This window comes from Pleomorphomonas sp. PLEO (assembly GCF_041320595.1).
In the GTDB taxonomy this organism is placed as follows: Bacteria; Pseudomonadota; Alphaproteobacteria; order Rhizobiales; family Pleomorphomonadaceae; genus Pleomorphomonas.
In genome coordinates this window covers 1300515-1356083 of the sequence record NZ_CP166625.1, presented here as the reverse complement: position 1 = coordinate 1356083, position 55569 = coordinate 1300515, and the positions used below count along the sequence as shown (strand labels likewise).

Genomic DNA, 55569 nt, shown 5'->3' with positions numbered 1-55569 from the left:
TTCTAAACAACAACTGAGAGAGCCGATCTGATTCAGTCAGATCGAATAGCGCGCTAAAGCCTTCCTGTCTTCAGGAAGATTTGCTCGCGCAAAACCGTAAACAGGCCATGCAGACTGCCAACGATCACCGCCCCAAACCAACCTAAATTCATAAAAACAATAGAAACGAAACAAATCCCGAAAATAGATAGAGCGGAGAAGTCAGCAGATACCAAAAAGCAGATTAAAACTCCTGAAGAAAAGAAAATCAACAACATTAAAACTATAAGGCCACCCACAAAGGCAAAGCAGGCGCCAAGAGCAACGCTGATAAAGGACACGCCTACTAAATATATCAGCATGATATCTTCCCGCTGCCCCAGCATTCGTGCGATCGTCTGCACCAGAAAGCACGAGGCGAAGCTATCCAATAACTTGAGAACCGTCGCCATAAAATAACGCGAACAATGGAGATATATACAACCTCAAGAGGAGACCGCAAACATTTATCAATGAAAATATTTTTGATATATAGCGTATTCCTACGCATATGATTTAAACATAAATAGATAAGAAAACTCAGGAATTCCGTAGCGAATACGCTCACTCCTGAGATCGGAAGGTCTTCGGTAGCGCCGTACTTTCTTCACCGCCGGTCTCGGCCCGGATCCAGGCGGCAACGCCGCGCCCGGCGCCGGCGAGCGCAACCACCTCGATGGCCGGCTGCTGGTAGGGATGGTTGGCGACGATCGCCGTATAAAGCGATTCCACAAAATCCTCGCGCGTCTTCATGGTGACGAGCACCTCGCTGTCCTCGCTGATTTCGCCCATCCAGCGATAGACACTGCGAACGCCCGGCACGATGTTGGCGCAGGCGGCAAGGCGCCTTTCCACGACGAGGCGAGCGATGGTGAGCGCTACCTCCTCGTTCGGGCAGGTAACACTAACGATACGCAGGTCGTCGACGGCTTTAGACATGAGTTCTCCCGTAACTTTCAGGCAATGGTTCGGCTCCGGCATTGGCATCCGCCTTATGCCATTTGGAACTCAAATGCCAAATTCGCTCCCCTGGCCAGAACACGCGCCAGCCCCAGACGGAATCGTCTGATCGCCAAGTGAATGTTCCAGATTCTTCCGCCAGAGCAAACACTTTTCAATTGGATAGGTTCAACCCAGCCGATGTTCCTGCAACAATCGCGGTTGGCGCGGCACGTTTCCTTTTCGGCGTGCCCATGCTAGATCATATCCTACGAAAGTGGACCCCCATTTGCGGCGGCCGCATCGTCCGGATGCCGGCAGTGGCAGGGGGCGGCGAGGGCCGGCCGGAGCAAGACGACTGACACGACGGACCTGATGCCGCACAACGGACGCCCTTCCTTCGAACACCTTTCTTTTGTCGCCAGCGATACGCCCGAGGCTCAGGACGCCAAGGCAAGCCTGACCGCCGAGTATGGCAATGTTGCCGCCGATGACGCCGATGCCATCGTCGCTCTGGGCGGCGACGGGTTGATGCTGCAGACGCTCCACCGCTTCATCAACACCGACAAGCCGATCTATGGCCTCAACTGCGGCTCGGTCGGCTTCCTGATGAACGAGTTTCGCGTCGACGGCCTTCGGGAGCGGCTTGCTGATTCGGTGGTCACCGCGCTACATCCACTCGCCATGGAGGCGACGACGGTGCTCGGCGACACCCACCTCGCCCACGCTTTCAACGAAGTGTCGCTGATGCGGCAGACCTACCAGGCGGCCAAGCTCAGAATTTCGATCGACGACAAGGTGCGCCTCGACGAGATGAGCTGCGACGGCGTGCTGGTGGCGACGCCGGCCGGCTCGACCGCCTACAATCTGTCCGCCCACGGCCCCATCCTGCCGATCCATGTGCCGTTGCTCGCCGTCACACCGATCAGCGCCTTCCGGCCGCGCGGTTGGCGCGGCGCGGTCATTCCCGACCGTTGCACGATCGTCATCGACGTGCTCGAGCACAAGAAGCGGCCGGTCTCGGTCGCCGCGGACCACCAGGAAGTGCGCGATGTGCTGCGCGTCGAAATCAAGGCCGACGTGCGCCAGCGCAGCCTCATTTTATTCGATCGCAACCATGGCTGGGAGGAACGTGTCCTCACGGAACAATTCCGGACCTGAGGGAGCAACGTTTCTTTAAGCGGCAGCGGCGACAATCGCCTCTTGCGGCTCTTCGCCGTGCAGTCGACGGAAACAGCGCCGATGTCAAAATCCTCCGATGGCACCGAATATATCGAGGCCAAGAACGACCTTAGAAAGAAGGTACGGGAGATCCGCCGTCGCTCGCCAGCCGACGATCCGGTAAAGCGTGCCGAAGCGGCGCTACAGATTCTGTCGACCCATTTCGACGACTGGATGCTCGACGAGGTCAAGTCGATGTTCGAGACGCGCGACGCATGGATCGCCGTCGACTATCGCGAGGGCGAAGAGAAGCGCGCCTTCCATCGTGCCGTCCACGACATCAAGGGCCAGTCGACGACGCTTGGCTTCCCGCTGGCCACCCGGGTCGCCGGCAGCCTCTGCGCCCTGCTGGAACGCATTACCGACCGTCCGCTGGTACCGATCGACCTCATCAATCAGCATGTCGATGCCATCAGGGCCATCGTCCGCGAACGCGCAAAGGACGAGCAGAACCGGATCGGAGCGGCCCTGTCGCAGACGCTGCTCGAGGTCACGGAGGTCTATATCGCCCGGCACGGCCATGTGGACGAAGAGGACGACGGCGTCATCGTCCGCGATCTCTGACGAGCTTGTCCTTCTGAGGGGTTGAGATCGCCCGTTCTGCGGGCGATGGGCTTTGCTTATTGATCCGGCAGAAGCGATAAAGCCCACTACTACTGGCTACTTCAGGCCGCGGTCCGCTGGCGTTCTCGCCGGGCGGCCATCATGTCCCGTGCCGCCGTGCGGGCGCTTTCGGCGGCGAGCCGCCTGAGCATGGCGAGGAGATCGTCAACTTCACCCGGCGCGAATTCCTGATAGCGGGTGAGAATGCGCTCAACCATCCGGCGGCCATAGCGCGGCTCGTCGCCCTCGCGGCCGTCGTAATCGAGGTCGCGCCAAACATCGAGCGCGGCCAGGAAAGCAGCGTGGCTGCGCTCCGGCAATCCGGCACGCGCGAACAGCGCCCTCAGCGCGCCCGGTCGTCCATCGATCAACAGCGCGTAGACACGCGTTGCCGGCAGGCCGGACAGGCGAGCGAGCGCCGCCTCGAGGAAGCGGATGTGGCCTTCGCACATCGAGCGGATGAGCAGTGCCGTCGTCAGCTGCCCGGAAGCCCTGAGATGCTCGACCAGCGCGGCAAGTTCCGCTTCGCCGGCCGAGCCGGCAAGGAACACCGTCGCCTTGTCGCAGGCCTCGCGCAACACAACGCCAGCCCGCTTGGGCGCGATCCAAGCCCGGCCGACCAGGAAGCGACCGAGCTTTTCACTGAGCGCCGAGATCAGCGACTGCCGCACGGCGAGCGGCAAGTCGCGGCGGGCAAACAGCGCCTCGCGGATGTCGCCGTCTGTTCCAAGACGGCCGGCGATCGCCGCGAAGGCCTCGCCGTCGAGGTCGGCCCCGGGATTGCCAAGCAGGACGAGTACGGCATCGCGGTTGCCCTCGGCGGCGATGGCATCAGCCACTTCGAAGGAAACCCACGGACGGCTGGCGATCGCCTTGGCGATCGATGGCGTACCAAGCGCCACCGCCGCCGCCAGCTCGCTGTCGATCAGGCAGGGCGAGCGACGGAAGATCGGCTCGGCGATGGCCGGCAAATCCTGCGACAACGTCACGATGAGATGGCGCGGCGCCGTCTCATGAATCGACAGCGCCTCAGCGAGCGCGCGGCGGACGTCGGGCGACGGATCGTCGGCGAGCAACGTCAGCGTCGCCTCGATCATCTCTCGCGCCTCGCGCGTGAGGTCGCTATGGACATAGCTCCTGACCAGCGCCGGCACAGCCGAGGCACGGGCCGGCGCCGGGGCATTCTCCATCCAGTCGATGAGCCGAAAACGCCCCATGCTCTAGTCCCGTTACGCTATTACGCCAGCGCCAAGGCGCCGGTCGTCACGAACGGAATGTTCCCATACCGACCCTTAAGGATTGGTTCACCATGATATTCCGAAGACGAAGAGGCCGGCACAACTGCCCGGGCCAGTTCATATGAGGCTGAGGGTTGCCGCCGCGAGCACCACATAACGGCCGGTTTTGGCAACGGCGACCAGAGCAAGGAAGACGGGAAACGGTTCGCGCGCCAGACCGGCGACGACGGTCAGAGGATCGCCGACGACCGGAACCCAGCTCAGCAGCAGCGACCATTTTCCGTAGCGCCGATAATGGTCTTGCGCACGAAGGAGGGCCGCCGGCTTGACCGGAAACCAAGGGTGCTCCCGGAAACGTTCGATACCCCGGCCCAGCAACCAGTTGGCGGCCGATCCAAGTACATTGCCCAGACTGGCGATCGTCACAAGCAGCCAAACCGGGTAATCGCCGGTCAGCAAAAGGGCGACCAGGGCGGTTTCCGACTGCATCGGCAGGATGGTCGCCGCGGCGAGGGCCGCCAGGAACAGCCCACCATAGACGGCAAGATCGATCATGCCGGCTTCCGTTCAGTGGCATGTGAAATCGACAAGCAGAATACCAAGAGGCATTTTCAATGCATCTTGGTATCAGTTGTCGTTGAGGAAGCTGGCGAGATTGAGCGGCCCGCTCGCCTTGAAGCCACGGTCGAGAATCTGACCTGGCTGGCTGGCACGAAGCGCCGCGCTGGTATCGGCAGCGCCGGAGGCAACTTTGCCGAGGCCAGAACCGTCATCGGCAAGCGCGGCGTGGAACAGGTTCGATGACAGGCTGAACCTCTGCCAGAAGGATGAGGAGCCGTTGGCGGTCGCGGGTGCGTCGGCGCGGTAGATCGACGAGAAGGCATTTGTCGGCGCAGCCGCCGTCCACCCCGAATTGGACGTTCCTTCCGTCGAGGTCACTCCGGAGAGCGCTGATTCCGCCTCGGCCACACGTTGCGATGCGCCGCCGCCCGTCTCGGCATCGGTATAACCGAGCGCCGGATCCCAGCGGGTAGCGGCGGGCTCATCCGCTCTGTCCAGCCGGGCCACGATATGACCGGCATTGACGGCAACCGGCGTCGTATCGCCATGCTTGCCGGTCAGGTTGGCATAGACCTCGGCAACGGAGCGCTCGCGTCCGCCTTCGTAGAAGATGGCGGGGTTGGCGCGCGCCGCCTGCGGCAGCAGATCGGCGGCGCTCGATGTCGGATCGCTGCCAGTGGCGCCGATCAACGCCGAAGCACCCTTGGCGCCAAGGAAATGGGCGGCGTAGAGCTCGCCCGCTGTCGCATCACGGCCGATGTCATCGCGCAAGGAATCCGCATTTCGGCGGGTGAAGGCGCCGGCCACCAGCGAAGACACTTTGGGATCCTCGCGCAAAGCCAGGATCTTCTGCCGCTCGGTAGGGTCGGCCACTTGATAACGACCGCTTGCTGTCTTGGATATTTCGGCGCTGTACTGCCCAAGGCCCAGCGATGGCCCCTCTTCCTTCAGCGTCTGAAGCCAGGTGCCTTCGACGAACTGGAATAGGCCGGTCGCCGACGAGGTCGAAGCCTTGGCGTCGGTTCGCAAGGACGACTCCCGCTGAGCGGTGTCGACGAGATACTGAAAGGACGTGCCGGTGCTATCGCTTGCCGCGTCGAAAGCCTGCTCGATGCGGTCGGAAATGCCCGCGCCTGAAATGCCTGTTGACGTGGTCGGCGGCGCCGTCGTCTTCTGCGCCGGCGTCCCGTAGACCCATTGGAAAACCGGATTCATCGACGTTTCACCAGCGATGGCCTTTCCGGGAGGTCCCGGCGGGCCGAAAGGGCAAGACTAACCAACCTCGGTTAGTTCTTTGTTAATCATTCTGGACAGGAATGGTTAAGGATTAGTAAATGTCTTTTGTCTTCCAGTTACTCAGCAGAAACATTGGGAAAGACTTGATAAACTGCCCAGCGTTGCTGTGGCCGCTCATCGCGGCCGGCGACCAACCGCCCGGTGTCACCTTTTCCATCGCGACGGCCGATCCCGACACTGCTCGCGCCGCCGTCTCCGCCGGTGCCCGTGCCGTTCTGGTCCCTGTGGAGGACGATTTCGCACTGGCGGATCGGATGGCAGTGGCCTTGTCGGTCGCAGAAGCGGAGCTCGGTCTGGCCGACGGTGTCCTGTCGCTGATCCTCGAAATCTCCGGCCCGGCTACCGCCCTCCACCTTGGACGCCATCTTCCGGCATCGCGGCGACTTGCCGCCATCGGCATCGATCTCGATGGCTTCGGTCGAGGGGCGGCAGGGGCAGTCGATGCGCCTCGCACGGTCGCCGCCGGTCTCGTGGCGTTGGCCAGCGCGGCGCTCCACCTGCCCGCCTACCTTACCGGCGCGGCAAGCCTTTCACCATCAGGCAAACCGGCCATCGGCGGCTTCACTCATCTGCTCGTCGATGCCGACGGCGTGGCGCGCTCGCCCCTCGCAAGTCCCCCCTGGCGATCGCCAACGGACATTTCACGCTAGTTCTTTGTTTTTCCACAGTCCGCTCCCGACGGCTTCCGCAACTTTTCGGACGTGTGGTCTAGCGAGAAACCCGAACAGCCTGTATTTTTCCTCCACGAGCAACTCGCGACGGAGCAGCCGGGCAACCCCCGCACCCCATGGGCTACCTCTTTGAAATCGGCGTTATCTTCATCCTCCTGATCCTGAACGGTCTTTTCGCCATGTCCGAGCTGGCGGTGGTATCCTCGCGCCGTCCACGCCTTGAGGCCATGGCCGCCAGGGGGTCGAAGGGCGCCGCGACGGTTCTGAAGCTCGCCGCCAATCCCGGGCGTTTCATGTCGTCGGTGCAGATCGGCATCACGCTGGTCGGCATCCTGGCCGGTGCCTATTCAGGCGCGACGCTATCGGAGCCGCTCGCCAGTTTGCTGCTGGCCGAGGGCGTTCCGGCATCGATCGCCTCAGGCCTAGCCATCGCGCTGGTGGTCGGCCTCATCACCTATTTTTCTCTGGTGATCGGCGAGTTGGTACCCAAGCAGATCGCGCTGGCCAATCCGGAGGCGGTGGCTTCGCTGATGGCCCGGCCGATGCTGGGCGTCGCCTTCATTGCCGCGCCGGTGGCGCTCATTCTCGAGCGGTCGAGCCGCCTGATCATCAGCGCCCTTGGCCTCAAATCGACGGGTCAGAGCGCGGTCACCGAGGAAGAGATCAAGGCGGTAATCGCCGAAGGCACCAGCTCCGGTATCCTCGAGCCCGAGGAAAAGGAATTGATGGCCGGCGTCATGCGCTTCGGCGACCGGTCGATCCGCGCCGTGATGATCCCGCGCCCCGACATCACCGGCATCGATCTCGAATGGGACAACCAGCGCATCATCGAGGCGATCGCCAATTCCTCGCACTCGCGCTATCCGGTGTTCACCGGCTCGATCGACATGGTGCAGGGCGTCATTCAGGCCAAGGATCTTCTCGATCAGCACCTCAAGGACGAGCCGCTCGATATCAAAAGCCGCATACGCCAGGTCGACATGGTGCCCGACACGGCATCGGCCCTTGACGTGCTCGACACGCTGCGCCGCTCGCCGCTGCAAATGGTCATGGTGATCGACGAATACGGTTCGGTGGAAGGCATGGTGACCGCCGCCGACATCCTCACCGCCATCGTCGGCAACCTCGGCGGTGAAACCAACGAAGAACTCAGCGAGATCGTCATGCGCGCCGACGGCAGCTGGCTGATCGATGCCGATCTCGGCGTCGATCTGGTGGCCGAAAAGATCAACTGCCAGGGCCTTGACGACCCCGACCGCGATTACGAGACGCTGGCCGGTTTCGTGCTGTCGGTGACCAAAGCCATTCCATCGACTGGCGACATCGTCGACTGGCGCGGCTGGACGTTCGAAATCGTCGACATGGACAGCCGGCGCATCGACAAGGTGCTGGTCACGGCGCCACGGTCATCACAGGCCTGATCGCTCCCGAACCATCGCGGCGGTCGAAATCACCGCCTTCGTAGGGCAGAGGCCGGAGCAATTGAAAAACCCGAGAAGGTCCGTACGAGCGGTCCTCCTCGGGCAAAATGCCTCTCCACGGACGGCATCGCCGCCCCGAAATCCGCTCGCTCAGTCGTCGCCGGGCTGCGCGCCGATCTGGGCGACGATACCGGCGCAGGCGTCGGCACAGGCGCTGACCCTCTCGCGCCCAACGGTATTAGTGATGCGCTGGACGAGATCGGTATAGTCGGTCTCGATCGGCGCAATCGTCTTGCGGCCGTAGTCGGTCAGCGACACCAGCGTCTTCCTGAGGTCCTCGAACTGCTGGGCGCGATTGATCAGATCGCGCGCCTCGAGATCGCGCAGGATGCGCGACAGGCTGGATGCCCGGACGAAAGTGTTGGCGGCGAGTTCAGAGGCGATCATCGGCGAACGCGTTTGCAGCTCGTGCAACACGCGCCACTGCGGTTCGGTAAGACCGGCAACTTTCATGCTGGGCCGCAGTGTCTCGATCACCGACTCGTAGGCCAACAGGAACGTTTTCATAAGATCGGGTTCGGCCGCCATGGCTGCCTCGCCTGCATTTTGGCGAACGGAGGAAAGGAGGGTGCTAGTGACCACTTGCTCGACCTTGAGGAATCATGTTGGGGTTTTATCCTACTAAACAACAAATCCAGAGATTTCAAGTATGCATCTCGCACATATCTTGAATAGCTTAATCTCCAGTCCAAGTCTTTTAGACAGTCTCCAACTACCGTTTCATAAATGAAAATTGTTTCCTAGACTGATACATAATTACATTTACATACATGAATTCGTCGTGATGCCCTGCCCCGGTAAATAAGATTTTACCGATTATAATCTCGACAGATTCCAAACTGTAAAGTGGACAGGCCTGCGAGACGGTTGACCCACGAAACGTTATATCATAACGGTGTCTTTCGACTATGTCCACCAAGCCAGAGCCGTCATGCTGCAAAACTCGCTTCGCTCCCTGTCTTCTGCGAATTCCGATACTGGCCGGCCTGCCATCGTTGTCATTCGGCCGTCGGTACTCCGCCTCGGTCTCGGCACTCGCCTCGCCGGCGCGGCCTGCTTTATGGCCGGCATCTGGGGGTTGATCGGCTGGGTGTTGCGGTGATGACCTTTGGCGAACAGGCTCAGCCAGCCGAGGGCGCGACGCTCACCTTCCTGAACGCCACCATCGGCTATGATCGCCATCCCGCCTTGCACCATCTTTCGGCATGCTTTCCGGCAGGTAGCATGACGGCCATCGTCGGCCCCAACGGCGCCGGCAAATCCACGCTGCTCAAGGCGGCGATCGGCCACCTTCGGCCGATGGAGGGCGATGTCCGGATCAGCGGCTGCCGGCGAACGGAGATCGCCTATCTGCCGCAACTTGCCGAAATCGATCGTAACTTTCCGCTGCCGGTGTTCGACTTCGTCGCCATGGGGCTGTGGCAGCGTCGCGGCGCCTTCGGTGGTTTCCGCCGCGACGACGACGAGGACGTGGCGCGGGCGCTGGCCGGCGTCGGTCTCGTCGGCTTCGAGCAACGGCCGCTCGACACGTTGTCCGGCGGCCAGTTGCAGCGGGTGTTGTTCGCCCGCCTTGCCTTGCAGGACGCGCCGCTGATCTTGTTGGATGAACCCTTCTCCGCCGTCGACGATCGCGCCATCGGCGAGCTGATGGACGTCGTGACCCGCTGGAACGCCGAGGGACGCACGGTGATCGCCGTGTTGCACGACCTCGACCTGGTACGCCGCCGCTTCCCCCGGACGTTGCTGATCGCCCGCCAGCTGATCGCCGAGGGCGATACCGATGATGTGCTCACATCACCCAACCTCGCCGCCGCCCGCCGCCACATCGAGGCCTGGGACGAAGCCGCCCCCTTCTGCGAGGCCGAGCCCGCCGAATGACCGCCACCGATCTTCTATCCGTCTTCTCCGATTTTGCCTTCATGCGCCGGGCGCTCGCCGGCTGCCTGGTGCTGTCGGTGGCCGCCGCTCCCGTCGGCGTCTTCCTGATGCTGCGACGCCTGTCGCTGACCGGTGACGCCATGGCCCACGCCATTCTGCCGGGCGTCGCGGCGGGCTATCTCCTAGCCGGCCTCAACCTCTGGGCCATGACGGCGGGCGGCCTCGCCGCCGGTCTTGCCATCGCGCTGATGGCAAGTGCCGTCACCCGCCTGACGCCGCTCAAGGAAGATGCGTCGCTCGCCACCCTCTACCTCATCTCGCTGGCGCTCGGCGTCATCCTGATTTCCGCGCGCGGGTCGGCGGTCGACGTCATGCACCTATTGTTCGGCTCGGTGCTGGCCATCGACGATACCGCCCTGGTGTTCATCGGCATCGTCGCCTCGATCACCATCGTCGCCTTCGCGATTCTGTGGCGGCCACTGGTGCTGGAATGCGTCGACCCCGGCTTCCTCAAGGCGGTCGGCGGACGCGGCGCGGTCATCCATGTCGCCTTCATGCTGGTGATGGTGCTGAACCTGATCGCCGGCTTCCAGGCGCTCGGCACGCTGCTGTCGGTTGGCCTGATGATGCTGCCCGCCGCCAGCGCCCGCTTCTGGACACGCTCGCTCGGCGCCATGACGGCGCTAGCCATGGTCTTCGCTGCTACCGCCTCGGTGATCGGTCTTGCCGCGTCCTTCGTCGCCAACCTGCCTTCGGGGCCGGCGATCATCGTTGCCGCCGGCATTCTCTACGCGCTCTCCATCGTCTTTGGGCCAACCGGCGGCCTGATCGCCCGCTTCAGGCCGGCGCGGCACCGTACCGGCTAAAGCGGCTCACAGAAACGCAACGCCCTTCGATGTCAGGCCAATTTCGCGCAGATGCCGACGCATACGGTCATTGAGCGCAGCTGGTTTTTCATTTGCATCAGAGACCGTTTGAAATTCACTCCGGCATGTCGGCTGGCACGGCTTTCGAGAAGCGGAGCGCAACGGTCATTGGGCCCGTGAACACCGGGCGTAGAAAGCTGGATCAGAAAGAAGGCCTTTCAAGACGAGCCGGATTGCGGGGCGTCGCCCGACGGCTCAGTCCCCTTGGCAAGCGCCGACTCGATGCGCTGCCGGGCCACGGCATTGCGGGCGCGCAGCAGCTTCAGCCGATTGGCGAGATCGTCGATCCGGGCATCGTCATCAAGCTCGGCTGTCTTGACAACCAACTTATCCACCTGCCGCTCCGCCTTCGCCCCGAAATCGACGTGAATGACAGGCGCCGTCGGCGTGGTAGGCGCCGATGGGAAGATGCTCGGCGGGTAAACCAGCGGCGGCGTGTGGGTGAGATCGGCGATGGTTTCGGACAATACGGCGATGCGCGCCTCGGCCTCGACCAAGGCCATCTTCATGTCGGCCGCCAGCGACTCCGCCTCGTCGCGGCTTTCCTCGGCTTCCATCGAGCGGATGCTGATCTTGCGCTGCAGGTCGCGACGCTCGGCGTCGACGCGCGCCACCGCCTCGTGAGCATAGCGGGCGATCGAATGCGCCTCGTCAAGGCGCCTTTCATAATCGGCGAGCGTCGCCTCGAAGCCCTTCTTCTCGGCTTCGAGCGCTTGCGCCCGCTCGCGATCCTGAAAGCTCCGGAGTTCAGCGGCCGCCGCCGTCTGCCGTGCCGTGTCAAGCGCAACTTCGACCCGTGCCATGCGGGCGGCCATCTCCGCTCGGATCGCGTCCTTGGCCGCTGCCATCTCGGCAACAGAGCGCGGCAACTGCTGGTCCAGTCGGCGACGATAGAGGCGCACAGCGCGCGAGTTGATCGCCGGCATCAATAGCAGGGCGAACAGCCCCGCCACCAACACGCCCGCCAGAAAGATCAGCACCGTCTCGATCACGTCATGCCATCCCGTGGCAGATCAATCCGCCCTAGCCGATGTTTGTCGCGCATTGGGCAGGAAACGGTCAAGGGCGGACCGGCATTCCCGTCCGCCCGATGGCGAAAAAAGTGGCGACACATGGCTCAGTAGCCGCGAAAGCCTCAGAATGGGTTCCACGTCGCCTGCGGCGTGAACTTCAGATAGCCGACATTGACGCCGAGACGGGCACCAACGCCCGTGCGCACCGGCACCAGCGTGACGTCGCCCAGGCGCAACGCGGTGATGCCGAAGCCGCCCACCAGATAGGCCGAACCGGCGACGCCGCCGAAGCGCTGGTAGATCGACTGCATCGAGGGCAGATTGTAGACCAGGATCATGGTGCGCGCGCCATCGCCGCCGAAATCGATCCCGAACGTCGGCCCTTGCCAGTAGACGCGCGCCGAGCCGGCATTGCGCGTGTAGAGCGTTCCCTCGCCGTAGCGCAGGCCGCCGAACAGCGCGCCCGAACCCTCTTGGCCAAGAATGTAGCCGTTGGGCTGGCCGTAGTTCGCCGCCGACCGCTCGATTGCCGAGGCAAGGCCGCTCGACATTTCGCCGAAGAACTTGTGGCCAGTATCCACCAACTCCGATGACGAATAGGTCTCGTGTGCCTGTTGGGCATTGGCAGGCATCACCACCGCGCCCATGAAGGCCAGCAAGAGGAAAGGTAGCGCTTTCAGCACCGACAAACGCGACATCGGCAATCCCTCCACGTCCCGTCCGCCACCCGCCGAAGCGGCGGAACGACGAGATCATCAGAACATTAACCTCGCCGACACCCCATCCAGGCAAGATGAACGGTAGGGTCGGTCGGTGACATCATGATCATACAGACGAATCAGACATCACGACGGCAAGATTGGGTGAGTTTTATCGCCCGCGCCATTGTTTTGTCGCTGTTTTTCCTCACCCCTTGCCAGCCGGTAAACGCACTAGACGAAAGGATAGTGTTCGATCCTTACACCGGACTGTCGCTCGGCGGGTACGACCCGGTGGCCTATTTCGTCAGCAACGCCGCCGTTCCCGGCCTCACGGACTACGAGGAAGTATACGGCGATACCTACTGGCATTTCGCCACCGAGGGCAACGCCGCGGCTTTCCGCGCCGCTCCGGCCGTCTACATCCCCGGATTTGGCGGCTATGCCCTGGCGGCCATCGCGCGCGGCGTCGCCCAGCCCGGCAACCCCACCCTGTTCGCCATCCACCGCAACCGCCTCTACCTCTTCGCCTCCGAGGACGAGCGGCAAACCTTCCTCGCTGATCCCGAAGCCATGATCTCCGCCGCCGCCGCCCACTGGCCGGATGTGCTGAAACTGCTGGCTTATTGACGGCCCAAGAGGCGGATTCCGATGGTTCGTATCCCTCCAGGGCTACGTTTCCACGGGAAATCCTGCGCGTCGGAAGGCGCGGCGCGGGTGGCAAAGGCGGACGGCGGACAGGACCAACCTCGCTCCTTACCAATATGTCATCCACCTTTGCGGTGTTTGGCGGCTTCCCGCGCTTGTGAGCATCGGCGGCGGGCGTTATCCATGAGCCCAAACAATTGACCGATTCGTCGGTGGGCTCTGCCCGTCGGCCTGAACCAATGGAACCGACCATGTCCGACCTGGCCAAGCTGGAAGCCCTGGATTTTGCCGCCCTGCTCTGCTCGCGCGTCTGCCATGACATCATCTCGCCGGTCGGCGCCATTACCAACGGCCTCGAGGTGCTCGACGAGGAAAACAATGAGGAAATGAAGGCTTTTGCCTTCGACCTCATCCGCAAAAGCGCCCGCACAGCCTCATCCAAGCTGCAGTTCGCCCGCCTCGCCTTTGGCGCGGCCGGTTCGGTGGGCGCGGAAGTCGACCTGGGCGACGCCGAAACGGTGGCCAAGCGCTACATGGAAAGCGAAAAGGCCGACATCGACTGGCAGGCGACCCGCCGCCTGTTGCCGAAGAACCAGGTGAAGCTGCTCCTCAACGTGCTGCTGATTGCGCTGCAGGCCATTCCCCGCGGCGGTAAAGTGGTGGTGCGTGTCGACGGCGATCTGCCCTACCCGGTCCAGCGGATCGAGGCCACCGGCGCCGCCTCGCGCATTCCGCCCCGCATCGTCGAGCTTCTGGCCGGCGACCTCGGCGATCACGTCGACGCCCACGCCATCCAGCCCTATTACGCCGGGGCGCTTGCCCGCGCCGCCGGCCTCGCCATCGAAATCTCCAAGGATGGCGACACCGTCATCTTCGAGGCGAAAGCAGCCGAGACCGCCCTTGGGGGCGAGCGAGCTGAATAAAGAGTTAACCGCCTCCACAATTACTGATAGTCACAGCGCTCCCTGAGGTGGGCGCCTTGCGTCAACTGTCGACAAGCCTCGACATGTTGGAGGCAAACGCGCGTTTGCGGCCGAGACTTCAATCAATATTAACAGTTTGACCGGACACTTGACCCTAAAGCGACTGGTAGAGCGAACGCCATTTTGAAAAGCGCCGCTTCCGGTTGGGCCTTCCCTGGGGGTGAAGTATGGACGACCTTTTGCGTGAATTCCTCACCGAGACAAACGAGTCGCTCGATACCGTAGACGTGGAATTGGTGAAGTTCGAGCAAGAGCCGAACAACGCCCGCATTCTCGATAACATTTTCCGCCTGGTCCATACGATCAAGGGTACCTGCGGTTTCCTCGGCCTGCCGCGCCTCGAAGCGCTGGCCCACGCCGCCGAGACGCTGATGGGCAAGTTCCGTGAGGGCGCCGCCGTCACCCAGGAGGCGGTCAGCCTCGTCCTGCAGACGATCGACCGCATCAAGGGCATTCTGGCCGAACTCGAAGCCAACGAGGGCGAAGAGCCCAAGGGCGACGATCGCGACCTGATCTCGTTGCTCGAGGCCATGTCGATGGCCGAGGCCACGCCTCGCAAGGAAGCGCCGAAAAAGGAAAAAGCGAAGGAAAAGGCCGGAACGCTGGTCGCCCAGGTTCTCGAACGCGAGCTGCGCCCCGGTGAGGTGTCGCTCGACGAGCTGGAGCGCGCCTTCCGCGAAACTCCCGTCGAAGTGATCGTCACCGCCGAGGCAGCTCCCTCTGTTGTCGAAGAGGCGCCCGCGCCGGCTCCCGTCGGCATCGATTTTGCCCGCGTCGCCGCCGAGATCGAAGCGCGTATGAAGCAGGCGAGCCCCGACGACAAGCCGGGCAAGGCCAAGCTGACCACTGAAGAAGGTGAAGCCGAGGCCGAGGCCAAGATCGAAAAGGGCTCTGTGTCGAGCCAGTCGATCCGCGTCAACGTCGAGACGCTCGAACACCTCATGACCATGGTCTCCGAGCTGGTGTTGACCCGCAACCAGTTGCTTGAGATCGTTCGCCGCCACGAGGACAGCGAATTCAAGGTGCCGCTGCAGCGCCTGTCCAACGTCACCGCCGAACTGCAGGAAGGCGTCATGAAGACGCGCATGCAGCCGATCGGCAACGCTTGGCAGAAGCTGCCCCGCATCGTCCGCGACCTCGCCCAGGAACTCGGCAAGCAGATCGAACTCGACATGATCGGCGCCGAAACCGAACTCGACCGCCAGGTGCTGGAGCTGATCAAGGACCCGCTCACCCACATGGTGCGCAACTCGGCCGACCACGGCCTGGAGCGGCCCGATGATCGCCGCAAGGCCGGCAAGACCGAGAAGGGCACCATCCGCCTCGCCGCCTATCACGAGGGTGGCCACATCATCATCGAGATCGCCGACGACGGTCGCGGCCTCAACCTCGATCGCATCAAGCAGAAGATCGTCGAGAACGGCCTCGCCAGCGACGCCGAACTCGAGAAGATGACTGAGAGTCAGATCTTCAAGTACATCTTCGCCCCCGGCTTCTCGACCGCTGCAAAGGTGACCTCGGTGTCGGGGCGCGGCGTCGGCATGGACGTCGTCCGCACCAACATCGAGACCATCGGTGGCACGGTCGATCTGAAGTCGGTGCAGGGCAAGGGCACCACCTTCACCATCAAGATCCCGCTGACGCTGGCCATCGTGTCGACGCTGATCGTCGAGAGCTGTGGCGACCGCTTCGCCATCCCGCAGCTCTCCGTGGTCGAACTGGTGCGCGTGCAGAACAACTCCGAGCACCGCATCGAACGCATCAAGGACACCCCGGTCCTCCGCCTGCGCAACAAGCTGTTGCCGCTGGTGCCGCTCGCCGGCCTCCTCAAGGTCGAGGTTTCGGCCGAGAAGAGCGAGGATGAGGGCTTCATCGTCGTCATGCAGGTTGGCAACGTCACCTTCGGCCTGGTGGTCGACGGAGTCTTCCACACGGAAGAAATCGTCGTCAAGCCGATGTCGAAGATGCTGCGCCACATCACCATGTTCTCCGGCAACACCATCCTCGGTGACGGCTCGGTGATCATGATCGTCGATCCGAACGGGGTCGCCAGCGCCATCGGCACCGCCGTGGCCGCCGACACGCTCGACAACCATGCCGGAGCGGACGCCACACGCGGCGTCGACAACGACGCCAAGATCTCCATGCTGCTGTTCCGCGCCGGTTCGCCCGAGCCGAAGGCAGTGCCGCTGTCGCTGGTCACCCGCCTCGAGGAATTCGAGATCGAAAAGATCGAGCATTCCAACGGCCGCGACCTCGTGCAGTACCGTGGCTCGCTGATGCCGCTGGTCTACCCGAACTACGATGTACGCCGCCGCGAGGAAGGCACCCAGCCGATGCTGGTCTTCTCCGACGCCGGCCGCTCGATGGGCCTCGTCGTCGACGAGATCGTCGACATCGTCGAAGAGAGCCTCAACATCCAGGTTGGCTCCGACGTGCCGGGCGTGCTCGGCTCGGCGGTGATCAAGGGCAAGGCTACCGAGATCCTCGATATCGGCCACTACCTGCCGCTCGCCTTCGAGGATTGGTTCAAGCGCAAGGAAATCTCGTCGGCCGCGCTGACGCGCAAGCTGCTGTTCATCGACGACAGCGCCTTCTTCCGCAACATGCTGGGCCCCGTGATGAAGGCCGCCGGCTTCGACGTGACGGTCTGCGCTTCGGCCACCGAGGCCATGCGCCTCCTGGGTGAAGGCGCCGCCTTCGACGTCATCGTCTCCGACATCGAGATGCCGGTGGTCAATGGCTTCGAGTTCGCCGAGATCCTGCGCCGCGATGCCCGCTTCCGGCACACGCCGATCATCGCCCTGTCGGCTCTCTGCACACCGGCGTCGATCGAGCGCGGCCGCCAGTCCGGCTTCGACGAATATGTCGCCAAGTTCGACCGTCCGGGCCTGATCGCGGCCCTGAAGGAAATCACCAGCGCTGACTATGGGATTGCAGCATGACCGCCACCAGCCATACCCCCGGCGCCGCCGCCAACGACAGCCATTCCGGCCAGATCCAGTACGTGACCGTGTTCATCGGCGGTCAGCTGTTCGGCCTGCCGATCCACAAGGTGCATGACGTCTTCGTGCCAGAGAGCATGACGCGGGTGCCGCTGTCCGCGCCGGAGGTGGCCGGCGTGCTCAACCTGCGCGGCCGCATCGTGACCGCCATCAACATGCGCCGTCGCCTTGGCCTACCCCAGCGCGAAGGCAACCACGGCATCATGGCCGTCGGCATCGAGTATCGTGGGGAGTCCTACGGTCTCATCATCGACGAGGTCGGCGAGGTCCTCAACCTCGACGCCAGCGGCCGCGAAGCCAACCCGGCCAACCTCGATGGCCGTTGGGCCGAAATTTCCGGCGGCGTCCATCGCCTGTCCGGACAGCTGATGGTCATCCTTGATGTCGAGCGCGTGCTCGGCCGCATGCATGGCGACCTGGCTGCCTGACGTGACGACTCAAGAAGCCGGCGTCACCCGCCGCAGGAGTGAAACATGAAGACCTGTCTCGTGGTCGACGACTCGAGCGTCATCCGCAAGGTGGCTCGGCGCATTCTCGAGGACCTGTCCTTCACCATCGTCGAAGCCGAGGATGGTCAGCAGGCGCTCGAGAAATGCCAGGAGACGATGCCGGATGCCATTCTGCTCGACTGGAACATGCCGGTGATGGACGGTCTGGAATTCCTTGCCCAGCTCCGCAAGCTTGAGGACGGCGACACGCCGAAGGTGGTGTTCTGCACCACCGAGAATGACGTCGGCCACATTGCCCGCGCCATCCGTGCCGGCGCCAACGAATACATCATGAAGCCCTTTGATCGGGAAATTGTCGAAGCCAAGTTCCAGGAAGTCGGGCTTCTCTGACGGTTCAAAGATCGATGCGAAATTGGAGACCGATTTAATGTCGGCCATCGCGCGCACGCCTTCATCTTCCGGAGCCGTTACCGACCCCATCCGAGTGATGGTCGTCGATGATTCCGTGGTTATCCGTGGCCTCCTGGGCCGCTGGCTCGACGAGGAGCCCAAGCTCGCCGTGGTCGCCAGCCATCGCAACGGCCGCCTTGCCGTGGACGATGTGCTCAGATCCAACCCCGACGTGGTCATCCTCGACATCGAGATGCCGGACATGGACGGTCTCACCGCCCTGCCGCTGCTGATCGAGAAGAAACGGAACCTCGTCGTCATCGTCGCCTCGACGCTAACCCGCCGCAACGCCGAAATCTCGTTGAAGGCGCTGTCGCTTGGGGCGGCCGACTATGTGCCGAAGCCCGAATCCAACTCCGGCGTCACCACATCGGCCGAATTCCGTCGCGAACTCATCGAGAAGGTCACCCATCTCGGCTTGCGCGCCAAGAACCGCGCTCTGCCCGGCGGGGCCAGCCGGCCTTTGTCGCGCCCCCAGCCGGGCGCCGCGCCCGCCGGAGCGCCAGCCGCTCACAGCGCCCTTCGCGCCTCGCGACCGGCGAATTTTACCATCCGTTCCTATTCCTCGGTCCGCCCGCGCATTCTGGCCATCGGTTCGTCGACAGGCGGCCCGCAGGCGCTCAACACGCTGTTCGGCGAGATCGGTTCGGCCATCGGCATGGTGCCCGTGGTGCTCACCCAGCACATGCCGCCGACCTTCACCGCCATCTTGGCCGAGCACATCACTAAGGCGGCTGGCCGCCCGGCAGCCGAAGGCCGTGATGGCGAGGTGATCCAGCCTGGCCACATCTACGTGGCTCCGGGCGGCAAGCACATGCTGCTCATCAAGAACGGCAACGACGTCATCGTGAGGCTGAGCGACGCACCGCCGGTCAATTTCTGCAAGCCGGCCGTCGACCCGCTGTTCAAGTCGGTGGCTGAAATCTATGGCACGGCGACGCTAGCCGTCGTGCTGACCGGCATGGGCTCCGACGGCGCCGAAGGCGTGCGCAAGATCGGCGAGATCGGCGGCAGCGCTATCGCGCAGGATGAGGAAACGTCGGTGGTCTGGGGCATGCCCGGCGCCGCCGCCCACACCGGAATGTGCTCGGACGTTCTCCCGCTCAACGAAATAGGTCGAAAAGTGTCCAAGATCCTGCTCGGAGGCCGTCCATGAATCCGGCGGAATACGACTACCTGCGTCAGTTCCTGAAGACCCGTTCCGGCCTCGTCCTGTCGAACGAAAAGCAGTATCTCATCGAAAGCCGTCTCCTGCCGGTTGCCCGCAAGGCCGGCCTGCAGTCGATCGCCGCGCTGGTCGCCAAGCTCAAGGAGCCGCGTGAAACGGCGCTTGCCGAAGCCGTCGTCGAGGCGATGACCACCAACGAAAGCTTCTTCTACCGCGACAAGACGCCCTTCGAGCATTTCACTCAGATGATGATGCCGGAGATGCTGAAAGCGCGCGCATCCAGCAAGAAGATCCGAATCTGGTGCGCCGCCGCGTCGACCGGTCAGGAGCCCTACACGCTCGCCATGTGCCTCAAGGAAATGGAACGACAGCTCATGGGCTGGCGGATCGAAATCCTCGGCACAGACATATCCAACGAGGTGCTCGATCGCGCCAAGGCCGGCACCTACACCCAGTTCGAGGTGCAGCGCGGCCTGCCGATCCAGTTGCTGCTCAAGTACTTCACCCAGCAGGGCGAAAGCTGGACCATCTCGCCGGAGCTGCGCTCCATGGTGCAGTGGCGGAAGTTCAATCTTCTCGACAGCTTCGCCTCGTTCGGCCAGTTCGACATCGTCTTCTGCCGTAACGTGCTGATCTACTTCGATCAGGTCACCAAGGTGGATATCCTCGGCCGCATCGCCAAGACCATGGCGCCGGACGGCTATCTGGTGCTGGGCGCCGCCGAAACGGTGGTCGGCCTCACCGACGCCTTCAAGCCAGCCCCCGACCGTCGCGGCCTTTACGTGCCCGCCGCCGCGGCCGCGGCCCAGGCGCCACGCCGCCCGATGCTGGCAGCCGGCGGCCGGATCTGATCCAACAGGCAGTTCTTTAAAAAAAGCGCCGTGGAAAAACCCACGGCGCTTTTTTTACATTTGATCGCTGGCGAGCCTAAGACCCTTCGGCCTTCGCTCCACCGACAAGCGTTATACCAAGATGCATTGAAAATGACCTTGGTATTCTGCTTGCCGATTTCTCATGTCACTGATGCAAATGAGAAATCGGCAGTGGCTCAATGAGCGGATGCGTCAGCATCTTCGCCAATTGGTATTACGTACGCTTGCGCTGCTGGCCAAGGCCCATTTGCTTGGCGAGGTTTGAGCGGGCCTCGGCGTAAGTCGGAGCAACCATCGGATAATCGCTCGGAAGGTTCCACTTCGCGCGGTATTCGTCCGGCGACAAGTTATAGTGCGTGCGCAGATGGCGCTTCAGCGACTTGAACTTCTTGCCGTCCTCAAGGCAGATGAGGTAGTCGGGCGTCACCGACTTCTTGACCGAAACGGCGGGTTTGGCGGGCTCAACGACAACCGCCTGAGCCTCGACCGCGCCCATGTCGCCACGAACGCGAGCCAAAGTGGCATGAACGCTGGCGATCAAGGCCGGCAGCTCGGGGACCGGAAGAGAGTTATGGCCTACATAGGCCGCAACAATGCTCGCCGCCAAATCGAGCGTGGTCAGGTTGTCGTCGAAATCATTCATCGGTAAAGCTCCAAGTGTCTGAAGAAATTGTCAGACAGCCTAATACGCGCGACGCAAGAGCAGATCAAGAAAAATGGGTGCGTGCGGAATATTTTAATCCATCCATTTTGTAATTCGGGTCGTCTCGAATCTCACGCCGCCGACAACCACAAGTTTCTTCGTATCCAAATGTTTGAATGCGCGGGGCACTGCCCAATTACATTAAGGCAATAGTGTGGACAAGCGTCGGGAGGGAGCGCGCGTTTCGCCCCCTCGACTTTTGGCAAAACCGGTGGTGCAAGTGATTGCTTGGCATGACATGCACAAGCCCTAGCGAGGCAGCTTTCGGGAACACCATACCCTTTGGAGCTGTTCGTTTTCAGAAAAATCCAGAAGCAAAGCCACGCTGGACTTTTGCCGCAGGTCCCCTGTCGTCAAATGTCTCGGGTCGCTAACGGGATTTTACCTATAGAAAAACTGAAGGCAACCTTCAGAAGTTGCGATTAGGTCGCGAGGGCCTCAGGGCCTATATTGAGGGTGCAAAAAGAAATGAAACAAAGAGGCCGGAAACCTCCGGCCTGGAAAAGGAAAACCGAAATGTTCGCCACCCTCAAGCGTACCGCCAAGCTCCTCCGCGCCCCCACCCAGGCTGAGCGCGATCTGGCCTACCTCAACGAAGCCGGCGACCGCTACGACCTCGAAGCCCGCGAGCGCAACCTCAACAACCGCGCCTTCAACCGGGGCCTCGGTCTCTGAGGATCTGACGGCAAGTTAGCCGACCAGCAAAACGACGACGTTGAGCGCTCGAAACCTGACCGGTTCGAGCGCTTTGTCGTTTTGAGACTGCCAGTCGTTGACAGGCGTGTACTAACGATCAGCAGCCGCCCGAGCCAACTCAGAAGCGGCTGACGATATCCTCGAGCGCCGGACGCGGCCGGTCGGTCGGCTTGAGGGTTGGCGTGCCGATGTGGATGAAGCCAACGAGGGTCTCGCCCTTGGCGAGTCCGAGCGCGGCATGCGCCTCGGCGTCATAGGCGGGCCAGTCGGTCAGCCAGCAGGCGGCATAGCCCATGGCGTGGGCGGCGATCTCAAGGTTGAGGCAAACGGCGCCGGCCGAGTAGACCTGTTCGATCACCGGAATCTTGGGGTGCTCGGTGGCTCGTCCAACAACGGCGATGACCAGCGGCGCCTTGGAAAGCCGCTGCCGTTCCTCCTCCAGGCGGGCAAGGGAAATGTCCGGCTGGTGCTCTTCGGCGATTTTGGCCAGCCGGCGCCCAGCCTCGACCCGCGCATCGCCCTCGAAGACGATAAAGCGCCAGGGTACGAGCTTGCCATGGTCGGGAACTCGGGAGGCGATGGTGAGCAGCGTTTGCAACTCGTCTGCGCTCGGGCCTGGCTCGGCGAGCAGGGCTGCCGGCACAGAACGACGGGTGAGCAACAGGTCGAGTGTGGCGTTCATGGGGGCAAAGCTCCGGAAGAATCTGCGACAGTGGAACCCGGCATATCGCCATTTGCCGTCGATGGAAATATCTGAACACCGTCCATTAGCTGGGGCCAACTTCGGCGAAAGGCGGCAGCTCAGACCATTGAAGGCGCCCCACCTGTCCGCGGCGTGTTTCAACTCACCAGGCAAATAGTCCGCAACAAGGAACCAGACTGACCATAACCGGCCGCTGGGCTTGAAATCACCACGATGATCGGCGAAGACTGGCAAACATGAACGGCATAGCTGACGGGAGACGGCAGGGCATGGCGCGATGGAATGCCACCCGCAACAGGTGGATTTCTGTAGCCCTCGTGCTGATGGCTGCAACGCCTTCGTTTGCCCAGAACGGTCCGCCGCCCGGTGGCCCAGGCGGCCCAGGTATCGCCCCGATGCCCGGCTTCATGCCGTCGGGATCGGGACCGCTTCAGCTCCTACCGCCGCCAGTTGGCGGTCCAGCAGAGCCACTTCCCGAGGCGGCAACGCCTTACGCGCCCAGCACCGCTCCCGCCGTCGAGGCCAAGCCACTGGCCACCACCGCGCCGCGCGATACGGCAACCTTGGCGTTGACGGCACGCCTTACACCTGACGGACCGCCGATCGGAGCCGGCGTCGTCTGGCGCATCTTCAACGAGACGCAGGGACCGGACGGCAGCCGCGAACTGGTGGCTGAACGGCATGGCGGCTCGGCCGACTTCGTTTTGAAACCAGGCGGCTATTTCGTATACTGCGGCTTCGGCTATGCCGGCACCACCGAGCACGTGGTCGTCGGAACCGGCCTCAAGGCCGATTCGGTCATCCTCAACGCCGGTGGCGTCCGTCTTTCCGCCGTGACCGGCAAGGACAAGCCGCCACTCGATGAAGACGATCTCAGCTTTGACATTTTCTCGCAGGAGCTGGACTCGCACGGCGAGCCAAAGGCCGTCGCCCTCGACGTCTCCCCTGGCGACATCGTTCGCCTGCCGGCCAAGACCTACAACGTCGTCGCCAATTACGGCGACGCCAACGCCCGCACCACCGCCGATATCGACGTCAAGGCCGGCAAGCTCTCCGACATCACGCTGACCGAGAAGGCCGCCAAGATCACCTTGAAGCTGGTGAGCACCGAGGGCGGCGAAGCCATCGCCAATACCCGCTGGTCGGTCCTGACCCAGGCCGGCGACCTCGTCACCTCGGGCGTCGGCGCTTTCCCGTCCTTCGTTCTGGCCGAGGGCGACTATACCGTCATTGCCAACCACGAAGATGGCCAGTTCCAGCGTATCGTCAGCGTCGTCTCCGGTGAGGATGCCGACGTCGAAGTGCTGGCGACAGACAGTCAAAAAGCCACCAACTGACCGACCGGCGGCGGCTCCCCCGGCAACCCGACCGGACTCATCTGAGTCCATATCGGTTCATGGCGAATCCCCTGGATTCATCGCGACTCACTGCCGCTCATGGCCCGTCATGGGCGCCGGCGGCAAGCCGCAAACCAGCCCCTCAGCCTCTCATTCCTCGATATAGCGACCGAAGGCGTCCCTGTAGTCCGGATGCCAGCGCGAGAGCGCCGGACGATTGTGGATCACGTCGCCGATCGCCCAGGCCATACGCTTTTCATCAAGGTGGCGCGGCGTCTCATTGTCGGGACAGAGAATGTAGAATTCGCCCTTGGCGAGCGCCGCCAGCATAAAGTCCACCACCTGCACGGCATGCCAGGCACCGGCCGGCTTCTCGGTCGAGGGATCGGTGGCGGTCAGGCCGGTGAAGGTCCAGCCGGGGATCAGCAGGTGGGCTGTGAGCCGGCTGTCCCGGTTGCGCAGCTCGTGGGCGAGCTGTTCCGTCACCACTTTCACCGCCGCCTTGGACGTATTGTAGGCGGCGTTGCCCGGCGGCGTGGTGATGCCCTGCTTGGAGCCGGTGTTGATAACATAGCCGGGGTTGCCGCTGTCGATCATCCGCGGCACGAACGCCTGGACGCCGTTGACGACGCCCCAGAAATTGACGTCGATCAGCTTGCGCCAATTGTCGGAGTTCTCGAGGACACCGCCGCCCTCGCCAATGGCGGCGTTGTTCATCAGCACGTCGACGCCGCCGAAGCGCTCGAAAGCCACCGACGCCAACGCCTCGACCGCCGCCCTGTCGCCGACATCGGTCGGCACGGCAATGATCTCCGGGCTGCCGAGCGCCTTGGCTGCCGACGCGGTGGCCGCCAGTTCGCCGCCGAGCACGTCGGCCAATACCAGCTTCATGCCCCGCTCGGCGAGACGAAGCGCCGCCGCCCGGCCGATGCCGCGCGCCGCGCCGGTAATCACCGCGACCTTGCCCGTAGTGATGATGCCTTCGACCATGGCGGCCTCCTGATTGGTTGAATCTTGGCGGCGACGACAGGGCCGTCCCGCGTCAGCGTGCCAGTTCCTTGAGCCCCTGGCGGATCAGCTGGGTGGTCGTCGCCTCGCTGCCGGCCGCCTTAGCCGCCGCCTGCACGGCGGCGGCGGCCTGCAATTGCGCATAGCCAAGATTGACCAGCGCCGACACCGCCTCGGCCACCGGCCCGGAGACGCGCGCCTCGGCGACGTCGACGGCCATGCGGATCACCGACGGATCGGCGTCGGCAAAGGCCGGCGCCTTGTCCTTGAGTTCGGTGGCGATGCGCTCGGCGACGCGCTTGCCGACGCCGGGCGCCCGCGCGATGGCGACCAGATCGCGCATGGCGATGGCGGTGGCGAGTTGGCCGGGATCGAGAACCGACAGCACGCCGAGCGCCACCTTGGCGCCCACGCCCTGTACCGTCATCAGCAGGCGGAACCACTCGCGCTCGATGTCATTGGAAAAGCCGTAGAGGCGGATCATGTCCTCGCGAACCATGGTCTCGATGGCCAGCACCGCCGCCTCGCCGGCCTTCGGCAACCGCTGCAATGTGCGCGACGAACAATAGACCTGATAGCCGACGCCATGCACGTCGAGGATCATCCAATCGTCGCCGAAGCTGTCCACCACACCCTTGAGCTTGCCGATCATGCTATTCTCCCCGCCCGTCACCCGGCCGCCAATTTCGCCAACCGGCCCACAACCGAACTACGATGATGGGCATGCGTCAGCGCGATGGCCAGCGCGTCGGCCGCGTCGTCGCTGTCGAAGGTCGCCTTTGGCATCAGTACCTTGACCATGACGCGGATCTGCCCCTTCTCGGCATGCCCAGCCCCGACGATCGCCTTCTTCACCGCGTTGGGCGCATATTCGGCAACCGGCAAGCCACGTCGCGCCGGCACCAGAAGCGCCACGCCGCGCGCCTGGCCGAGCTTCAGCGTCGCACCGGCGTCCTTGTTGACGAAGGTGATCTCGATCGCCGCCTCATCGGGCTGGAACTGGTGCAGCACGGCGTCGAGCCCGTCGTGGATCTGGACGAGCCGCGAGGCGAGGTCCATGCCAGCGTCGGACGTCACCCCTCCCGAGGCGACGAAATGCACCGAATTGCCGATGCTGTCGATGACGCCCCAGCCGGTGCGCCTGAGGCCGGGATCGATGCCGATGATTCGCGTCACAGTGGTCATGGCGGCACGCTATCCATATGTTCATGGTTTGTACAGATGGGCACCAGGAACCGTCCACCAGTCGCGGCCCAGGACGGCCTTGCGGATGGTGACATCCCCGCAACAAACCTGGTCCGAGTGGAGGTTCGCCCCGCTTCCTGGTTGCGTCCGGCGTCGGCCCTGCTATTGAGCCGATCCGTTTGAGGAAACATGAAGAGGCATCGTCTTGCCGTCGTAATGCCGGTCTCATCCCGCAGCACCTGCATCATCGGAGGCCTTGGCTTCCGAACGGCTTTTCATGTCCATCGGGTGGCGGATCGAGACCGGCTTGGCTTTGCCGCCGTCGGCATCCCGCCGCACGCCCCTTGAATTAATCCGCGCATCCGCCACGCCGTGCCCGCCCCGTCGGGCCTCGTCCGTCCCGCCGCTGGACTTCCCTTTAGGAAGACCCCGGCATGTCCGACCACGTCCTCGTTCGCTGGACCATCGTTCCGCGCGATTGTCCCCGCCCCGTCCTTGCCTGCCCGACCTGCGGCGACGCCCGCCCTTTCCATCCCAGCGGCAAGATTCGCCTCAATGCCAATGGCAAGCGGCTCGACGCCTGGCTGATCTACAAGTGCGACGACTGCGATCGCACCTGGAACCGCCCGATCTTCGAACGCCGTCTCGCGACCGAAGTGCCGCCCGACGAGCTCGCTGCGCTGAGGACCGGCGACCCGGCCTTTGTCCGCCGTCTCGCCTTCGATCTCCCCGCCCTTCGCCGCAAGACGTCGTTGATCGTCCAGTCCGACACGGTGGAGATCGAAAGGGTGGTGGTTGGCGGCAAGACCGGCGCGACAGGCGCCGAGATTGCCCTCGCCGTGCCCTATCCGGTCGGCCTGCGTCTCGATCGCCTGCTAGCAAGCGAACTCGATCTCGCTCGCAACCGGATCGCCGCCCTGGCGGGCGCGGGCCGGCTGACCGTGATCGGAGGCGGGAATGCGCTGAACCGGCCGCCTCGCGATGGTCAAATCATCCGCCTTGATCTTGTTGGCGTCGAGGACGCACCGGCCATCGTGGCCGCCGCCGGCTAAAGCAAAACGCCCCGCGACGGTCGCATCGCGGGGCGTTTTTGTCGGCTAAGGATTGTCGAGTCTGTCAGGCCGTGACGGTGTCGAGCGCCGGGTAGTCGGAATAGCCGAGGGCGCCCTCGGCGTAGATGGTCTCGGGCACCAGCGGGTTGCGAGCCGCGCCGGTCCGGAAGCGTTCGACGAGGTCGGGGTTGGCGATGTATTCTTTGCCCCAGGCAACGGCATCGGCGCGGCCGGCGGCGACTTCCACCGTGGCCTCTTCGAAGGTGAATCCCTCGTTGGCGATCAGCGCGCCGCCGAACTCTTCCTTGATATGCGGCGTCAGACGGTCGTCGCCGAAATGCTCGCGGGTGAAGATGAAGGCGATGCCGCGCTTGCCGACCTCGCGGGCAACGTAGCCGAAGGTGGCCTTCGGATCGCTGTCGCCCATGTCGTGGCTATCGCCGCGCGGGGCGAGATGCAGGCCGACGCGGCTGGCGCCCCAGACGCTGATCGCCGCGTCCACCGCTTCCAGCATCAGCCGGGCGCGATTCTCGACCGGGCCACCATAAACGTCTGTGCGCTGATTGGTCTTGTCCTGCAGGAACTGATCGAGCAGATAGCCGTTGGCGCCGTGGATCTCCACGCCGTCGAAGCCGGCCTTGCGGGCGTTCTCAGCGCCCTGGCGGAAGGCCTCGACGATGCCGGGGATCTCGGCGATGTCGAGGGCACGCGGGGTCGGATAGGGACGCATCGGCCGCAGCAGGCTGACATGGCCAGCCGGCTGAATGGCGCTCGGCGCCACCGGCAGATCACCGTCGAGCAGCGACGGATCGGAAATGCGACCAACGTGCCAGAGCTGCATGACGATCTTGCCGCCGCGCCGGTGCACGGCTTCGGTGATCGGCTTCCAGGCCTCGACCTGAGCATCGGAATAGATGCCGGGCGTACGAGCATAGCCGGCGCCCTTCGGCGTGACGATGGTCGCCTCGGTCAGAATGAGGCCGGCCGACGCCCGCTGTTCGTAATAGGTGCGCATGACATCGGTGGGAACGCGATCGTCGGTGCCGCGCGCCCGCGTCAGCGGCGCCATGACGATGCGATTGCGGAGTTCGAGGGCGCCGAGGCGGACGGGATCGAAAAGGGTGGGCATGAAGCAAGCTCCTGGCGGGATGCTGGGTGGTAACGATGAAGGGCCAGAAATAGGGGTATATGCACGCATTTCTAGTGGCCGCCGCGGGCCCTGCCTAGAGCTCGCGCATGAACATTTCCGTGAACACAGAGTAGCGGTATTAAATCAATCTCTTATGAAGTCAGCATGACCTCAGGTATCTCGGTCCGGGTGTTGGAACGAGACGATCTCGGCCTGGAAGCGATCGACCTTGTCCTGTTCGTCCGGCGACCGGGTCGGCAGGTCGGCAAGGCGGGAGAACCAGCTCATCCGGTGCTTCAGCCCGACCTGGATGGCCGGCGGCACCGATTCGGGATCGTCGAACGCGCCAATGGCCAGCTCCAGCGCCGGCCCGCCCCAGTCATAGGCAAGCGGCGTGCCGCAATGGCCGCAGAAGCCGCGCCGCACCTTGTTGGAACTCTGGAACCATGCAGGCTCGCCGCGCGACCAGGCAAAACGATCGTTGGGCGCCGACACCAGCGGCCCGAAGAACGAGCCGAACGCCTTCTGGCACATCCGGCAATGGCAGATGCTCGCCCGGCCGAGTGGTCCATCGACATGGAAACGCACCCGCCCGCACTGGCAGCCGCCGGAATGTCCGTCTTCGCTCATCTCGCACCTCTGGCAAAACGATAGCACGAGGAGGCGGTGCCATTGCCAGATGAAAAACGCCCGCCGTCCACCCGAAGGCGACGGCGGGCGCGAACAACCCGAAACGCAGGGCCGGCCTCAGCCGGCGAGCTTGGCCGCCACTTCGTCGGAGACTTCCATGTTGGTGTAGACGTTCTGCACGTCGTCGTCGTCCTCCAGGAGGTCGACCATCTTCATCAGGCTCTGCGCCTTTTCCTCATCGAGGTTCGACGTGGTCTTCGGCTTCCAGATCGACTTGATCGACGCGGCGGCGCCCAGCAAGGCTTCGAGCGCCTTGGTCACTTCCCCCATCGATTCGAAGGCGAAGTAGATGAAATGCCCTTCCTCGTCGGATTCGACGTCGTCGGCGCCGGCCTCGATGGCGGCTTCCAGCACGGCGTCATTGGAACCGACGGTGAGCGGATAGCTGATTTCGCCCAACCGCTCGAACATGAATCCAACCGTGCCGGTTTCGCCCATCGCGCCGCCGGCCTTGGTGAAGATCGAGCGGACCACCGAGGCGGTGCGATTGCGGTTGTCGGTCAGCGCCTCGACGATGACGGCGGTGCCGCCGGGGCCGTAGCCCTCGTAGCGCACTTCGTCAAAGTTGGCCGTGTCGGCGCCGGCCGCCTTCTTGATCGCCCGGTCGATATTGTCCTTGGGCATGTTCTCGGCGCGGGCGTTGAGGATGGCAAGACGCAGGCGGGCGTTCATCGCCGGATCCAAACCACCGATCTTGGCGGCCACGGTAACTTCGCGGGCAAGCTTGGCGAAGACCTTCGACCGCTTGGCGTCCTGCGCGCCCTTGCGATGCATGATGTTCTTGAACTGTGAATGACCGGCCATATTGCCTCCTGAGGGAACCGCGAAGGGGCGCGGGGGGCGCTGCCAGACGCCTCCGCGACCATCGATCACGGCACAAAATCCACGAATGGGGCGCCTTATAGGCGTTTGTTGGCGCTAAATCCAGCCGGGGCCGTTACCAAAAGGTCGGCAATGCCTCGGCAAGGCGGCCACCGATCCGGACCGGCCCGATCGCCTCGGCAAGACCCGTCGCGTCGCTCACGTCGACGGCGACGCCGCACAGCGTCGGCTCGCCAAGCGCCGGCTGGAAACGCGCCGTCGGGATCTTGCGCAGGAAGCGATTGAGCGGCTCGTCCTTTTCCATGCCCAGCACGCTGTCATAGTCGCCCGTCATGCCGGCATCGGACAGATAGGCCGTGCCGCCGTCGAGGATCTGATAATCGGCGGTCGGCACATGCGTGTGGGTGCCAACGACCAGCGACGCACGGCCGTCGAGATAGTGGCCCATGGCCTGCTTCTCGCTCGTCGCCTCGGCGTGCATGTCGACCACCACGGCGTCGACCATGCTGCCGAGCGGGCAGGCGCTGAGTTCGCGATCAGCGGCGGCGAAGGGATCGTCGAGCGCGTCCATGTAGACGCGCCCCATGACGTTGGCCACCAGCACACGGGCACCGTTGCGGGCGATGGCGACCGTGGCGCCGCGTCCCGGCGTTCCCGGCGGGTAGTTGGCCGGCCTCAGGAGTTGCGGCTGCCGCTCGATGAACACCAGCGCCTCGCGCTGGTCCCAGGCGTGATTGCCGGTGGTCACCACGTCGGCGCCGGCATCAAGGAAGTCCTGGCAGATCTCCTCGGTGATGCCGAAGCCGCCGGCGGCGTTCTCGCCGTTGACCACCACGAGGTCGATGGCATAGTCGGCGATCAGGCCCGGCAGGATGTCGGAAATCGCATTGCGACCCGAGCGGCCGACCACGTCTCCCACGAACAGCAATCGCATTGTCCGGTATTCTCCCCGCGTCAAGGAGCGAAGCGGAAAGCGTCCCGCTCGGTGACGATCATGTCGAGTGGCGCATCATGGGGTTCCATGGGCACCGCAGCCACTTCCTGCACCGAGAAGGCGATGCCGATCAAGCGGGGAAAACGGCCAGCGGCGCGCAAACCGGCTACGGAGCGGTCATAAAAGCCACGGCCGTAGCCGATACGGCCGCCGCGCCGGTCGAAAGCGCTGAGCGGCATCAAGAGAACGTCCGGCACGACTTCGCAAGCATCCGGGCCGGGACCGCGCGTGCCGAAGCCGAGCGGCACCAGTCCATCGCCCGGCCGGAAGCGGCGAAACACCAGCCCGCCCTCCACCATGACCGGCAAACCGACTGGGTGGCCGCGCGCATCAAGCCCGGCGATGGCCTCCGATAGATCGACCTCGCTCTGGATCGGCAGGAAAGCCGAAACCGCGCAGCCAGGAGGCAGATCGAGCGCCAGCACCCGGTCGGAAATGGCCGCCGAACCTTCCGCCTGCGCCGCGGCGCCAAGTCCGTCGCGACGCGACAGCGCCAGCTTGCGCACGCGCGTCTTTTCGGCGGCGACGAGGGCACGGGGAAGATCGGAAGTCGTATCTACGGGAATGGCAAGCCTCCGGAAATCACGGGAGACAACGAGCCGGCGGTAAACAGGGTGTGGCGCCCACGAACGACCGTCGGAACTGTGATCCCGGGAAACCTACAATGTAGGTGGGCGCCGTGTGCCCGAACCCACGGGTCCGGACGGTGACAGCTCCCTTGGGATCAGTAAGGCCCCGGGGATAATTGATTCCTAACGAGAAGCGCAGGTACGCCACCTCTCCTATATAGGCGAGACTGACGATCCGGCAAAGGGCCTCACCTCGACAAAAAGGCTCAAGATAAAATCCGGGCAAAAAGAAGGGCGGCAGGAAAGCCCGCCGCCCAAGTCGCTGCGCGGATCGCAGTATCTGTTACCGACCAGCCGTCATGACAACCAGCGTGCAGAGCATCGCCGCCGTTCCGGCCAGGGCAAGCACGATCAGGGCGGGGTAGCCAAACAGCGCCACCGCACCAATACCAACCAGAAGAACCACAACCATCACCGCCAGCACCTTCCAGGCGCTCACGCCCTGATCCACTGCGGACTGGTGACTGGCCATGAGATTCCTCCGAAAAAAATCCTGTCGCGCCCCATATATGGAATTATCCGTAGAGAGGCAACGCTGCTTTTGCCGCACCAGCCTTGCGCGGCCTGCATGGACCCTTCGAAAAGATCTATCGGTAAACCCGGAGTAAACGTGCCCTGTTTTCGTCTCTGCTACCAGTAGACGAAAGCCCATGTGCGTCCAGCAGTTGGTCGAACCGATGACGGGAAAGGCGGGGGCCGTCACACCATCTTTTCGGCGGCGGCCTCGATTCGGGTAGCGACCTCGACCACCTTCTCGGCAAGGCGGCGCTCGATCTCGCCCTGGCGCTCGAGCAGCGCGTCGCGGCTCTCGCGCAGCGAACGCGTCTCAGCCTCGAGCCCCTTCAGCCGCCGTTCCGTCTCCGACAACTGGTCGAGCACGGTGATGGCGCTCATCACGGTCAGCCGTTGATCGCCGATTTCGCCGAACACACCACGGATTTCGTTGAGGATGGCGTCGAGACGGCTGGCGAGCCCGTAAAGATGCTCCTCCTGGCCATCGTCGCAGGCCATGCGGTAGGTCTTACCGGCAATCGTCACCGTCACTTGGCTCAAGGGTCAGCCTCCGTGGGTATCGAGAACGGAGCGGATCGACTCCATGGCGGCGACAAGGCGACGCGATACTTCGCGATTGGCATCCTCCAGACGACCCGCCTTGGCGAGTGCGTCGTCGAGGTCACCGGCCAAACGCGAGCGATCCTCCCCGAGACGGAATAACTCGTCCTCGAGGCCGGAAATGGTGTGCTCGCCGGCCAACCGCCGCTCCACCGCAAGTTCCAGACGCCCCAGCGCCTGGTCGAGCCTTTCAAAGGCCGCGTCCAACGACGCCGCTCCGGCCATGACCGCCTCCGGATGCTCACCCGGTTCGACGAAAAATCGTCCGGAGAATTCATCGCTTCTCTGGTCTGGTTGCCACAAACGCAATGACGTGACAACGGTCCGTTAGGGGAGCGATCTGGGAAAATACCAGCTTTCCCCTTTTTTGGCCTTTGAGCGCTTTGGCAAGGGCCGGTTGTCATTGACAGATGACACCGCCCTGCTATTGATCGGCCGCTTTAGCCGAAAGACGTAATGGCGTGGCGTATCTGCCGGAAGATACGTATTTGTCCGTCAATTGGCTCGCCCAAGGAGTTTCCGGCTACATCCCGTCAGGAAATAACAATGACTGACTCTGCCCGGTACAAGAATATGGCCAACGCCATCCGCGCGCTCGCGATGGATGCTGTCGAAAAGGCCAAGTCCGGCCACCCTGGCATGCCCATGGGCACAGCCGACATAGCCACTGTTCTCTTCGGCGACGTCATCAAGTTCGACGCCGCCGTTCCGACCTGGCCGGACCGTGACCGTTTCATCCTGTCGGCCGGCCACGGCTCGATGCTGCTTTACTCCGTCCTCCACCTGATCGGTGTCGAGGACATCAGCATGGATGACATCAAATCGTTCCGTCAGTGGGGCTCCAAGTGCGCCGGCCACCCGGAATACGGCTTCGCCCAGGGCATCGAGACGACCACCGGTCCGCTCGGCCAGGGCCTTGCCATGTCGGTCGGCTTCGCGCTGGCCGAGCGCATGCTGAACGCTGAGTTCGGCAACGACATCGTCGACCACCGCACCTACGTGCTGGCCGGCGACGGCTGCCTGATGGAAGGCATCAGCCACGAGGCGATCTCGCTGGCCGGCCACCTCAAGCTCAACAAGCTCGTGCTGATCTGGGACGACAACGGCATTTCCATCGATGGCCCGATCTCGGTCTCCGAGAGCGGCGACATTCCGGCCCGCTTCCGCGCCGCCGGCTGGAACACCTACGCCGTCGACGGTCACGACCCCGTGGCGATCCTCGCCGCTTTCGAGCGCGCCAAGACATCCGACAAGCCGGTGCTTATCGCCGCCAAGACGACCATCGGCTTCGGCGCGCCCACCAAGGCCGGCACCCATGCCGTCCACGGCGCCCCGCTCGGCGCCGCTGAAATCGCAGGTGCCCGCGAGAAGCTCGGCTGGCCCTACGCGCCGTTCGAAATTCCGGCCGATATCCTTGCCAACTGGCGCGCCGCCGGCAAGCGTTCCGTCAAGGACCGCGAGGCCTGGCTCACCCGCTACAACGCCATGGATGCCAAGAAGCGCGCCGAGTTCGACCGCCGCATCAAGGGCGATCTGCCGACCGCCTTCTTCGACGCCCTGGCCGCCTACAAGCAGAAGCTGGTCACCGAGCTACCGAAGGTTGCCTCGCGCAAGGCCTCCGAGATGGCCCTCGAGGTCGTCAACGGCTCCATCCCCGAGATGGCCGGTGGTTCGGCCGACCTCACCGGTTCCAACCTGACCAAGACCAAGGGCCAGGAAGCGGTGAAGGCACCCGACTACAAGGGCACCTACATCCACTACGGCATCCGCGAGTTCGGCATGAGCGCCGCCATGAACGGCATCGCGCTGCACGGCGGCTTCATCCCCTACGGCGGCACCTTCCTGGTGTTCTCCGACTACGCCCGTCCGGCCATGCGCCTGTCGGCCCTGATGCACCAGCGCGTCACCTACGTCATGACCCACGATTCGATCGGTCTTGGCGAGGATGGCCCGACCCATCAGCCGATCGAGCACCTGGCCTCGCTGCGCGCCATCCCGAACATGACGGTCATCCGTCCGGCCGACGCCTACGAGACGGCCGAGGCCTGGGAGTTCGCCCTCACCCACAAGAAGGGCCCGACGACCCTGGCGCTGTCGCGCCAGAATCTGCCGGCGGTCCGCTTCGAGGTCAGTGCCGACAACAAGGTCGCCAAGGGCGCCTATGAAGTCGCCGCGGCCGAAGGCCGGGCGGAAGTGTCGATCTTCGCCACCGGCTCCGAGGTTGCCATCGCCATCGACGCCAAGAAGCTGCTCGACGCCGCCGGTCACCCGACCCGCGTCGTTTCGGTGCCGAGTTTCGAGAACTTCCGCGCCCAGTCCGACGCCTACCGCGCCGAAGTGATTGGTGCCGCCAAGGTTAAGATCGGCGTCGAAGCCGCCCTGCGCATGGGCTGGGACGAGATCATCGGCTCGGACGGCATCTTCGTCGGCATGACCGGCTTCGGTGCCTCGGCTCCGATCGAGCTGCTCTACGAGAAGTTCGGCATTTCCGCGAGCCACATTGCCGAGCTGGCCTCGGTCAAGCTGGCCTAACGGTATTGCTCGACGGGGACGGCGGCCTCCGCCTTTCCCGTGGAGTGAGGAAAGTTGGGAGAGCGGTCCGGAACCCGCCGGGCCGTCCCCAGACCAAACGAGGATCGGGCCGCAAGATGCCCGCCTCTGCATCAGGAGACAGACAATGGCAGTAAAGGTCGCCATCAACGGCTTTGGTCGTATCGGTCGTAACGTTCTGCGCGCGATCGTCGAGTCCGGCCGCAATGATATCGAGGTTGTCGGCATCAACGACCTCGGCCCGGTCGAGACCAACGCCCACCTGATCCGCTTCGACAGCGTTCACGGCCGCTTCCCGCACGAAGTGACGACGGGCGCCGACTGGATCGACGTCGGCACCGGCAAGATCAAGGTCACCGCCATCAAGGACCCGACCACGCTGCCGTGGAAGGAACTGGGTGTTGACGTCGCCCTCGAGTGCACCGGCATCTTCACCGCCAAGGACAAGGCGTCGATGCACCTGACGGCCGGCGCCAAGCGCGTGCTGGTTTCGGCCCCCGCTGACGGCGCCGACCTGACGGTCGTCTACGGCGTCAACCACGACAAGATCACCAAGGACCACATCGTCCTGTCGAACGCCTCGTGCACGACCAACTGCCTCAGCCCGGTCGCCAAGGTGCTGAACGACGTCATCGGTATCGATACCGGCTTCATGACGACGATCCACAGCTACACCGGCGACCAGCCGACGCTCGACACGCTGCACAAGGATCTCTATCGCGGCCGCGCCGCTGCCCTGTCGATGATCCCGACCTCGACCGGCGCCGCCAAGGCCGTCGGCCTGGTGCTGCCCGAGCTCAAGGGCAGGCTCGATGGCGTTGCCATCCGCGTGCCGACCCCCAACGTGTCGGTCGTCGACCTGGTCTTCAACGCCAAGCGCGCCACCTCGGTCGCCGAGATCAACGAGGCCATCAAGGCCGCCGCGACCTCTGGCCCGCTCAAGGGCGTGCTCGGCTTCACCGATCAGCCGAACGTGTCGTCGGACTTCAACCACGACCCGCGCTCGTCGATCTTCCACATGGATCAGACCAAGGTCATGAACGGCACCCTCGTGCGTATCCTTTCCTGGTACGACAATGAGTGGGGCTTCTCCAACCGCATGGCCGACACCTCAGTCGCCATCGGCAAGACCCTCTGAGATAGACTGAACAGGCAGAGCCCGCTCTCCGGACAGCCCCATAGGGCTCCACCGGGGGCGGGCTCGACCGCTCTTACCACGGCTGACCGCCCTTCCGCCGCAAGCGCGGCCCCGCGCATACCGGAGCGGCGGCGCACGAACCTGGGACCAAAGCCATGAGCAGCTTCAAGACCATCGATGACGCCGACGTCGCCGGCAAACGCGCCCTCGTCCGCGTCGATCTGAACGTTCCCATCGAGAACGGCATCGTCACCGACACCACCCGCATCGACCGCATCGTCCCGACGATTCTCGACCTCGCCAAAAAAGGCGCCAAGGTCATCCTGCTGGCCCACTTCGGCCGCCCGAAGGGCGAGCGCAAGGCCGAGGACAGCCTGAAGCCGATCGTCGCTCCGCTGGCCAAGGCCCTCGGCAAGCCGGTCGCCTTCGCCGACGACTGCATTGGCGAAGTGGCCGAGAAGGCCGTCGCCGCCCTGTCGAACGGCGAGATCCTGTTGCTCGAGAACACCCGCTATTACAAGGGCGAAGAGAAGAACGACCCGGCGCTGGTCGACGCTCTCGCCAAGCTCGGCGACCTCTACGTCAACGACGCCTTCTCGGCCGCCCATCGCGCCCATGCCTCGACCGAAGGCCTCGCCCACAAGCTGCCGGCCTATGCCGGTCGCACCATGCAGGCCGAGCTGACCGCTCTCGGCGCCGCGCTCGGCACGCCGAAGCGTCCGGTGCTCGCCGTGGTCGGCGGCGCCAAGGTGTCGAGCAAGATCGATCTGCTCGAGAACCTCGTCGCCAAGGTCGACATCCTGGTGATCGGTGGCGGCATGGCCAACACCTTCCTGGCCGCCCAGGGCATTAATGTCGGCAAGTCCCTCTGCGAGCACGACCTCGCCGACACCGCCAAGCGCATCCTGGCTCGGGCCAAAGAAACCAAGTGCGAGATCGTTCTGCCGGTTGACGCCGTCGTCGCCCGCGAGTTCAAGGCCGGCGCCGCCAACGAGGTCGTGTCCGTCAACGCCGTTCCGGCCGACGCCATGATCCTCGACGCCGGTCCGAAGTCGATCGACGCCGTCAAGGTCGCCATCGACAAGGCCAAGACGCTGGTCTGGAACGGCCCGCTCGGCGCCTTCGAGATCGAGCCCTTCGACAAGGCCACCGTTGCCGCCGCCCAGTATGCCGCCGCTGCCACCAAGGCCGGCAAGCTCCTGACGGTCGCCGGTGGTGGCGACACCGTCTCGGCGCTCAACCACGCCGGCGCTGCCGCCGACTTCACCTACATCTCGACGGCGGGCGGTGCTTTCCTCGAGTGGATGGAAGGCAAGGAACTGCCGGGCGTCAAGGCGCTTGAGGGTTAAGCTGATTGAGGCCAGAGGGAAAACCGGCAGAACGGATCGGTTCCTCTTGACGGTCTTTGTGCTATGAAGCGCCCCATGCTCCCGGAAAACCTGGGGGCATGGGGCTTTCCTTATCTGGAGGTCAAGTTGCGCTCCCGCCTGTTCCTGATCACGCCCCGCGTCGTCGATGCCGCCACGTTCGCGCCCAAGCTCGAAGAGGCGCTGGCCGCCGGCGACGTCGCTTCGCTGCTGATCGCCCCCGACGCCGCTCCCGACGTCGACCTCCAAGCGATCGCCGAGACGCTGGTGCCAATCGCCCAGAAGCACGATGTCGCCGCGCTCGTGCTCGGCGACAGCCGCGTCATGGGCCGCGCCCGCGCCGACGGTATCCACATCGAGGCCGGCGAGACGGCGCTCAAGGAAGCCATCGAGACGCTGCAGCCCAAATCCATCGTTGGCGCCGGCAACATCCGCGTCCGCCACGAGGCGATGGAAGCCGGCGAAGCCGGTGCCGACTACATCTTCTTCGGCCTGCTCGACCTTGAGGAAGGCGAGGAGGTACACCGCAAGACCATCGACCTCGGCGCCTGGTGGGCCGATCTGTTCGAGCCGCCCTGCGTGCTGCTGTCCGGCCGTTCCATGGACTCGGTCGAGGTCTGCGCCCGCACCGGCGCCGATTTCGTCGCCGTCCGCGCCGCCATCTGGGACCACCCCGACGGGCCAGCCGCCGCGGTTGCCGAGGCGAACGCCATTCTCGATCGTATCGCCACTGAGCGCCCCGACGCGTAAATGCAGCCATCCGAACGGGTGCGAGACTTTTCGGATCGAACGGATGTCCGCGAAGAAAGCCTGGAGCTAGGCAGATCGGCTAGCTCCAGTTGCCGCATTCCCGGCCAACTTGGCAGCTAACGCTGCCCGCACGACCCAGATTCAACCAGCGGAGCATCCGCTTTGCGATGAGGCCGACCGGGCCTGATCGGCAGATGCTCCGGCAGAGCCGAAACAGCGATGCCGATGCCGCCTGAAGTCCGCGCCACCTGTCTCGCCGCCGCGATCGGCCTCGGTTTCCTCGTCGCGCCAGCGGTCGCGGCCAAACCGGTGCCGACGCCGAAGCCAACCCCGTCAACGACGACAAAGTCCGAGGCGGCGGTGCCGGATCTGCTCAAGTCGCTGCCCGACAGCGACAAGATCGACTACGCCTTTGGCGCCTTCCAGCGCGGCTACTACCTCACCGCCTTTGAGATCGCCGTCGAGCGCGCCAAACTCGGCGACGCCAAGGCCCAGAGCCTGATCGGCTATCTCTACGCCAACGGCTTGGGATTGCCCAAAAAGCCCGACGAAGCCATCATCTGGTACCAGCTCGCCGCCAACAACGGCGACCCGCAGGCCCTCGTCGAACTGGCCAATCTCGCCGCGCTCGGCGTCGGCATGCCGGTCGACAAGAAAAAGGCGGCCAGTTACCTTGAAGAAGCGCTCGGCAAGGGCGTCGTCGAAGCCAACTACTGGCTCGGCCTTCTCTGCATCGACCCTTCCTCCGGCATTCTTGACTATGCGCGCGCCGCCGCCCTGTTCAAGGCGGCCGCCGACGAGGGCAACATCGACGCCGTCTACGCGCTGGCCGCTCTCAATCGCGAAGGCCAGGGCGTGCCGAAGAACGAGGCGGAGGCGGCCCGGCTGATGGGCCAGGCGGCCCGCGCCGGCCACATCGCCGCCGAGGTCGAATATGCCATCATGATGTTCAACGGCACCGGCGTCGCCCGCGATCAGAAAATCGCCGCCGCTTGGTTCAAGGTGGCGGCCGAGTCCGGCAATCCGGTAGCCCAGAGCCGCCTCGCCCGCCTCTATGTTGCCGGCGAAGGCGTGCCGCGCGATCTCACCATCGCGCGCCACTGGTACAGCTACGCCAAGTCGGCCGGCCTTACCGACGACTGGCTCGAACAGGCCCTGGCGCCCGAAGCGTCAAAAGCGGACGCCCCGAAGGCCGACGAAAAGCCCGCCAACCTGCCCGGCGTCGACGCCGGCAACTGATGGCGTGACCGACGAGGGCGCACACCATAGAGCGCTGTTCGATCTGATTGAATCAGATCGGCTCTCTAGGTTCTTGTTTTGGAAGCATCATCTTGTCGATCCTCGGTTCACTCCGGTCGGATGATACTCTGGCGGCAAGTCGTCATTGAAGCAGGCAGGCGCCCGCGATATGAGGTGACGCCAACGCTAGGAGATTGATGCGCAGAGACTATAGATAAGGCCGTCGAAAGCGGTTTTCGTGGCGCACGAGTTGGCGCAGTCTTTGTTGTATTCTCTCCGGATAAATTATGAAAAACGCAGATCTATCGATCCGGGCCTTTGACGAGGTCACGGATCTTCATGCGCTCTCGGGCATCTGGCTTGAGGCTTCTCTTCTGGCGCATGCTTTCATTGGCGAAAAGCGCCTGCGGGAGCAACAGATCCTTATCGAAGAAAAATACCTCCCCGTCGCCGAAACGTGGGTCGCCTGTCTTGCTGGGGCACCGGTGGGCTTCATCAGTTTGCTGGACAACTTCATCGGCGGTCTGTTCGTCCTCCCCAACCGGCAAGGGCGGGGAATAGGCCGCGCGCTGATTACCCACGCTTTGGCGCTGAAAGGCGAGCTCCTGCTGGAAGTCTATACCGGCAACGAACAGGCTCTTTGCTTCTACAAAAGCCTCGGCTTCACCGAACTGTCCCGACGGGCCGCCGACGATGAGGGCCAGCCGTTTGAAAATGCCAGCATGCGACTGATCCGCTAAGGTTCGCGAAGGCAGCCAATGGCTGTTCTCGCCCATCCTGCCTGCAACTGAGGCGGCAGAAATTGCAGCCGTTGGTCGGGAAACCGACCAGCGGCTGAGGCAGAGAATAAAATCGAACCCGGCATTCGCTTTTAAGCGAAAGCCGGGTTAGGGCTTGCACTCGGCGGCGGTTTGTGATGGCTACGCAGCCAACGTTTTTCCCTGAAGGATCCCCAGAAAATGGCTCGTTCCGCCCTCCTCAACGTCATGGTCCAGGCCGTCCGCAAGGCCGGACGTGGTCTTGCCCGCGATTTCGGCGAGGTCGAGAACCTGCAGGTGTCGATGAAAGGCCCCGGCGATTTCGTCTCGTCGGCCGACAAGCGCTCCGAGCAGGTTCTGTTCGACGAGTTGAAGCGGGTGCGTCCCACCTACGGCTTCCTGATGGAGGAGCGCGGCGAAGTGGCCGGCGAGGACGCGCAGCACCGCTGGGTGGTCGATCCGCTCGACGGCACAGCCAACTTCCTGCACTCGATCCCGATCTTTTCGATCTCGCTGGCACTTGAGAAAAATGGCGTGCCGGTTGCCGGCGTCGTCTACAACCCGGCAAACGACGAACTCTATACCGCCGAACGCGGCAACGGCGCCTTCGTCAATGACCGTCGCCTGCGCGTTTCGGCGCGCCGCGAAATGCCCGAATGCGTCATCGGCACCGGCGTGCCACACCTCGGCCGCGGCAATCATCCGCGCTATCTCAACGAACTCCGGCAGGTGATGGCCAACTGCGCCGGCATCCGCCGCCTCGGCTCGGCCGCTCTCGACCTCTGCTACGTCGCCGCCGGCAAGCTGGACGGCTTCTGGGAAGACGACCTCAACCCGTGGGATACGTCGGCCGGCTGGCTGATGATCAAGGAGGCCGGCGGCTTCATTACCGACAAGGCCGGCAAGGATGATATGCACGCCTCCCGCACGCTGGTGGCCGGCAACGAGGCGATCCACGCCCAGCTTCTCGCCACCCTCAGGAAGGCCTGACGGCAACGCGCCGTATAAACTGATGGGCTTCCCCCGAAAAATTCGGGGGAACCGGCCGTATGCCTTGCTCTTTTCGCCGTAAATCGCGTTTACTGTGCGCCGCGATCAGTGAGAGCAAGCGATAGAACCATGGCCAAAGACGCGTCCGGCATTAAGCTCACCAGCCCCCAGGTGTATCTCTGGCGGATGGCGGTGTTCCTGGTCATCGCTGCCTTCGTCGGCCTGTTGCTGTCGCGGCAGCTGAAGACAGCCTTCATGGCCAACCCCGGCCTCAACGGCCTGATCTTTTCGGTGGCGCTGGTCGGCATTCTGCTGATCTTCCGGCAGGTGGTTCGCCTGTTTCCCGAGGTGCGCTGGGTCAACACCTACCGTTTCGGCGAGCCTGGCCTTGAGGTGCGCAAGCAGCCGGTGTTGCTCGCGCCTATGGCGACGCTACTCGGTGACCGGTTTGGCCAGCGAGCCATCTCCGCCTCGGCCATGCGCTCGCTGCTCGAATCGATCGCCACCCGTCTCGACGAGGCGCGCGACATCTCCCGCTACATGACCGGCCTTCTGGTGTTCCTCGGCCTGTTGGGCACCTTCTACGGCCTGATCGCCACCGTGAACTCGGTGGGCGCCACCATTCAGGGCCTCGACGTCGGCTCAGGCACGGCCAGCGTCATCTTCGAAGACCTGAAGAGCGGTTTGCAGGCGCCGCTCAGCGGCATGGGTACGGCCTTCTCGTCCTCGCTGTTCGGCCTTGCCGGCTCGCTGATCGTCGGCTTCCTCGACCTTCAGGCCGGGCAAGCACAGAACCGCTTCTACCTCGACCTCGAAGACTGGCTGTCCACCCAGGCCGAACTCGACTCGGCCGGCGACGTCGGCGCCAGCATCCGCGACGCCCAGAACATCGACGACCTGCGCGGCGCCCTCGAGCACCTGACCAAGCAGATCCAGGACGGCGGCACCGGCAACCGCTCCGGTCAGGCGATGGCCAATCTCGCCGAGGGCATCCAGGGGCTTGTCCAGCACATGCGCGCCGAGCAGCAACTGGTGCGCGCCTGGGCGGAAAGCCAGGGCGAGCAGCAAAAGGAGATCCGCCGGCTACTGGAGCTTCTGACTGGCGCCGTCGAGCGCTCGGAACGCGGCTAAGCAATTCCAGGAAAAGTGCGGGCGGTTTCCGTCCGGAATTGCCTGAAAGAGACGCGAAGCAGGAGGCCGCTCTAGACGGCTTTTGCTTCGATACGGAGATTGACCGACCATGGCCCTCGGACGCCGCAGGTTTTCGACCCAGCAGGACTACTGGCCGGCCTTTGTCGACATGCTCACCACGCTGGTGCTGTCGATCATCTTTCTGCTGTCGATCTTCTCTCTGGCCCAGTTCTTTCTGAGCCAGCAGATCACCGACAAGGACACCGTGCTCGGCCGTCTCAACGCCCAGATCGCCGAGTTGACCGAGCTCTTGGCCATGGAGCGCGCCTCCAACCGCGATTTGCAGGACAATGTGTCGCTCTTGGAATCGAACCTCAAGGACGCGCAGGCCGCCCGCGACAACCTCCAGGGCCTGATCGCCAACCAGTCCGGCGCCAACGACGCCGCCGATACCAAGATGCAGGCGCTCGCCTCCCAACTTTCGGACGAAAAGCGGGCCAGCCAGCGGGCGCTCGCCCAGGTCGAGCTGCTCAACCAGCAGATCTCGGCGCTACGGCGGCAGATCGCCGCCCTTGAGGATGCCCTCAACGCCTCCGAATCCCGCGACAAGGAAAGTTCGGCCAAGATCGCCGATCTCGGTAAGCGCCTCAACGTGGCACTGGCCCAGCGTGTTCAAGAACTTGCCCGCTATCGTTCCGACTTCTTCGGACGTCTTCGCGAGATCCTGTCGCAGCGCTCCGACATCCGTGTGGTCGGCGACCGCTTCGTCTTCCAATCGGAAGTGCTGTTCGATTCCGGCAACGACGAGGTCAATCCGGCCGGTCGCGGTGAACTCGACAAGCTGGCCGACGCATTATTGCAGCTCGAAGGACAGATCCCGCCCGAGATCGCCTGGGTTCTACGCGTTGATGGCCATACCGATGCCCGGCCGATGTCCGGCAACGGTCGCTTCCGCGACAACTGGGAGCTTTCGTCGGCGCGCGCCATATCGGTGGTCAAGTATCTGATCAGCAAGGGTATCTCGCCCAATCACCTGGTGGCCGCCGGTTTCGGCGAATTCCAGCCGCTGGAAGAGGGCGACAGCGACGAGGTCAACGCCAAGAACCGCCGTATCGAGCTGAAGCTGACCGAGCGCTGATCGGTTTCAGCCTGTTCCTCAGGACGCCAAGCCGTAACAGTCGTTCACAATTTTTGACTCTTTCCCGTTCACCGGCCATTTATCATCCAGACCGCAGAAAAGAATGAAGCGCCTGGGTCGGCGCCATACGAGGAAAGCGCGGACGAACGACATGGCACGCAGATTTTTCGGAACCGACGGCATCCGCGGCACGGCCAACAGCTGGCCCATTACCCCGGAAATCGCCCTCAAGGTCGGCATGGCCGCCGGCCTCGCCTTCCATCGCGGCGACCATCGCCACCGTGTCGTCATCGGCAAGGACACCCGCCTCTCCGGCTACATGATCGAGCCGGCGCTGACCGCCGGCTTCACCGCCGTCGGCGTCGATGTCTTCCTGACCGGCCCGGTGCCGACGCCGGCCGTCGCCATGCTGACGCGGTCCCTCAGGGCCGACCTCGGCGTGATGATCTCCGCCTCGCACAATCCTTTTGCCGACAACGGCATCAAGCTGTTCGGCCCCGATGGCTACAAGCTGTCCGACGAGGTCGAGCTGGCGATCGAGGACATGCTGGACAGCGACTTCTCCGGCCGTCTCGCCGCCCCCGCCGATCTCGGTCGCGCCAAGCGCGTCGACGGCGAGCGCGCCCGCTATGTGGAATCGGCCAAGCGGACCCTTTCCCGCCACATCTCCTTCGAAGGTCTCCGCGTGGTGGTCGACTGCGCCAACGGCGCTGCCTACAAGGTGGCCCCGGAAGTGCTGTGGGAACTCGGCGCCGAAGTCGTAACGCTCGGCGTCGATCCCAACGGCCTCAACATCAACCGCGACTGCGGCTCGACCAGCCTTGCCTCCATTACCGAGAAGGTGCGCGAGGTCAGGGCCGATATCGGCATCGCCCTCGATGGCGACGCCGACCGCGTCATCATCATCGACGAGAAGGGACAGGTGGTCGATGGCGACCAGCTGATGGCCGTCGTCGCCGCCTCCTTCCAGGAAGACGGACGCCTCGCACGGCCTGGCATCGTCGCCACCGTCATGTCCAATCTCGGCCTGGAACGCTATCTCCAGGGTATTGGCCTTGAACTCGTCCGCACCAAGGTCGGCGACCGCTACGTGGTCGAGGCGATGCGGTCCGGCGGCTACAACGTCGGCGGCGAACAGTCCGGCCACATCGTGCTCTCCGATTACGCCACCACCGGCGACGGCCTGGTCGCCGCCCTGCAAGTGCTGGCCGTCGTCAAGCGCTCCGGCAAGCCGGTGAGCGAGGTCTGCCACCGCTTCGATCCGGTGCCGCAGCTGCTGAGGAATGTCCGCGTCAAGGGCGGCAAGCCGCTCGACAACGAGAGCGTCAAGGCGGCGATCGTTGCCGCCGAGAGCCGGCTCGGCGCTGGCGGCCGCATTCTTGTCCGCGCCTCCGGCACCGAGCCGCTGATTCGCGTCATGGGAGAAGGCGACAACGCCGATCTGGTCGACGCGGCGGTCGGTGACATCGTCGAGGCGATCGGCAACGCCGCTATCTGAGGTTACAGAGCTTCTTGAAACTCGCCCTGGCCCGCATCGCGTCGCCGGGGCATTTTTTATTGGCTGGAAACCCGCCGATTGATCGGTTTTACCAATCATCAAGGTTAAGGGACGTGGTTAAGTCACAATTAACCGACTTGCCCTAATAATCGATCCGAAAGCGATGATGATCGGCGGCTCGCCGCCTCGCGATCATGCTTGTTCGGAAGGATCGAACCATGCGCAGTCTCACAATGAACCTCTCTCTGGCCGTGGCTGCGACATTCGGCCTCGCGGCTTTCTCCGGTGTCGCCCGCGCCGCCGATATGCCGGTGGAATATCCGCCGGTCATCGAGGCGCCCGAACCGATGCCGCTGCCGGCTGTCGGCGGCTGGTATCTCCGCGGCGACATCGGCTACAAACTTTATCAGGCCCCTAAGGGCATTTTGAGCGACCGTACCTGGGGCAGCTTCGGCAACAACGGCGAACTTGGTAGCGAAAAGATGGGGGGCGCCGCTGATGTCGGCGTCGGCGTCGGCTACAAGTTCAACGACTATCTCCGCACCGACCTGACGCTCGACTATGAGACGCCGGCCAAATTCAAGGGCTCGGCCTTCTGTCAGGACCCAAGTGTAGGATGCCCGATGGCACCGAGCGGCAGATGGGAAGACTCCGAGCGCGCCAAGATCACCGCCTATAGCGCGCTGGCCAACGTCTACGCCGACCTCGGCGACTTCCATGGCCTGAAGCCATATCTCGGCGCCGGCGCCGGCGCTTCCTATCTCAAGACCAGCGACGTCAAATCCAGCGCTCAGGACGGCTTTAGCGGCAATTATCCCAAGGGCGAGGGCAAGTGGAACTTCGCCTGGGCGCTAATGGCCGGTGTCGAGTATCCCCTCAGCGATCGCCTCAGCCTCGATCTGGGCTACCGCTACCTCAACCTCGGCGACGCGGAGACGGGTTCGGTAACTGAGCGGCTGTCAGATGGGTCCGCGGGCAAGACCACCAAAATCAACTACGAGGGCATCGCCGCCCACGAGGTGCGCCTTGGCCTGCGCTATTATCTCAACTGAGAATTAGCCTGCTTTAACTTCGGACAGCGGCGGGAAGACTTCGGTCTTCCCGCCGTTTGTCTTTTGGCAACACCTTTGGTCGAACTGCTTTCACCCGACTTGACGGCGCGCGGCCTTTCCGATAGCTCAGGCGGCGGGACACTCCTCCCCACCGAGGAGCACCTATCTGAGAGGATAGTTACATGACTGACGCCACTGCCGCGCCGGCTTTGAAGCCGGCTAATCCCCGCTTTTCCTCCGGCCCCTGCGCCAAGCGCCCAGGATGGACCGTCGAGGCACTCAAGGGGGCGCCGGTCGGCCGCTCCCATCGCGCCAAAATCGGCAAGACCAAGCTCGCTGAGGCGATCGACATCACCCGCAAGGTGCTGCGCGTTCCCGCCGATTATCGCATCGGCATCGTACCGGCTTCCGATACCGGCGCCGTCGAGATGGCGCTGTGGTCGCTGCTCGGTGCTCGTCCGGTCGACATGCTGGCCTGGGAGTCCTTCGGCTCCGGCTGGGTGACGGATGTCGTCAAGCAGCTGAAACTCGACGCCCGTGTCTTCGAGGCGCCTTATGGCGACATCGTCGACTTCGCCAAGGTCGATTTTAACCGCGACGTGGTGTTCACCTGGAACGGCACCACTTCCGGCGTGCGCGTTCCCAACGGCGACGCGATCCCGGCCGATCGCCAGGGCCTCACCATTTGCGACGCCACCTCCGCCGCTTTCGCTCAAGTCCTGCCGTTCGACAAGCTCGACGTCGTCACCTTCTCCTGGCAGAAGGTTCTGGGCGGCGAAGGCGGTCACGGCATGCTGATCCTGTCACCGCGCGCCGTCGAGCGGCTTGAGAGCTACAAGCCGGCCTGGCCACTGCCGAAGATTTTCCGCCTCACCTCCGGCGGCAAGCTGATCGAAGGAATCTTCAAGGGCGACACCATCAACACGCCCTCCATGATCTGCGTCGAGGACTATATCGATGCGCTGAAGTGGGCCGACGCCATCGGCGGCCTTGAAGCGCTGGTCGGCCGCGCCGATGCCAACACCAAGGCCATTGCCGACTGGGTCGCCAAGACGCCGTCGGTCGCCTTCCTGGCCAAGACCGAAGCGATCCGCTCCAACACCTCGGTCTGCCTGAGCTTCGTCCACCCGCAAGTCGCTGCCCTCGACATCGAGGGCCAGCAGGCTTTCGTCAAGACGCTGACCGGCCTCCTCGAGAAGGAAGGCGTCGCCTTCGACATCGCCTCCTACCGTGACGCCCCTCCGGGCCTCAGGATATGGTGTGGTGCCACCGTCGAGACCGCCGACGTTGCCGGCCTGACGCCATGGATCGACTGGGCCTTCGCCAAGGCGCTGGCCGGGCTTTCCAAGGCCGCCTGACAGTCGATCCGACAAGCGCTTTCGGAAAGAGGGTGCGCCGCCGCACCCTCTCCTCCCCTTCCCGCCAAGCGGGACGGGAAACCAATCTTCAGCCGCAGTGACATTCCATCCGGCGCCACCGGTCTCTTCCGCTCACCCTTCCAACCCGAAGGGACCGGAGAAGGTGCGAGGCGCCACCCAACCAGGATGACTCCCATGGCTCCTCGCGTTCTCATTTCCGACAAGCTGTCCGCCACCGCCGTTCAGATCTTCAAGGATCACGGCGTCGAAGTCGACTACCAGCCCGATCTCGGCAAGGACAAGGACAAGCTGGCCGAGATCATCGGCAACTATGACGGCCTCGCCATCCGCTCCACCACCAAGGTCACGGAAAAGCTGCTCGCCAGCGCCAAGAACCTCAGGGTGATCGGCCGCGCCGGCATCGGCGTCGACAACGTCGACGTGCCCGCCGCCACGGCGCGCGGCGTCATCGTCATGAACACGCCGTTCGGCAACTCGATCACCACCGCCGAGCACGCCATCGCCTTGATGTTCGCGCTGGCCCGCGAGCTTCCCGAGGCCAATGCCTCCACGCATGCCGGCAAGTGGGAAAAGAACCGCTTCATGGGCGTCGAGCTGACCAACAAGACGCTCGGCGTCATCGGCTGCGGCAACATCGGCTCGATCGTCGCCGACCGCGCCGTCGGCCTGAAGATGCGCGTCATCGCCTACGACCCGTTCCTGTCGGCCGAGCGCGCCATCGAACTCGGCGTCGAGAAGGTGGAACTCGATGATCTGTTCCGCCGCGCCGACTTCATCACGCTGCATGTGCCGCTGATCGAGAAGACGCGCAACATCATCGACATCTCCGCCATCCTGAAGATGAAGAAGGGCGTGCGCATCATCAACTGCGCCCGTGGCGGCCTGATCGTCGAGGCCGACCTCAAGGCAGCGCTCGATTCCGGCCATGTCGCCGGCGCCGCCCTCGACGTGTTCGAGACCGAGCCGGCTACCGCCCACCCGCTGTTCGGCCACCCGAACGTGGTCTGTACGCCGCATCTCGGCGCCTCCACCACGGAAGCGCAGGAGAATGTCGCTCTGCAGGTCGCCGAACAGATGTCCGACTACCTGATGAAGGGCGCCGTCGTGAACGCCCTCAACATGCCGTCGATCACCGCCGAGGAGGCGCCGCGCCTGACGCCGTTCGTCAAGCTCGCCGAGCTCCTGGGCTCGTTTGCCGGCCAGCTCACCGAGACCGGCCTGAAGGCGATCCGCATCGAATACGAAGGCGAAGTGGCCGGCATGAACATCCGCGCGCTCTCCGCCGCGGCGATCACCGGCGTGCTGAAGCCGCTGCTGCAGTCGGTCAACATGGTGTCGGCGCCGGTGATGGCCAAGGAGCGCGGCATCGCCGTGGCGGAAGTGCGCAACAACGCCTCGGCCAACTTCGAAAGCCTGATCCGCCTGACGCTGACCACCGACCGCCAGGAGCGTTCGATCGCCGGCACCGTGTTCGCCGACGGTCATCCGCGCATCGTCGAGATCAAGGGCATCAAGATGGACGCCGAGTTCGCGCCGTCGATGATCTACGTTACCAACGAGGACAAGCCGGGCTTCATCGGCAAGTTCGCCGGCCTTCTGGGCGACGCCGGCATCAACATCGCCACCTTCGCCCTCGGCCGCCTCGAACAGGGCGCCGATGCCATCTGCCTCGTTGAGGTGGACGGCGATGTGCCGGCCGACGTGCTCGACAAGGTCAAGGCCATGCCGGTGGTCCGCCAGGTAAAGGCGCTGAAGTTCTGATAGGCTCCATCATCGACAGCTGACAACAAGGGCGTCCCTCGGGGCGCCCTTCGCTATTTCTGAATGCCGGAGCTGCGGCCTTTGACTGGACCGCCGAACGGCGATCTATTGCGAGTGCCTATGAGTGGCGATAGATTCGGCCAATGAAGATACTGGCAATCTCCGGCAGTGCCCGCCACGCCTCAACCAACACGGCATTGTTGAGAGCGTTGCAGGCAATCGCCCCTGAGGACATCACTCTGGACGTTTTCAATGGGGTGGGCGATTTACCCGTCTTCTCGCCCGATTTGGAAGGCTCGAATTTGCCCGACAGCGTTGGGGCTTTCTTGGCGATGGTTTCTCAAAGCGACGGGCTTCTCATATCGAGCCCCGAATATGTCCGCAGTATTCCCGGCGGTTTGAAGAACGCCATCGATTGGCTGGTGTCCGGCGATCAGGTGGTCGGCAAGCCGATCGCGCTGGTACATGCATCCCACCGGGGAGACGACATGCTGTCGATCTTGCGAACCGTGCTGTCGACCATAAGCTCCAATTTCAACCGCGACCTTTTCTTTCGTCTTCCCGTGATGAAGGAAACGCCGGACGCGATCCTGGAAACTGTGAAAGCCCCGGCTAATCGGCACCTCGCCGAGCAGTTCCTGCGCGATTTCGCATTCTTCTGCCGAAACCACGGAGACAGCGGGCCTAACTCCGTCACACTATAGATTGGAAGCCTTGGGGCCGGAGGCCGCTGGCGATTGAGGCCCAGACAAAAAGAAGCCGCCCGAAGGCGGCCTCCAATATTCGACATCGTCCGTGAACCGTTCGGGATCAACCCAAAACCGACTTCAGCTCGTTGACGATATTCGGATCAATGTCCGTGCGCTCGCTGCCGTAGGCGATGTTGGCCTTGAGGAAGCCGAGCTTGGTGCCGGTATCAAAGGTGGTGCCACGGAAGCGCACGCCGCAGAAAGCCTGTTCCTTGGCAAGGCGCAGCATGGAATCGGTGAGCTGGATCTCGCCGCCGGCGCCCTTCTCCTGGTTGCTCAGGAGCTCGAAGATGCGCGGCTGCAGGATATAGCGGCCGGAAATGTAGAAGTTGGACGGCGCATCGGCCGGCTTGGGCTTCTCGACCATGTCGGTGACTTCGAACACGTCGGGGGCCAGCGTGTTGCCGAGGGCGACGATGCCGTAGGACGACGTCTGGGCCGGATCGCATTCCTCGAGGCTGACGATATTGCCACCGCTGACCTGATAAGCATCGACCATGCTCTTCAGGCACGGCGTGGAGTGCTTCATCAGCATATCCGGCAACAGCACCGCGAAAGGTTCGTCGCCGACGATATCGCGGGCGCACCAGACGGCGTGGCCGAGACCGAGCGGCTCCTGCTGGCGGGTGAATGAGGTGGTTCCGGCGGCCGGGCGCTCGGCACGCAGCTCTTCGAGCGCCGCCGTCTTGTTGCGGGCGATCAGTGTCGCCTCGAGCTCAAAAGCGAGGTCGAAGTGATTCTCGATCACTTCCTTGCCACGGCCAGTGACGAAAATGAAATGCTCGATGCCGGCCGCCTTGGCCTCGTCGACAACATATTGGAGCGCCGGCCGGTCAACGACAGTCATCATCTCCTTGGGCACGGCCTTGGTGGCCGGAAGGAAACGAGTGCCGAGGCCAGCGACGGGGAAAACGGCTTTACGAATACGTTTGGACATGAAGTACTCCTGAGCGGCAATTCTGGCGACGGTCCGGACGTCTGGGCGTCTGCCGCGTGGGCGGGACCATCAATAGCGGAAAAATGTTTAATTTTGGAATCGTGGGGTCGGTTGAATAAATTCCTTTGCGAACGGTCCGAAAGCCGAACAGCCGAGGACGAAACACTAAGGAATTTAACCGATCGTTTACCACAAGTCTCGTCTCTGGAAAGACATTTCGGGCAGGAAAAAGGAGCGTCAGCCATGCGGAACATGTCACGGATCATCCGGTGCACCGCCGCCCTGTCGCTTGCCGCCCTGCTTGGCGCCTGCGCCATCCTCGGCAACGATTTCGCATCCTCCAATGAGCCCGGCCTGCCGCCGCTCGCCGATGGTCCGATACCACCAGCCTTCACGGCCTTCGTCGAAAGCCAGTGGCCGGCCGCCGAGGCGCGCGGCGTATCGCGCGCCACCTTCGTCGCCGCCTTCCTTGGTGTCGGCCCCGATGATGACGTGTTGACCAAGGCGACGAGCCAGCCGGAATTCTCCCGCGCCATCTGGGACTATCTCGACGACATGGCGGCGGAAAGCCGCATCGCCACCGGACGCGACGTGCTGGTGCGCTACCGCTCGCTGCTCGACCGCGTCGAGGCGACCTATGGCGTCAATCGCGAGGTGGTCGTTGCCATCTGGGGCATGGAGAGCACCTACGGCGCCATCCTCCGCGATCCCACCAAGGCGAAGAACGTCGTGCGGGCGCTCGCCACGCTCGGCTGGCGCGGCGGCTCGCGTTCCGCCTATGGCCGCCAGCAGCTCAACGCCGTTCTGCGCATCCTCGAGCACCACGACGTCGACGCCCGCCACATGGTCGGCTCCTGGGCCGGGGCCATGGGCCAGACGCAGTTCATCCCCACCACCTATCTTGGCTACGCCGTAGACTTCGACGGCGACGGCCGCCGCGACATCTGGTCCTCGGTGCCGGACGCGCTCGCCTCCACCGCCAATTATCTGCAGAAATCCGGTTGGCAGGCCGGTGCTACCTGGGGCTACGAGGTGATCCTGCCGCCGGGCTTCGACACGTCGCTGGAAGGACGGTCGGCATCGCTCGCCGATTGGACGGCGCGCGGCTTCACCCGCGCCACCGGTGGCGCTTTCCCGCGCCCCGGCGATCAGGCCACCTTGCTGCTGCCGGCCGGCCCCGGCGGCCCGGCCTTCCTCACCTTGCGGAACTTCCAGGCGATCAAGCGCTACAACAACGCCAATGCCTACGCCCTCGGCGTCGGCCATCTCGCCGACCGCATCGCCGGCGGCGGTCCGTTCGTCACGCCCTGGCCGCGCGGTTACACGCCGCTCGACGAGGCCGGCCGCGCCGAGGTGCAGGCGCGTCTCAGGGCGATCGGATTCCCTCTCGACAAGATCGATGGTAAGGTCGGTCCTCAAACCGTCGCCGCCATCCGCGCCTATGAGGCGCAACGCGGCCTCGCCGTCACCGGCAATGCGTCGCTCGAACTGCTGGCGCTGCTGCGGGGCGGCTGAAGCCGGCCGGATGGGCCGAAAGCGACGCGTGTCGGGAGGCTCGTCCTATGCCGCTCCGCCGGGCAAAAGCCCTGACGGTCGTTGTCGCCGCCGCGCTGATCGTGGCGGGGCTGCCGTCGTACGCCCAGCAGCGGATCATCGTGCAACGGGGGACACAGACGGAGGTCGTCGAGCCACAACCCGACAATCGTCCGTTCCTGATGCGCCTGTTCGGCATTGGCCGGCCGGAACCGGTCGCGCCGGTCGCGCCTCGGGCTCGAATCATCAAGGTGCCACCCGCCGGCCAGCACAAGGCCACGACGGCGGCGGCGCCGGCCATCGTCGTCAAACCGCAGAACCCCAAACAGGACGACGCGCGTGTCGTCCTGGTGATCGGCGACCAACTGGCCGCCGACCTTGGCCGCGGCCTCGACGTCGCCTTTGCCGACCGGCCGGACATTCGCATCGAGACCAAGACCATCGACGATGCCGGCCTCGCCTCGACGGGCGATATCGACTGGAAGGCCTTCTTGGAAACGCGTCTCTCGGACAAGCCGCGACCCGCCGCCGTCGTTGCCATGATCGGCCGCGCCGACGGCCGGCCGATCGAACTTCCCGACCGGGTGGTCAACTTTCCCTCGGCCGATTGGGAAACCATCTACAAGGCGCGACTCAACGAACTGATGCGCGTGTCGCGCGAGCATGCCGTGCCCTTCCAATGGGTCGGCCTTGTGCCGGTCGCCAGTGCGCCGGACACCAACGACGTCACCTATATCGACGGCGTCATCCGCGACGAGGCGAGCGAGAAGGGGGCAACCTATGTCGATGTCTGGGAGCCCTTCTCGCAGAGCGGCGCCTTCGTGGCGAGCGGCCCCGACCTCGACGGGCAGGTGCGGCAGTTGCGCCTGAAGGATGGCATAGGCTTTACCCGCTCCGGCGCCCGCAAGCTGGCCTTCTACGTCCAGCAGAGCCTTGCTGGCGCCCTCGACGTCACCGCTCCCACGGCAAACCTGATGCGACAGGTGTCGGGCGGCGGGCTGGTGATGCTCTTGAACGATCCCAGTGCCGCCGGTGAGGATCGTTTGATCACCGCCGCCGACATCGCGCCGCCGAAACCCGGCACCGCCCTCCATCGTCTCGTCGTCGAGGGGCTGCCGCTCGATCCGGTGCCCGGTCGATACGATGCCACCGCGCTGAGGTAATGGGGACAACGAGCCTTCTCTATGCCTGAACATGACAACGGCCGGGCTTCCTCACGGAACCCGGCCGCTCGATTGTTGTCCTATCTCTCGCTCAGCGCGGTAGCACGGAGACGCCCATCATGAACTCGTCGATGGCGCGCGCTGCCTGCCGGCCCTCGCGGATCGCCCAGACGACGAGGCTCTGACCGCGCCGCATATCGCCGGCCGCGAACACCTTGTCGACCGAGGTGCGGTAATCGACCTCGGTGGCCTTGACGTTGCCGCGACCGTCCTTGTCGACGCCGAGCTCGTTGATCATGCCTTCATGCACCGGATGCACGAAGCCCATGGCGAACAGCACCAGGTCGGCATCGATGGTGAATTCCGTGCCGGGAACCGGCTGGAACTTGGCATCGACCTTGACGCAATGCACCTTGTTGACGACGCCGTTCTGGCCCTCGAAGGCGGTGGCAGTGACGCCGAACAGGCGCTCGGCTCCTTCCTCATGGCTCGACGAGGTCCTGAGCTTCAGCGGCCAGTTCGGCCAGGTCGTGAGCTTGTCTTCCTTCTCCGGCGGCTTCGGCATGATTTCCAGCTGCACGACGGCGGTGGCACCCTGGCGATTCGAGGTGCCGATGCAGTCCGAACCAGTGTCGCCGCCGCCGATGACGACGACGCGCTTGCCCAGAGCCGAGATCGGGTCGACGGAGCCGAGCGGCTCGCCGCCGACGCGGCGGTTCTGCTGCGGCAGGAACTCCATGGCGAAGTGAACGCCCCGCAGCTCACGGCCCGGCACCGGCAGGTCGCGCGACTTTTCCGAGCCGCCGGCCAGCAGTACGGCGTCATACTCGGCCTTGAGGTCCTCGACCTTCACGTCGACGCCGACGTTGACGTTGAAGTGGAAGACGACGCCTTCCGAGACCATCTGCTGCACGCGCCGCTCGACGATGTGCTTGTCGAGCTTGAAGTCGGGAATGCCGTAGCGGAGAAGGCCGCCGGCACGGGCATTCTTCTCGTAGACGTGCACGTCATGGCCGGCGCGAGCGAGCTGCTGGGCGGCGGCGAGACCCGCCGGGCCCGAACCGATCACCGCCACCTTCTTGCCGGTCTTGACCTTGGCGATCTCCGGCTGCACGCGGCCATCCTTCCACGCCCGCTCGGCAATGGTGTACTCGATCTGCTTGATTGTCACCGGGGTGTCGAACAGGTTCAGCGTGCAGGCCGCCTCGCAGGGAGCCGGGCAGACGCGACCGGTGAACTCCGGGAAGTTGTTGGTCGAGTGGAGATTGCGAGCGGCCGTCTCCCAGTCGCCGTTGTAGACGAGGTCGTTCCAGTCCGGGATCTGGTTGTTCACCGGACAGCCGCGGTGGCAGTAGGGAACGCCGCACTCCATGCAGCGGGCACCCTGGGTCTGCATGTCGCTTTCCAGCGGCGGAACAGTGAATTCGTTGTAGTGGCGAACGCGGTCGTCCACCTTCTGGTACTTGAGCTCCTGACGCTCGAACTCAAGGAAGCCGGTAGCCTTGCCCATCTTTCACTCCGTCTCGTCTGTATGGGTCCGGCCGCTGTTTCGCGGGCGCTTCCATTGGCGCCACTCGCGAGGCGAGCTTGAGGACCCTTTTCTGTCTCGGTGGGGCGGGACGGCCCGAAGGCCGCCCCTCACGGTTACTCGGCGGCGAGGCGGCTCGCCGTCATGGCTTCCAGCGCCTTGCGATACTCGGTCGGCATCACCTTGATGAACTTGCCGCGCCATGCGGCCCAGTCATCCAGGATCGCCTTGGCGCGCGGCGAGCCGGTCCAGGCGTGGTGCCGCTCGATCAGCGCCCTGAGGCGTTCGCAGTCGTGACGCGTCATGTCGCCACGAATGTCGACCTTGCCGTCGGCACCAACCGGTAGCGCCAGCTCGTCTTCGATCATCTCCTCGAACTCGACCATCGACATGTTGCAGCGCTTGCTGAAGCTGCCGTCTTCATCGAGCACATAGGCGATGCCGCCGGACATGCCGGCCGCGAAGTTGCGACCGGTGCTGCCAAGCACGACGACAATGCCACCGGTCATGTATTCGCAGCCGTGGTCACCCACGCCCTCGACAACGGCGATGGCACCGGAGTTGCGCACCGCGAACCGCTCACCGGCGACACCGCGGAAGTAGCACTCGCCGGCGATGGCGCCGTAAAGCACGGTGTTGCCAACGATGATCGACTTCTCGGGCACAATCTTCGACTTCGGGTTCGGGCGCACCACGAGGCGGGCACCGGACAGACCCTTGCCAACATAG

The 55569-nt window shown here is 63.9% G+C and carries 56 protein-coding genes and 1 other RNA gene (1 of these 57 cut by a window edge); 32 read left to right on the top strand and 25 right to left on the bottom strand.

The window, feature by feature from the left end; genetic code table 11:
- Positions 1–53 precede the first annotated feature (53 nt).
- Complete coding sequence (locus AB6N07_RS05990; RefSeq protein ID WP_370676896.1) at positions 54–431, bottom strand: hypothetical protein; 378 nt, start codon at positions 429–431, stop codon at positions 54–56.
- A gap of 151 nt (positions 432–582) precedes the next feature.
- Positions 583–957 (bottom strand): divalent-cation tolerance protein CutA, encoded by a 375-nt coding sequence (gene cutA / locus AB6N07_RS05985; protein ID WP_370676895.1) that lies wholly within the window; start codon positions 955–957, stop codon positions 583–585.
- Between the two features lie 375 nt (positions 958–1332).
- Here cutA and AB6N07_RS05980 point away from each other — a divergent pair, with 375 nt between their 5' ends.
- The gene (locus tag AB6N07_RS05980; RefSeq protein WP_370676894.1) at positions 1333–2118 is read left to right on the top strand and encodes an NAD kinase; all 786 of its coding nucleotides are present in this window, start codon (positions 1333–1335) and stop codon (positions 2116–2118) included.
- An 81-nt stretch (positions 2119–2199) separates the two neighbouring features.
- Entirely contained in the window at positions 2200–2742 is a 543-nt protein-coding gene (locus AB6N07_RS05975; protein WP_370676893.1) for an Hpt domain-containing protein, read from the top strand.
- A 101-nt stretch (positions 2743–2843) separates the two neighbouring features.
- Here the strand turns inward: AB6N07_RS05975 and AB6N07_RS05970 are convergent, their stop codons facing one another.
- From AB6N07_RS05970 to AB6N07_RS05960, 3 genes are all read right to left on the bottom strand, one after another.
- Complete coding sequence (locus tag AB6N07_RS05970; RefSeq protein WP_370676892.1) at positions 2844–3998, bottom strand: DUF2336 domain-containing protein; 1155 nt, start codon at positions 3996–3998, stop codon at positions 2844–2846.
- A gap of 138 nt (positions 3999–4136) precedes the next feature.
- Positions 4137–4574 (bottom strand): YqaA family protein, encoded by a 438-nt coding sequence (locus tag AB6N07_RS05965; RefSeq protein ID WP_370676891.1) that lies wholly within the window; start codon positions 4572–4574, stop codon positions 4137–4139.
- Positions 4575–4646: 72 nt separating this feature from the next.
- Positions 4647–5795: a lytic transglycosylase domain-containing protein gene (locus tag AB6N07_RS05960; protein ID WP_370676890.1), complete on the bottom strand. Its 1149-nt coding sequence runs from the start codon at positions 5793–5795 to the stop codon at positions 4647–4649.
- A gap of 119 nt (positions 5796–5914) precedes the next feature.
- On the opposite strand from AB6N07_RS05960, the gene AB6N07_RS05955 reads away from it, so the two are divergent.
- Together AB6N07_RS05955 and AB6N07_RS05950 are read left to right on the top strand one after the other, a co-directional pair.
- Positions 5915–6526, top strand: coding sequence for a hypothetical protein (locus AB6N07_RS05955; RefSeq protein ID WP_370676889.1), 612 nt, complete (start codon positions 5915–5917; stop codon positions 6524–6526).
- Positions 6527–6663: 137 nt separating this feature from the next.
- Positions 6664–7968, top strand: a complete 1305-nt coding sequence (locus tag AB6N07_RS05950; RefSeq protein WP_370676888.1) for a hemolysin family protein — start codon at positions 6664–6666, stop codon at positions 7966–7968.
- A gap of 150 nt (positions 7969–8118) precedes the next feature.
- Here the strand turns inward: AB6N07_RS05950 and AB6N07_RS05945 are convergent, their stop codons facing one another.
- Positions 8119–8556 carry a MarR family transcriptional regulator gene (locus AB6N07_RS05945; protein ID WP_370676887.1) on the bottom strand — a complete coding sequence of 146 codons (438 nt, stop codon included), beginning with the start codon at positions 8554–8556 and terminating at the stop codon, positions 8119–8121.
- A gap of 573 nt (positions 8557–9129) precedes the next feature.
- On the opposite strand from AB6N07_RS05945, the gene AB6N07_RS05940 reads away from it, so the two are divergent.
- Together AB6N07_RS05940 and AB6N07_RS05935 are read left to right on the top strand one after the other, a co-directional pair.
- Entirely contained in the window at positions 9130–9906 is a 777-nt protein-coding gene (locus AB6N07_RS05940) for a metal ABC transporter ATP-binding protein (RefSeq protein ID WP_370676886.1), read from the top strand.
- Positions 9903–10772 (top strand): metal ABC transporter permease, encoded by an 870-nt coding sequence (locus tag AB6N07_RS05935; RefSeq protein WP_370676885.1) that lies wholly within the window; start codon positions 9903–9905, stop codon positions 10770–10772. Before AB6N07_RS05940 ends, AB6N07_RS05935 begins: the two co-directional genes overlap by 4 nt.
- Before the next feature lie 218 nt (positions 10773–10990).
- Here AB6N07_RS05935 and AB6N07_RS05930 read toward each other — a convergent pair whose 3' ends face one another.
- Positions 10991–11824 carry a hypothetical protein gene (locus AB6N07_RS05930; protein WP_370676884.1) on the bottom strand — a complete coding sequence of 278 codons (834 nt, stop codon included), beginning with the start codon at positions 11822–11824 and terminating at the stop codon, positions 10991–10993.
- Between the two features lie 143 nt (positions 11825–11967).
- Complete coding sequence (locus AB6N07_RS05925) at positions 11968–12543, bottom strand: DUF1134 domain-containing protein (RefSeq protein ID WP_370676883.1); 576 nt, start codon at positions 12541–12543, stop codon at positions 11968–11970.
- A gap of 249 nt (positions 12544–12792) precedes the next feature.
- Here AB6N07_RS05925 and AB6N07_RS05920 point away from each other — a divergent pair, with 249 nt between their 5' ends.
- From AB6N07_RS05920 to AB6N07_RS05890, 7 genes are all read left to right on the top strand, one after another.
- Positions 12793–13173, top strand: coding sequence for a YHS domain-containing (seleno)protein (locus AB6N07_RS05920; protein ID WP_370676882.1), 381 nt, complete (start codon positions 12793–12795; stop codon positions 13171–13173).
- A gap of 269 nt (positions 13174–13442) precedes the next feature.
- Positions 13443–14114: a histidine phosphotransferase ChpT gene (chpT, locus tag AB6N07_RS05915; protein ID WP_370676881.1), complete on the top strand. Its 672-nt coding sequence runs from the start codon at positions 13443–13445 to the stop codon at positions 14112–14114.
- A 227-nt stretch (positions 14115–14341) separates the two neighbouring features.
- Positions 14342–17119 carry a chemotaxis protein CheW gene (locus AB6N07_RS05910; RefSeq protein ID WP_370676880.1) on the top strand — a complete coding sequence of 926 codons (2778 nt, stop codon included), beginning with the start codon at positions 14342–14344 and terminating at the stop codon, positions 17117–17119.
- A complete protein-coding gene (locus AB6N07_RS05905; RefSeq protein WP_370676879.1) occupies positions 17116–17607 on the top strand; it encodes a chemotaxis protein CheW in 492 nt (163 codons plus the stop codon). The genes AB6N07_RS05910 and AB6N07_RS05905 overlap by 4 nt, the downstream gene beginning before the upstream one ends.
- A gap of 45 nt (positions 17608–17652) precedes the next feature.
- A complete protein-coding gene (locus AB6N07_RS05900; RefSeq protein WP_370676878.1) occupies positions 17653–18018 on the top strand; it encodes a PleD family two-component system response regulator in 366 nt (121 codons plus the stop codon).
- A gap of 37 nt (positions 18019–18055) precedes the next feature.
- Positions 18056–19234 (top strand): chemotaxis response regulator protein-glutamate methylesterase, encoded by a 1179-nt coding sequence (locus tag AB6N07_RS05895; protein WP_370676877.1) that lies wholly within the window; start codon positions 18056–18058, stop codon positions 19232–19234.
- On the top strand, positions 19231–20097 hold the full coding sequence (locus tag AB6N07_RS05890; RefSeq protein ID WP_370676876.1) for a protein-glutamate O-methyltransferase CheR: 867 nt from the start codon (positions 19231–19233) through the stop codon (positions 20095–20097). The genes AB6N07_RS05895 and AB6N07_RS05890 overlap by 4 nt, the downstream gene beginning before the upstream one ends.
- 235 nt (positions 20098–20332) lie before the next feature.
- Here AB6N07_RS05890 and AB6N07_RS05885 read toward each other — a convergent pair whose 3' ends face one another.
- Entirely contained in the window at positions 20333–20761 is a 429-nt protein-coding gene (locus AB6N07_RS05885) for a MucR family transcriptional regulator (RefSeq protein ID WP_370676875.1), read from the bottom strand.
- A 576-nt stretch (positions 20762–21337) separates the two neighbouring features.
- On the opposite strand from AB6N07_RS05885, the gene AB6N07_RS05880 reads away from it, so the two are divergent.
- Positions 21338–21496, top strand: coding sequence for a hypothetical protein (locus AB6N07_RS05880; protein ID WP_370674642.1), 159 nt, complete (start codon positions 21338–21340; stop codon positions 21494–21496).
- Positions 21497–21635: 139 nt separating this feature from the next.
- On the opposite strand, the gene AB6N07_RS05875 is transcribed toward AB6N07_RS05880, so the two are convergent.
- Complete coding sequence (locus AB6N07_RS05875) at positions 21636–22199, bottom strand: nitroreductase (RefSeq protein WP_370676874.1); 564 nt, start codon at positions 22197–22199, stop codon at positions 21636–21638.
- Positions 22200–22489: 290 nt separating this feature from the next.
- Here AB6N07_RS05875 and AB6N07_RS05870 point away from each other — a divergent pair, with 290 nt between their 5' ends.
- The gene (locus AB6N07_RS05870; protein ID WP_370676873.1) at positions 22490–23557 is read left to right on the top strand and encodes a hypothetical protein; all 1068 of its coding nucleotides are present in this window, start codon (positions 22490–22492) and stop codon (positions 23555–23557) included.
- Positions 23558–23707: 150 nt separating this feature from the next.
- On the opposite strand, the gene AB6N07_RS05865 is transcribed toward AB6N07_RS05870, so the two are convergent.
- From AB6N07_RS05865 to ruvC, 3 genes are read right to left on the bottom strand one after another with little or no spacing between them, the layout of a single operon-like run.
- Positions 23708–24547 (bottom strand): SDR family NAD(P)-dependent oxidoreductase, encoded by an 840-nt coding sequence (locus AB6N07_RS05865; protein ID WP_370676872.1) that lies wholly within the window; start codon positions 24545–24547, stop codon positions 23708–23710.
- 52 nt (positions 24548–24599) lie between these two features.
- Positions 24600–25217 carry a Holliday junction branch migration protein RuvA gene (gene ruvA, locus AB6N07_RS05860; RefSeq protein WP_370676871.1) on the bottom strand — a complete coding sequence of 206 codons (618 nt, stop codon included), beginning with the start codon at positions 25215–25217 and terminating at the stop codon, positions 24600–24602.
- A gap of 17 nt (positions 25218–25234) precedes the next feature.
- A complete protein-coding gene (ruvC, locus tag AB6N07_RS05855; RefSeq protein ID WP_370676870.1) occupies positions 25235–25750 on the bottom strand; it encodes a crossover junction endodeoxyribonuclease RuvC in 516 nt (171 codons plus the stop codon).
- 434 nt (positions 25751–26184) lie between these two features.
- On the opposite strand from ruvC, the gene AB6N07_RS05850 reads away from it, so the two are divergent.
- Positions 26185–26802, top strand: coding sequence for a DUF1062 domain-containing protein (locus AB6N07_RS05850; protein ID WP_370676869.1), 618 nt, complete (start codon positions 26185–26187; stop codon positions 26800–26802).
- Positions 26803–26866: 64 nt separating this feature from the next.
- Here the strand turns inward: AB6N07_RS05850 and AB6N07_RS05845 are convergent, their stop codons facing one another.
- From AB6N07_RS05845 to AB6N07_RS05805, 9 genes are all read right to left on the bottom strand, one after another.
- Positions 26867–27931 (bottom strand): alkene reductase, encoded by a 1065-nt coding sequence (locus AB6N07_RS05845; RefSeq protein ID WP_370676868.1) that lies wholly within the window; start codon positions 27929–27931, stop codon positions 26867–26869.
- A 171-nt stretch (positions 27932–28102) separates the two neighbouring features.
- Complete coding sequence (locus AB6N07_RS05840; RefSeq protein ID WP_370676867.1) at positions 28103–28561, bottom strand: GFA family protein; 459 nt, start codon at positions 28559–28561, stop codon at positions 28103–28105.
- Positions 28562–28678: 117 nt separating this feature from the next.
- Positions 28679–29425, bottom strand: coding sequence for a YebC/PmpR family DNA-binding transcriptional regulator (locus tag AB6N07_RS05835; protein ID WP_370676866.1), 747 nt, complete (start codon positions 29423–29425; stop codon positions 28679–28681).
- Between the two features lie 133 nt (positions 29426–29558).
- Positions 29559–30377, bottom strand: coding sequence for a YmdB family metallophosphoesterase (locus AB6N07_RS05830; RefSeq protein ID WP_370676865.1), 819 nt, complete (start codon positions 30375–30377; stop codon positions 29559–29561).
- Positions 30378–30397: 20 nt separating this feature from the next.
- Positions 30398–30943: a 5-formyltetrahydrofolate cyclo-ligase gene (locus AB6N07_RS05825; RefSeq protein WP_370676864.1), complete on the bottom strand. Its 546-nt coding sequence runs from the start codon at positions 30941–30943 to the stop codon at positions 30398–30400.
- A 110-nt stretch (positions 30944–31053) separates the two neighbouring features.
- Positions 31054–31211: non-coding RNA, 6S RNA (gene ssrS / locus AB6N07_RS05820), on the bottom strand.
- Between the two features lie 138 nt (positions 31212–31349).
- A complete protein-coding gene (locus tag AB6N07_RS05815; protein ID WP_370676863.1) occupies positions 31350–31538 on the bottom strand; it encodes a hypothetical protein in 189 nt (62 codons plus the stop codon).
- A gap of 227 nt (positions 31539–31765) precedes the next feature.
- Positions 31766–32119: a cell division protein ZapA gene (locus tag AB6N07_RS05810; protein WP_370676862.1), complete on the bottom strand. Its 354-nt coding sequence runs from the start codon at positions 32117–32119 to the stop codon at positions 31766–31768.
- 3 nt (positions 32120–32122) lie between these two features.
- Positions 32123–32404 carry a DUF4164 domain-containing protein gene (locus tag AB6N07_RS05805; RefSeq protein ID WP_370676861.1) on the bottom strand — a complete coding sequence of 94 codons (282 nt, stop codon included), beginning with the start codon at positions 32402–32404 and terminating at the stop codon, positions 32123–32125.
- 231 nt (positions 32405–32635) lie between these two features.
- Between AB6N07_RS05805 and tkt the strand changes: the two genes are divergently transcribed.
- From tkt to AB6N07_RS05735, 14 genes are all read left to right on the top strand, one after another.
- On the top strand, positions 32636–34711 hold the full coding sequence (tkt, locus tag AB6N07_RS05800) for a transketolase (protein ID WP_370676860.1): 2076 nt from the start codon (positions 32636–32638) through the stop codon (positions 34709–34711).
- Positions 34712–34856: 145 nt separating this feature from the next.
- The gene (gap, locus tag AB6N07_RS05795) at positions 34857–35867 is read left to right on the top strand and encodes a type I glyceraldehyde-3-phosphate dehydrogenase (RefSeq protein ID WP_370676859.1); all 1011 of its coding nucleotides are present in this window, start codon (positions 34857–34859) and stop codon (positions 35865–35867) included.
- Positions 35868–36022: 155 nt separating this feature from the next.
- Positions 36023–37216 carry a phosphoglycerate kinase gene (pgk, locus tag AB6N07_RS05790; RefSeq protein WP_370676858.1) on the top strand — a complete coding sequence of 398 codons (1194 nt, stop codon included), beginning with the start codon at positions 36023–36025 and terminating at the stop codon, positions 37214–37216.
- Between the two features lie 75 nt (positions 37217–37291).
- On the top strand, positions 37292–37984 hold the full coding sequence (locus AB6N07_RS05785) for a thiamine phosphate synthase (RefSeq protein WP_370676857.1): 693 nt from the start codon (positions 37292–37294) through the stop codon (positions 37982–37984).
- 219 nt (positions 37985–38203) lie between these two features.
- On the top strand, positions 38204–39223 hold the full coding sequence (locus AB6N07_RS05780) for a tetratricopeptide repeat protein (RefSeq protein ID WP_370676856.1): 1020 nt from the start codon (positions 38204–38206) through the stop codon (positions 39221–39223).
- 287 nt (positions 39224–39510) lie between these two features.
- Positions 39511–39963 carry a GNAT family N-acetyltransferase gene (locus AB6N07_RS05775; protein ID WP_370676855.1) on the top strand — a complete coding sequence of 151 codons (453 nt, stop codon included), beginning with the start codon at positions 39511–39513 and terminating at the stop codon, positions 39961–39963.
- A 219-nt stretch (positions 39964–40182) separates the two neighbouring features.
- Positions 40183–40971 carry an inositol monophosphatase family protein gene (locus tag AB6N07_RS05770; protein ID WP_370676854.1) on the top strand — a complete coding sequence of 263 codons (789 nt, stop codon included), beginning with the start codon at positions 40183–40185 and terminating at the stop codon, positions 40969–40971.
- Positions 40972–41100: 129 nt separating this feature from the next.
- Positions 41101–42102, top strand: coding sequence for a flagellar motor protein MotA (locus AB6N07_RS05765; RefSeq protein WP_370676853.1), 1002 nt, complete (start codon positions 41101–41103; stop codon positions 42100–42102).
- 109 nt (positions 42103–42211) lie between these two features.
- Positions 42212–43240 (top strand): peptidoglycan -binding protein, encoded by a 1029-nt coding sequence (locus AB6N07_RS05760; RefSeq protein WP_370676852.1) that lies wholly within the window; start codon positions 42212–42214, stop codon positions 43238–43240.
- A gap of 151 nt (positions 43241–43391) precedes the next feature.
- Positions 43392–44738, top strand: coding sequence for a phosphoglucosamine mutase (glmM, locus tag AB6N07_RS05755; protein WP_370676851.1), 1347 nt, complete (start codon positions 43392–43394; stop codon positions 44736–44738).
- Positions 44739–44956: 218 nt separating this feature from the next.
- Entirely contained in the window at positions 44957–45790 is an 834-nt protein-coding gene (locus AB6N07_RS05750) for an outer membrane protein (RefSeq protein WP_370676850.1), read from the top strand.
- Between the two features lie 182 nt (positions 45791–45972).
- On the top strand, positions 45973–47148 hold the full coding sequence (locus AB6N07_RS05745; protein WP_370676849.1) for a phosphoserine transaminase: 1176 nt from the start codon (positions 45973–45975) through the stop codon (positions 47146–47148).
- A gap of 195 nt (positions 47149–47343) precedes the next feature.
- Complete coding sequence (gene serA / locus AB6N07_RS05740; protein WP_370676848.1) at positions 47344–48930, top strand: phosphoglycerate dehydrogenase; 1587 nt, start codon at positions 47344–47346, stop codon at positions 48928–48930.
- A 143-nt stretch (positions 48931–49073) separates the two neighbouring features.
- Complete coding sequence (locus AB6N07_RS05735; protein WP_370676847.1) at positions 49074–49634, top strand: NADPH-dependent FMN reductase; 561 nt, start codon at positions 49074–49076, stop codon at positions 49632–49634.
- A 106-nt stretch (positions 49635–49740) separates the two neighbouring features.
- Here the strand turns inward: AB6N07_RS05735 and galU are convergent, their stop codons facing one another.
- Positions 49741–50616 (bottom strand): UTP--glucose-1-phosphate uridylyltransferase GalU, encoded by an 876-nt coding sequence (gene galU / locus AB6N07_RS05730; RefSeq protein WP_370676846.1) that lies wholly within the window; start codon positions 50614–50616, stop codon positions 49741–49743.
- A gap of 243 nt (positions 50617–50859) precedes the next feature.
- Between galU and AB6N07_RS05725 the strand changes: the two genes are divergently transcribed.
- Entirely contained in the window at positions 50860–52131 is a 1272-nt protein-coding gene (locus tag AB6N07_RS05725; protein ID WP_370676845.1) for a lytic murein transglycosylase, read from the top strand.
- Between the two features lie 47 nt (positions 52132–52178).
- Complete coding sequence (locus AB6N07_RS05720; protein WP_370676844.1) at positions 52179–53312, top strand: hypothetical protein; 1134 nt, start codon at positions 52179–52181, stop codon at positions 53310–53312.
- A 91-nt stretch (positions 53313–53403) separates the two neighbouring features.
- Here AB6N07_RS05720 and AB6N07_RS05715 read toward each other — a convergent pair whose 3' ends face one another.
- Complete coding sequence (locus AB6N07_RS05715) at positions 53404–54822, bottom strand: glutamate synthase subunit beta (RefSeq protein ID WP_370676843.1); 1419 nt, start codon at positions 54820–54822, stop codon at positions 53404–53406.
- Between the two features lie 134 nt (positions 54823–54956).
- A protein-coding gene (gene gltB / locus AB6N07_RS05710; RefSeq protein WP_370676842.1) for a glutamate synthase large subunit crosses the window boundary here: on the bottom strand, positions 54957–55569 show its 3' portion. It continues 4112 nt past the right edge of the window; only the last 613 of its 4725 coding nucleotides appear in the window; the start codon falls outside the window, past its right edge — the gene reads right to left on this strand; its stop codon occupies positions 54957–54959.

Excerpts from the sequence above, each read along its gene's own strand:
- AB6N07_RS05835 (WP_370676866.1), bottom strand. The coding sequence starts at position 29,425 with ATGGCCGGTCATTCACAGTTCAAGAACATCATGCATCGCAAGGGCGCG.
- serA (WP_370676848.1), top strand. The coding sequence starts at position 47,344 with ATGGCTCCTCGCGTTCTCATTTCCGACAAGCTGTCCGCCACCGCCGTT.
- AB6N07_RS05970 (WP_370676892.1), bottom strand. The coding sequence starts at position 3,998 with ATGGGGCGTTTTCGGCTCATCGACTGGATGGAGAATGCCCCGGCGCCG.
- AB6N07_RS05780 (WP_370676856.1), top strand. The coding sequence starts at position 38,204 with ATGCCGATGCCGCCTGAAGTCCGCGCCACCTGTCTCGCCGCCGCGATC.
- AB6N07_RS05840 (WP_370676867.1), bottom strand. The coding sequence starts at position 28,561 with ATGAGCGAAGACGGACATTCCGGCGGCTGCCAGTGCGGGCGGGTGCGT.
- AB6N07_RS05935 (WP_370676885.1), top strand. The coding sequence starts at position 9,903 with ATGACCGCCACCGATCTTCTATCCGTCTTCTCCGATTTTGCCTTCATG.
- AB6N07_RS05925 (WP_370676883.1), bottom strand. The coding sequence starts at position 12,543 with ATGTCGCGTTTGTCGGTGCTGAAAGCGCTACCTTTCCTCTTGCTGGCC.
- AB6N07_RS05735 (WP_370676847.1), top strand. The coding sequence starts at position 49,074 with ATGAAGATACTGGCAATCTCCGGCAGTGCCCGCCACGCCTCAACCAAC.
- AB6N07_RS05950 (WP_370676888.1), top strand. The coding sequence starts at position 6,664 with ATGGGCTACCTCTTTGAAATCGGCGTTATCTTCATCCTCCTGATCCTG.
- AB6N07_RS05770 (WP_370676854.1), top strand. The coding sequence starts at position 40,183 with ATGGCTCGTTCCGCCCTCCTCAACGTCATGGTCCAGGCCGTCCGCAAG.
- cutA (WP_370676895.1), bottom strand. The coding sequence starts at position 957 with ATGTCTAAAGCCGTCGACGACCTGCGTATCGTTAGTGTTACCTGCCCG.
- ruvC (WP_370676870.1), bottom strand. The coding sequence starts at position 25,750 with ATGACCACTGTGACGCGAATCATCGGCATCGATCCCGGCCTCAGGCGC.
- AB6N07_RS05815 (WP_370676863.1), bottom strand. The coding sequence starts at position 31,538 with ATGGCCAGTCACCAGTCCGCAGTGGATCAGGGCGTGAGCGCCTGGAAG.
- AB6N07_RS05850 (WP_370676869.1), top strand. The coding sequence starts at position 26,185 with ATGTCCGACCACGTCCTCGTTCGCTGGACCATCGTTCCGCGCGATTGT.
- AB6N07_RS05865 (WP_370676872.1), bottom strand. The coding sequence starts at position 24,547 with ATGGTCGAAGGCATCATCACTACGGGCAAGGTCGCGGTGATTACCGGC.
- AB6N07_RS05905 (WP_370676879.1), top strand. The coding sequence starts at position 17,116 with ATGACCGCCACCAGCCATACCCCCGGCGCCGCCGCCAACGACAGCCAT.
- AB6N07_RS05880 (WP_370674642.1), top strand. The coding sequence starts at position 21,338 with ATGTTCGCCACCCTCAAGCGTACCGCCAAGCTCCTCCGCGCCCCCACC.
- AB6N07_RS05720 (WP_370676844.1), top strand. The coding sequence starts at position 52,179 with ATGCCGCTCCGCCGGGCAAAAGCCCTGACGGTCGTTGTCGCCGCCGCG.
- AB6N07_RS05910 (WP_370676880.1), top strand. The coding sequence starts at position 14,342 with ATGGACGACCTTTTGCGTGAATTCCTCACCGAGACAAACGAGTCGCTC.
- AB6N07_RS05990 (WP_370676896.1), bottom strand. The coding sequence starts at position 431 with ATGGCGACGGTTCTCAAGTTATTGGATAGCTTCGCCTCGTGCTTTCTG.
- AB6N07_RS05940 (WP_370676886.1), top strand. The coding sequence starts at position 9,130 with ATGACCTTTGGCGAACAGGCTCAGCCAGCCGAGGGCGCGACGCTCACC.
- AB6N07_RS05960 (WP_370676890.1), bottom strand. The coding sequence starts at position 5,795 with ATGAATCCGGTTTTCCAATGGGTCTACGGGACGCCGGCGCAGAAGACG.
- AB6N07_RS05945 (WP_370676887.1), bottom strand. The coding sequence starts at position 8,556 with ATGGCGGCCGAACCCGATCTTATGAAAACGTTCCTGTTGGCCTACGAG.
- AB6N07_RS05750 (WP_370676850.1), top strand. The coding sequence starts at position 44,957 with ATGCGCAGTCTCACAATGAACCTCTCTCTGGCCGTGGCTGCGACATTC.
- AB6N07_RS05745 (WP_370676849.1), top strand. The coding sequence starts at position 45,973 with ATGACTGACGCCACTGCCGCGCCGGCTTTGAAGCCGGCTAATCCCCGC.
- AB6N07_RS05765 (WP_370676853.1), top strand. The coding sequence starts at position 41,101 with ATGGCCAAAGACGCGTCCGGCATTAAGCTCACCAGCCCCCAGGTGTAT.
- glmM (WP_370676851.1), top strand. The coding sequence starts at position 43,392 with ATGGCACGCAGATTTTTCGGAACCGACGGCATCCGCGGCACGGCCAAC.
- AB6N07_RS05890 (WP_370676876.1), top strand. The coding sequence starts at position 19,231 with ATGAATCCGGCGGAATACGACTACCTGCGTCAGTTCCTGAAGACCCGT.
- AB6N07_RS05785 (WP_370676857.1), top strand. The coding sequence starts at position 37,292 with ATGCTCCCGGAAAACCTGGGGGCATGGGGCTTTCCTTATCTGGAGGTC.
- AB6N07_RS05965 (WP_370676891.1), bottom strand. The coding sequence starts at position 4,574 with ATGATCGATCTTGCCGTCTATGGTGGGCTGTTCCTGGCGGCCCTCGCC.
- AB6N07_RS05715 (WP_370676843.1), bottom strand. The coding sequence starts at position 54,822 with ATGGGCAAGGCTACCGGCTTCCTTGAGTTCGAGCGTCAGGAGCTCAAG.
- chpT (WP_370676881.1), top strand. The coding sequence starts at position 13,443 with ATGTCCGACCTGGCCAAGCTGGAAGCCCTGGATTTTGCCGCCCTGCTC.
- AB6N07_RS05975 (WP_370676893.1), top strand. The coding sequence starts at position 2,200 with ATGTCAAAATCCTCCGATGGCACCGAATATATCGAGGCCAAGAACGAC.
- AB6N07_RS05900 (WP_370676878.1), top strand. The coding sequence starts at position 17,653 with ATGAAGACCTGTCTCGTGGTCGACGACTCGAGCGTCATCCGCAAGGTG.
- AB6N07_RS05870 (WP_370676873.1), top strand. The coding sequence starts at position 22,490 with ATGGCGCGATGGAATGCCACCCGCAACAGGTGGATTTCTGTAGCCCTC.
- AB6N07_RS05725 (WP_370676845.1), top strand. The coding sequence starts at position 50,860 with ATGCGGAACATGTCACGGATCATCCGGTGCACCGCCGCCCTGTCGCTT.
- AB6N07_RS05760 (WP_370676852.1), top strand. The coding sequence starts at position 42,212 with ATGGCCCTCGGACGCCGCAGGTTTTCGACCCAGCAGGACTACTGGCCG.
- AB6N07_RS05980 (WP_370676894.1), top strand. The coding sequence starts at position 1,333 with ATGCCGCACAACGGACGCCCTTCCTTCGAACACCTTTCTTTTGTCGCC.
- AB6N07_RS05955 (WP_370676889.1), top strand. The coding sequence starts at position 5,915 with ATGTCTTTTGTCTTCCAGTTACTCAGCAGAAACATTGGGAAAGACTTG.
- AB6N07_RS05775 (WP_370676855.1), top strand. The coding sequence starts at position 39,511 with ATGAAAAACGCAGATCTATCGATCCGGGCCTTTGACGAGGTCACGGAT.
- pgk (WP_370676858.1), top strand. The coding sequence starts at position 36,023 with ATGAGCAGCTTCAAGACCATCGATGACGCCGACGTCGCCGGCAAACGC.
- gap (WP_370676859.1), top strand. The coding sequence starts at position 34,857 with ATGGCAGTAAAGGTCGCCATCAACGGCTTTGGTCGTATCGGTCGTAAC.
- galU (WP_370676846.1), bottom strand. The coding sequence starts at position 50,616 with ATGTCCAAACGTATTCGTAAAGCCGTTTTCCCCGTCGCTGGCCTCGGC.
- AB6N07_RS05830 (WP_370676865.1), bottom strand. The coding sequence starts at position 30,377 with ATGCGATTGCTGTTCGTGGGAGACGTGGTCGGCCGCTCGGGTCGCAAT.
- AB6N07_RS05805 (WP_370676861.1), bottom strand. The coding sequence starts at position 32,404 with ATGGCCGGAGCGGCGTCGTTGGACGCGGCCTTTGAAAGGCTCGACCAG.
- AB6N07_RS05895 (WP_370676877.1), top strand. The coding sequence starts at position 18,056 with ATGTCGGCCATCGCGCGCACGCCTTCATCTTCCGGAGCCGTTACCGAC.
- tkt (WP_370676860.1), top strand. The coding sequence starts at position 32,636 with ATGGCGTGGCGTATCTGCCGGAAGATACGTATTTGTCCGTCAATTGGC.
- AB6N07_RS05875 (WP_370676874.1), bottom strand. The coding sequence starts at position 22,199 with ATGAACGCCACACTCGACCTGTTGCTCACCCGTCGTTCTGTGCCGGCA.
- ruvA (WP_370676871.1), bottom strand. The coding sequence starts at position 25,217 with ATGATCGGCAAGCTCAAGGGTGTGGTGGACAGCTTCGGCGACGATTGG.
- AB6N07_RS05885 (WP_370676875.1), bottom strand. The coding sequence starts at position 20,761 with ATGAATGATTTCGACGACAACCTGACCACGCTCGATTTGGCGGCGAGC.
- AB6N07_RS05845 (WP_370676868.1), bottom strand. The coding sequence starts at position 27,931 with ATGCCCACCCTTTTCGATCCCGTCCGCCTCGGCGCCCTCGAACTCCGC.